The sequence below is a fragment of the Bacteroides sp. OM05-12 genome (genome assembly GCF_003438995.1).
In the GTDB taxonomy this organism is placed as follows: Bacteria; Bacteroidota; Bacteroidia; order Bacteroidales; family Bacteroidaceae; genus Bacteroides.
In genome coordinates this window covers 1-57671 of sequence record NZ_QSUN01000008.1, presented here as the reverse complement: position 1 = coordinate 57671, position 57671 = coordinate 1, and the positions used below count along the sequence as shown (strand labels likewise).

Sequence of the window (57671 nt, the reverse complement as noted above, 5' to 3'; positions counted from 1 at the left end):
TAAAGGGATTATTGAGAAATACCGTAAAACAAATGACATTTTCCATGTATGTACTTTCAACATTGAGAGTACGCCGGGTAAGGGGAGCCGCTTCTTTTTCCGTTTACCGAAAGGAATACGTAAAGTATTCATCCTATTATTGCTGTTTTCTATCGGTTTAGCTTCATGTAATAATGTGGAAAATCGGAAAATGCAGTTATTCTCTGAAGGAAAAGACTCTGTAACGCTGGCTTCGGAAGAAGAATATGAACGCTTGTTGAATGATGCTGCGTATTATGCCGATATGGCTTATGGTTGCAATGTGGACGGGTATTATAGTCAGGCTATTACTTACATTGATTCGTCGATGATGTGTCTTAACGCACATTATCAGGAATATGCTTCGTCTCCTCAAAAATATATGTCTTTATATGGTATGGGAACGGCTGCGGAAATAGTTTGGTGGAAACAGATGTTTGATTCCGATTACCATGTTGTTCTGGATATTCGTAATGAGGCGGCTGTTGCATTCCTTGCTTTAAAGGATTGGGAAGCATACAATTATAATAATGAGGCTTATACTGCATTATATAAGTTAGTGGGGGAAGATACTTCATTGGCTGAATTTTGTCAACGCTTGCAACATTCCACTAATAATAAAGTGGTAGGCATCATTCTTTGTATTTTGCTTTTATTGGTTATTCTGGTCGGTTATTATATCTTCTATATTCGTCGGCGTTTTACCAATCGTCGGAATTTAGAGCAAGTACTTGAAATTAATCGTCAGGTTTTTGCAGCTTCTTTAATACGGATGCAGGAACAGGATAATATGATGTGGATTCCCGAACGGATTGTAACCGAATGTTTTGATACGGTCAATGAACTTCTGGTAGTGGATGCTATAGGGATAGCTGTTTATAATATTGATACACATAAATTAGGCTTTGCTTTCAGCCAGCACCGTTCAGAGGAAAAAGATGGGGCGGTTTATCTAATGCGCCGATGTTTTGAAAAACAGGAATATGCTTCTTCCGAGGATGGTTTATGTATATGTATTCCCTTATTGGCAGACGTAGGGGGCACTCATCAGTGTGTAGGAGTGCTTTCTTTGATGCGTCAAGTGGGAGTGGCAAAAGAAAGCGACCGATTGTTGGCAGAGCTTGTAGCCCGTTATCTCGCCATTGTCATATTCAATGTTGTGGTAAAGCCTGCTTCAAAATATCAGGATATTGAACTGGCACAGGATGAAACTCGCAGGGCTTCCTTTGAGGATGGTCTGCTACATGTACAAAATATGGTGCTTGATAATTGCCTTTCAACGATAAAGCATGAGACGATTTATTACCCGAACCGAATAAAGCAGATTATAGATCGTCTGAACTCCGGTGTACTTTCCGAAGATACGGAGAAAGAGAATATCGAGGCTATCGAGGAACTCATATCTTATTATAAAGATATATATACGATACTTAGCTCATGCGCTTCACGGCAATTGGAGGAAGTTACTTTCCGTCGTGGGGTAATTGATCTAGAAGGGTTATTGGCACATGCGCAACGTTATTTAAAGAAAGTGATGAAACGTTCTTCCTGTCAGTTGGCATTGGAAATAGAGGATACAGATTTGAAAGTTATAGGCGATGTTGTGCAGTTGAAGTTCTTATTGGAGTGTCTGATTGATGAGGCGGTTTCATTCCCTGCTGACGGAGTGTTGAGGTTGGAAGTAAGGCAGGATGACGGTTTTGTTCGTTTCCTTTTTACAGATACCCGCAGGGAGAAAACAGTAGACGAACTGAATCAATTGTTTTATCCTAACTTGCTGCGTATGGAGAAGGGAGGCGACGGAGGTTTGGTTGGAACTGAATATTTGGTTTGTAAGCAAATAATCAGGGAGCATGATGAATATGGCGGTAGGCGCGGTTGTCGTATTAATGCGGAGCCTTCTTCTGAGGGCGGATTTACAGTGTATTTTACAATTCCTATGAGATAAAAAATAGAAGGTCAGATATGGAAAATAAACAATTTAAAGTAATTATAGTAGAAGATGTAAAGCTGGAGTTGAAAGGGACGGAAGAAATTTTTCGTCATGAGATACCGGAAGCGGAGGTGATAGGTACGGCTATGACCGAGAAAGAGTTTTGGGCGTTGATGGAGGTGCAGGTTCCCGATTTGGTCTTGCTTGATTTGGGCTTGGGAGGCTCTACGACGATAGGGGTAGAGATTTGCCGTAATGTTCGTTCAAAATATAAGGACTTGCGTGTACTTATATTTACGGGCGAGGTACTCAATGAGAAGTTGTGGGTAGACGTGTTGGATGCAGGAGCAGACGGCATCATCCTGAAAACGGGCGAATTGCTGACTAAAACCGACGTGCAGGCGGTTATGGACGGAAAGAAGCTGGTATTCAATTATCCTATTCTTGAAAAGATCGTGGAGCGTTTCAAGCGTTCCGTACAGAATGATGCCAAGCGTCAAGAGGCGGTTGTGAACTATGATATTGACGAGTATGACGAAAGGTTTTTGCGCCACTTGGCGTTGGGGTACACAAAGGAAATGATTACTAACTTGAAAGGAATGCCGTTTGGGGTGAAGTCTTTGGAGAAACGTCAGGCGGATTTGATAAACCGTTTGTTCGTTTCGGGAGAACGGGTGGGAGTGAATGCTACCCGCCTGGCTGTGCGTGCTTTGGAACTTCGTATCATTGATTTGGATAATCTGGAACCGGATGAGGAATAAGCTGAGGATGCCGCATCCCGCTACGATGTTTATGCTTCTTACGGTAGCGGTGATTTTCCTTTCTTGGATATTCGATATCTACGGGCTGAGTGTGGTGAATCCTGCTGATGGTGCGGAAATCCGAGTGCAGAGCCTGTTAAGTCCTGAAGGTATCCGATGGTTGCTGCGCCATGTAGTAACCAATTTTACAGGGTTTGCCCCTTTGGGCATGGTTATGGTAACTTTGTTCGGGGTGGGGGTAGCGGAGCACTCCGGCTTTATCAACGCTTGCATCCGGCTGGGCTTGCGTGACAGGATGAATCGCCGTTTTGTAATGCTGTCGGTCATTCTGCTGGGCATTATCTCCAACGTGGTGGGCGATGCGGGATATATTATGCTGATTCCGATAGCTGCCATGCTCTTTCAGTCGGTAGGGATGCATCCCATTGCGGGGATTGTGACTGCCTATGTATCTGTGGCATGCGGCTTTAGTGCTAATCTGTTTTTGAGTACGCTCGATCCTATATTGGCGCGCTATACGCAAGAGGCTTCTGCAATAACCGGACTCAATCCGGGAAATACGGGGGCTTTGTCTAATTTCTATTTTATGTTTGTCTCCACTTTCCTTATTACTTTCATTATTTATAAATTGAGTGTCCGCTTAGTGGCGAACCTTGGTGAGTATGACGAACATGGACATCCGGTTGCAGGTTATAAGCAACTCTCCAGAAAAGAACGCCGTGCCTTGTGGGTTGCTCTTTTTGCCGGACTTTGTTATACTTTGGTGATTATTTTGGCTACCTTTTCGCCTTGGGGCATTCTTCGCGGAGTGACGGGCGGCATGACTCGTTCTCCGTTTATTGCGGGGGCATTATTTTTGCTTTCATTCGGATTCGGACTGATGGGGATGATTTACGGTTTCGTCTCCGGTCGCTATCGTTCGGATGGCGATGTTATTAAAGGGCTTTCCCAGCCGATGTCTTTACTTTCGGTTTATTTTGTGATAGCTTTCTTTGCTGCGCAAATGTTTGCTTGTTTTGAATATTCGCACTTGGATAAATGTTTGGCGATTTTCGGAGCAAATATGCTCACATCCGTAAGTGCGGGAAGTTTCGTAACCTTATTGCTTTTCATCATTTTCAGTGCGTTGATTAATTTGATTATGGTATCTTCTACGGCTAAGTGGTCGTTTATGGCTTTCATCTTCATACCGATGTTTGCCTCGATGGGTATCGAAGCGGACTGGACGCAGTGCGCTTACCGCATTGGCGACAGTGTGACGAATGCCATCACTCCGTTTCTTTTTTATATGCCGCTGGTTCTTGCCTATATGCAGCAATATGACAAGCAGAGCAACTATGGTTCGCTGCTGCGCTACACGTGGCGTTACTCTTTCTTTATTTTTATCGGTTGGACGTTGCTTTTCATCATCTGGTATCTGTTGAAGCTCCCTTTGGGAATATAGAACTTTTTTTCGGGGCGAGTGAACAATCTGGCTTTCTTATCTGTTATCTATGCATAAATGTGTTTTTCATAGTAATAGATTTAAGATTAATAGTTAGTATTCGCTTGTGAAAGTAAGTGCTTAATCGGCGGAAGCGTCTGCCGCAACGAGAAATAGGCCTTGTGGATTTACCACAGGGCTTTTTCTTTTGTGGATATCTACTCGTTTTTATCTGTTCCGGCACTCTCGGAAATTATTTTTTCGATTTCTCCGAACCTTTTTATTGTCTCGCTGTTTAGTATATGTGTTTTTCATCATAGATATTAAATTATGACTATTTTTGATGACACCCGCTTGTGAAAGTAAGTGTTTTCGTTGTTTTGCATTTATGCCGGGCAGAAGCGTCTGCCCACATGAAAAAGACTGAACCTGACATACGATCAGCCCTTGTAATCTTGAGAAAGTTACAGGGGCTTTATTTTAAAATTTAAACAGATAAAATGAAACGGAATGAAAGAGACTGATAAATTTGCGGCTACTTTGCTTCATTGGATAAAGGATATTTTGAATACGTTCGGGATGTCCAAGGAGATGACGAACAAGCTGGATGAGATGATTTACCTGATATTGATTCTTATCATTGCTTTTGTTATCGGTAAACTGGTGCACTTGATTGCGGTGACGTTTACCCGGAAAATACTGAAATTCCGCAATGTGAAGATACTTTCTTCGCTGATAGAGTACAATGCTTTGCGGAAGTTGTCATGGATTGTGCCTCCGCTGATTGTGATTGCATTGTTGCCTTTCGCTTTTGTGGGCAAGCCGGATGTGCTGAACATTGCCGAGAAGATTGCTTGGATTTATTTTGTTGTTGTACTGATTCTCTCGGTCAATGTGGTGCTCAGTTCCGTTGGGAAGGTGATTCTGAACAAAGGGGAGCTGCATGACCGTCCGATGAAGGGGTTTATCCAGATTCTGCAAGTGTTGTTCTCGTTCATCGGGATAATTGTCATTATATCGATTCTGATTGATAAGTCGCCGTTCAACTTGATTACCGGACTGGGCGCATTTGCCGCTGTGCTGATGTTGATTTTCAAGGATTCTATTCTGGGATTTGTGGCGGGTGTGTTGCTCTCGCAGAACGATATGATACACATCGGTGACTGGATCGAGATGGATTCGGCGGGGGTAAACGGGGTGGTGATGGATATTTCGCTGAATATTGTCAAGGTACAGAATTTTGATAATACGATTGTGACGATTCCGCCTTACTCGCTGGTTTCCAGTTCGTTTATCAACTGGCGGGGGATGACGGAGTCCGGCGGGCGGAGGATTATGCGCGCTTATACCATCGCTACGGACAATATCGAGCAGTGCACGCCGGAGTATCTGGAAAGTATGAAGCAGATTGACTTGCTGAAGGATTATATTACGCAAAAGCAACAGGAGGCGGCCGACGGCAAGGTGGAGAATACGGCAAACAGTCACGGACTGGTGAACGGGACGATCGAAACCAATCTCGGCTTGTTTCGTGCTTACATGACGATGTACCTGCTGAAGCATCCTTGGGTAAATAAGGAGCTGACGTTGATGGTGCGCACGCTGGAACCGACCCCCAACGGGCTTCCCTTGCAGATTTACTGTTTCTCGGCAAACAAGGATTGGGTGAGCTATGAATCTATTCAGGCGGAGATTATGGAACATTTTGCTTCGATGTTGCCCAAATTCGGCTTGTATGCGTTTCAGAATGCTTCGGCAAGGGATTATATCAATAGCGGAATCCTTGAATCGGGCGTTCCGCCGGAAGATTTGTACGGATTGCCGTGGCATATCAAAAAGAAAGACTCCGTTAAAAGTGCGGATAAATAACAGATTATGAGCGGAAATGATTATCTTTAGGTGTTTTAAAATACGGGGAAAACTATGATAATGACTTGGGACTTTATTTTACGTTTGTTTGTTGCCGGGATGTTGGGTGCAGTCGTCGGGTTGGACAGGGAGTACCGGGCAAAGGAAGCGGGCTACCGCACGCACTTTTTGGTGGCACTGGGTAGCGCGTTGATTATGATTGTTTCACAATATGGTTTTCAGGATATAATACAGGAGGACGGCGTTTCGCTCGACCCCAGCCGTGTTGCGGCGCAGGTGGTGAGCGGCATCGGATTTATCGGTGCGGGAACGATTATTTTTCAGAAACAAATGGTGCGCGGACTGACTACGGCTGCCGGGCTGTGGGCTACGGCGGGCATCGGTCTTGCCGTGGGAGCGGGCTTGTTTTGGCTTGGGATTGCTGCGACGGCATTGACATTAGTGGGCTTGGAGGTGCTAAATTTCTTTTTCAAGAGCATCGGGCTGCGCAGTGTTTCCGCCAATTTTTCCGTCCGCGACAAAGAGATGGTGAAAACCGTTATAGAACGGCTGAACGCGGAAGGCTACCGCTTGGTGAACTACGAATTATCAGCGGACGCGCATTCGGATAATACGACGTATGATGTCTCCATCACAGTGAAAGCGCCGCATAAGAGGGATGAATCAAGCTTATTGCTTTTCTTGGAAGAATTTCAGGAGATTACTATCACGAAGGTGGAGTAGGGGAAACAGAATTTTGCATCCTCTGTGGTCTTATTTAAAATAAAGTGGAAAAGCGCCTCGAAAGCAACTTCTCCACTTCGGTCAGATTCAACAATCGACATCGTCTGTCGTCAATTTTTTCAAAAACAGGGGAGAAGCGCCCCGAAAGCAATCTCCTCCACTGCCATCCAAACAAGATTTTTTTTATATTCTTATTCCTCGTTGGCAAACATCGGGTCCCATGCCGGCAAGCGGATAGGCTTTTGTTTCAAGATGTTCAGTACATTTCCGGGTACGTATTTCTTTTCTACGACAAGGCGGAACATATATTCGTTGAACCACTCGTCGGTCATAATCAAGTGTCCCTGATAACCCGCTGTGGCTCCCCAACTGTTTTCCACCATCCATTTTTTAGGCTTGCCGCTTTCATCCAAGTCTACCGCCATCAGCGTCATGGCATGTGACGAACCGCTGTCGAAAGTCTGTATACGCTGTTTCTTGTCCATCTTGAAATCAGTGCCCATCAGGGATGCGTAGTCGTAGTTGTTCACATCGAGCACGCCGCGTTGCGAGTCGAGGAATTTGCCTACATCGCAGGAAAAGTACATCATTGTACTGTCTTTGATGGACTTGATGGCCATTTCTTTGATGTCTTCGATAGGAAGGTTGACGTACGTCCAGTTTTTTCCGTCATAGCGGTGACGGTCGTAGTCGATTTCGTAACATTTGTAGAATTCCCGGTTAGGATCGTTCATCAACATTACGTAATTGCCCGTGAGGTCGTCGTCCACGTATTCCTTAAAGAACGTCAGCGGGGTATACTCCTTCGTATTTACCGGCTTGCCCTGCGCATCTTTGCGTGTCCACGTAAATTTTGCGGGCGGCTCGCCAAGATTCAGTACGAGCATACGATAGATGGTGCCCAGCATTTCCGTTTTGCTTTTCTCTACAGCCGCAGGTTTGGCTCCTTTGGCGATTTGTTCGCGCAGGTCCAGACCGAATTCTCTCAGTTTCCGGGTAATCAGTCCGGCCATTCGGGAAGTATTGTTACTGCTGAACGTTTCCGGCATCACCTCCTGAGGCACTACGCCGTATTTGCCGATAATGTCCGAGATTCCGGTAAATTGTCCGCCGTCGCTCAACGGATTTTTGAAAAGCCACTCCACCATGCGGTCATCCATCGGCTTTGTGCCCGTGTCGATGACGCCTTGCAGGAACAAGTTGGCTTTTTCCAACTGGTCGTAGAAAAAGCAGTAGTTGGGAGAGAAACGGAATTCGCCCAGCTTGAAACGGGCTATCATTTTGGCGCGCATCACGTTGAGCCCTGTAAAAAGCCAGCATCTGCCGGAGGACTGTTGGTCTGTAATGCCTTTAGATTCTACTTTGTCGGAGAAATAAGTGTCGAATGCCGGCAGGTTTTCCTGATTGACGGCGAGTTTTCTCGCGTCCGTGCCCGCCAATGCGTTTCTGATGGCTTTATTCTGCGGAGTGTCTTGGTAGGTTTGTTTGATTTGTTGCATCATTTCCGGAGAAATGCCGCCGTTTTGTTGCGCCTGTATAGTAGAGAATGCTGCGGCAAGCAACAAAAACGAAATTGTTTGTCTTTTCATCATAGTTCGGGTTTTAAAATGGTTTTTCCAGGTCTTAATTGTTTTATTTTTTATTTTAAATGTTTTATCAGAGGACAAATATAATCTTTTCGTTTGGATAATTAAATTATATGTGATTATATTTTTTTTCGATTGAAATAGAAGTATCTTTGTGACGGTAAGTTAATCGTTTGACGTATGTTGACTATTCGTTCGACGTACGTTTAACTTTTGTCGGACATACGTTTAGTTTTCGTTTGACGTACGTCAAACGATTAATTAATCATAAGAAAAAAGAATTGCCTGGCAGTATTAAAAAATAAGATTGCAAGGAAAAATTAATAATTAACCGGATTAAAAAACAGGATCGAATGGATGCATTTTATGAATTATATTCCAATCCATCTGAAAATCAGAAAGAAGAGGGGCTCATGCATGCCCGTCTTGTTCCTCACGGAACGATAGATATGGATAAGCTGAGCGCAGATGTTGCTCGTAGCACGGCATATTCCAAAGGCGTAGTGGGCGGTGTCATCTGCGATCTTATGGGGCAGATAGAGGAGTACCTTAAAGCCGGATACCACGTGGAACTGGGAGATTTGGGCTACCTCAGCGTGTCACTGAAAAGCCGTCCGGTGCACGAGGGCGAAAAACTTCGCGCCGGCTCCGTACATTTTAAAGACATCAACCTGCGCATTACGAAAGATGCACGCCGGAGGATGCAGGATATGTCGTTTGTGCACTGCCCGAAGGAGTGGAGCAGACGCCCTGAGAAACAGGACTACGACCCGAAAAGGCTGGATGAGTATCTGGAGAAATATGCCTGCATCAGTCGTTCGGAATATATGAAACTTACCGGAATGTCTTCTTATAAGGCGGTAAAAGATTTGAACCGCCTCACGGAAGAAGGGCGTCTAAGACGCTACGGCAGAGGACGCAACGTGATTTATTTACCCATAAACGCTAACGGAGAAGTATGAAGACATTTTTACAGATAGTGGCGGAGGACGTGTTCGGACGGTATGGCGCCGACCTGTCTCGCGTGGCAGTCGTATTCCCGAACAAACGCGCCGGATTGTTCTTTAATGAAGCGTTGGCGGAGCTGTCGGAGTGTCCCGTGTGGTCGCCTGCTTATTTAAGCATCAGCGATTTATTTCGCAGTCTATCCCGTCTCAAATCAGGAGACCCCGTCAAGCTGGTTTGCGAACTCTACCGCGTTTTCCGGCAAGAGACAAGCAGTTCGGAGACACTGGACGACTTCTATTATTGGGGCGAACTGCTGATCAGCGATTTCGATGACGTGGATAAAAATCTCGTGGATGCCGGACGCCTTTTCGCCAATCTGAAAGATCTCAAGGAAATCATGAACGATTATGACTTCTTGGATGAAGAGCAGGAGCAGGCGATACAACAGTTCTTCCGGAATTTTTCCATAGAACGGCGCACAGAGCTGAAGGAACGCTTCATCTCCCTGTGGAATGTACTTGGGAATATCTATCACCGCTACCGGCAAACGCTGGAAGAGCAGGGCATAGCCTATGAAGGTATGCTCTACCGGGAAGCCATCGAGCGGCTGGATGCGGACAGTCTTCCGTATGACCGATACGTCTTTGTCGGTTTCAATGTATTAAATAAGGTGGAGACAAGACTCTTTGAGGCTCTTCGTGATGCCGGGAAAGCAGATTTTTACTGGGATTACGATCAGTTTTATCTTCATGCGGGAAACCGGATCAAGGGGAATAGTGCGGAAGGTAGCGAGGATGGTCTTCCCGATACCGAGCAAACAGATAGGTATGCTGTTGATTGTTCCTCTTCTAAAGAGGGGGATAATCATGAAGCGGGAGAGTTTATTCGTCATGATGAAGAAGCCAATCGTGAAGTAGGGGAATTAATTCGTCGTCGTGCAGGAACTAATCATGAAGCGGGAGAATTTATTCGTCGTAACTTGGAGAAATTTCCGTCTCCACTGCCCGAAAATCTTTTCGCCTCTTTCTCCCGTCCGAAAAACGTGCGCTTCATTGCCGCCCCAACGGAAAATGCGCAGGCACGCTACTTGCCCCGTTGGATAGAGACTACCTTGAGCGAGCGCGAACAGGAATCGGCTGTCGTCCTTTGTAACGAATCGCTTCTGCAGCCTGTGCTTCACAGCATCTCGCCCGAAGTGCGTAACATCAACATCACAATGGGTTTCCCATTGGCGCAGACGCCCGTGTACAGCTTCCTCTGCGCGCTCCTCGAATTACAGGCAAGCTACCATGCGGAGACGGGACGTTTCATCTACGCGGCAGTTACCTCTGCGCTGAAACACCCTTACACCCGGCAGTTGTCCGGCATTGCCGAAACATTGGAAAAAGAGCTGACGGCAACCAACCGTTTTTATCCCTTGCCCTCCGAATTGAAGAAAGACGAGTTATTGAAGGAGCTATTCGCAACCACCACGGGCAACCTTTCGCTATGCGATTACCTGATGAATATGCTCGAAGCAGTGGCGGGGTTATATCGCGATGCGCCTGCAGGCGAGGACAATCTGGAACAACTATATCGTGAGTCACTTTTCAAGGCGCATACCACCGTCACCCGTTTTCGCACGCTGGTAGAGGAAGGCGGGCTCACCGTGAGCACCGATACTTTCCGGCGACTGTTAAATAAGGTATTGGCGGGTACGTCCATTCCTTTCCATGGCGAGCCGGCTATCGGAATGCAGATAATGGGCGTGCTCGAAACCCGAAATTTGGATTTCCGCAACGTCATCCTGCTCTCCCTCAACGAAGGCCAGCTGCCCAAGTCGGGCGGCGACAGCTCTTTTATCCCCTACAATCTTCGCAAGGCGTTCGGGATGACCACCGTGGAGCACCGGAATGCCGTCTATGCCTACTACTTTTACCGCTTGATGCAGCGTGCCGAGAACATTACGCTGATGTACAACACCTCATCGGACGGTCTTAACCGTGGCGAGCAATCCCGTTTCATGCTTCAGTTCCTGTTGGAGTCGCCCCATGAAATAATTCAGGAGTACTTGGAAGCCGGGCAGTCGCCCCGTACCGTTCAGCCCGTCACCGTGCCGAAAACGCCGGAGATTATGCGCCGCCTGCAAGAAACGTTCGACCGCCGCGTCAATGCGAAAGCCATATTTACCCCTTCCGCCCTGAATACTTATTTGGATTGCCGGCTGAAGTTCTATTATTACTACGTAGCGGCCCTGCGTGCACCCAGAGAGGTCAGTACCGAGATAGATTCCGCTACCTTCGGAAGTATTTTCCATCGGGCGGCACAATTAGCGTATATCGACCTGACGGCAAACGGCAAGTTCATCCGTAAGGAAGACATCGAAAAGCTGTTGCACAATGAAGTGAAGTTGCAGGATTATATGGATAAGGCGTTTAAAGAACTCTTTTTTAAAGTGCCCGAAGACGAGCGGCCGGAATACAACGGCGTGCAGTTGATAAATTCTGCCGTAATCGTTTCCTATCTGAAACAACTCTTCCGCAACGATCTCCAGTACGCGCCATTCTCCATGGAAGCGATGGAAAAAGGAGTGGCGGAAGACATTGACATCGCTACCCCCAAAGGCGTGATAAAATCGAGGATAGGGGGGATCATCGACCGCATAGACAGCAAGGAAGGCACGCTCCGTATTGTGGACTACAAGACAGGTGGCAGTCCCAAGACTCCGACAGATGTGGCATCGCTCTTCATCCCGTCCGAAGCTCGTCCGAACTATATCTTCCAAACATTCCTTTACGCCGCCATTATGCAGCGGAAGCAACCTTTGAAAGTGGCTCCTGCCTTGCTGTATATCCATCGTGCCGCTTCCGAAGATTATTCGCCTGTTATTGAGATGGGAGAAGCGAGAAAAGAGAAGATTCCGGTAGATGACTTTTCCGTTTTTGAAGAAGAGTTCAGGGAATCATTAGACAGCCTGCTCAGTGAAATATTTAATCCGGAGGAATCTTTTACTCAAACAGAAGTGGCAAGAAACTGTGAGTATTGTGATTTCAAGGCATTGTGCAAAAAATAGAAAGAAGAATTTATGGATTTAATTGACTATTAGTTTTATCATGAAGGTATATCGGATATTGGAGTTTCTTCATTCTCTCCTTTATTCGATTACCTCTTATGATGAAACGATAGCTGATTGTTTTTTTGCCTGCATCGTATGCCCGATGGCTTATTTCTTCTTATTTTTCTTCTTTAAACGTGTGACGGAGTCTAGATAGACTTTCAGGCTCCTTTCTTTGGATATTCCTAATTTAGTGCGTATACGGCATCTGTTTGAAGTAATGGTTGAGACTCCCACGCCCATTAATTGGCTGATTTCCTCACTGGATTTTCCTTCAATAATATAACAGCATATTTGCAATTCGGTAGCTGTTATTGTAGGATGAAGTTTCCTGATATCTTCTGCATACTCACGGCTATCTTCCATCTCTTTCTTTATTTGTTGGATAACGGATGCTCCTTCTTTTCCGCTCATTGCTATGATGATTTCCTCTATTTGTGTTTCCGTAATCCTATTACTTCCTATGAAGTCAATAAACTTTTGCCATTGTTTCTCGGATGGTATGAATTTATCTTCATTATTTATGGTAATCTCGGCTTCTTTTGAGTCCTTTCTTAAACTGATGAGTTCTTTTAGCAGGTTTTTTATCATATGATTTTCTTTTCTCTTTTGAGTATCAGATTACATTGGATGCAAATATAATAAAATCTGTAAGTTACGTCAATTTATTATTCTTAAATTAGAATAGAGTGATAAATTTATAAGAAAAAAGAGCCTGAAAAGTTTTGAGATTTCATAAAAAAATGTACCTTTGCACCGCATTTAAGGATGGTTCCGTAGCTCAGCTGGATAGAGCAACGCCCTTCTAAGGCGTGGGTCAAGCGTTCGAATCGCTTCGGAATCACAATTAAAAACCGCAAATAACTAATAATTAGGTATTTGCGGTTTACTATTATAGGACAGTTGCATAAATTTTATATAATTCCTACCTCACCTCTTCTAAACCATTCTCAAATACATACCATAGATATCCGGTAATATTCTTATATCCCATTTCTGCAAGAAGATTCATATAGCCTTGTACTTGGTCATTGTATTCCGGTTTCCTTTTTCCGAATTTAAAGTCGACGACAATTACTTCGTCATCTTTCATCATGACACGGTCTGGGCGACGTGTTTGTACTATACCGTTTTCTTTGTAGACAATCTCGCATTCATTGAAGAGACGATATTTGCCGGAATACCATTCGGATACTTTGGGGTGGGAGAGTGCGTGATAAACTAGTTTCTTTAGCTGTTCTACTTGCTTTTGAGAACTGATGATTCCTTCGGATATCAATTCGGAGAACGCATGGTCTATATCTTTATCCGTTGCAATGGCAGAAAAGATGACGTGGAGCAATTGCCCTTGACTGATATACTTCTCTGTTTTGTCTTCTTCTCCTTCACCACGAATAAAACGGGTCGAACGGTTGGACTGTTTAAATTCTATCTTATGCTTATAAGATTCCATTTTTACGGCACATTTATTCGGTAGTACAGTCAATTTGTTTGTGCTTTTTTTCTCTTTCTTAGTTTCAGAAGAACATAATGTTCCGAATTCGTAAGGTATTTCACCATCCCATTCTTCATTATTCTTTTGCACAATCATTGCAAGCGAATGGAAAAGTAGTTCGGATACTGTACCTTTTTGTTTCGCTTTGCCGAATACAATCAGATTCTTTTCGGCACGAGTGAAGGCAACATAGAGTAAATTCAGATTATCTACCCACAGTTGAAGTCGTTCATGCCGGTAATCGTCTTGATAAATGGATTGCGACATTGTTGTGGAATAGTTGATGGGCACAATATCCAATTCATTGAACGGAGCTTCTTTAGGTTCGCACCATACTAATTGATTGTTTGTTTCGTTTTCTAATTTCCAGTCGCAGAAGGGTATCAGTACAGTGTGAAACTCCAATCCTTTTGACTTGTGTATAGACATGATACGTATGCCTTCTATCTCTCCCGATGGAATGGTCTTGCCGCATAACGTCTCTTCCCAAAAAGTAATGAAACTATCGATATCCGATGAATTTGTTTGCAGATAGTCCAATACAGCATCAAAGAAAGCAAACAGGTAGGCATCCTGATTGGCTATCAACTGCATTTCAAATACCTCAAATAGTTTTTCAATCAGTTCATATAGAGGCATTAAACGCAGTGTCTTTATATTATTAATAAAACTTTCCGGTAGATAATTCTCTACTTCGTTTATTAATATTGTATTTAAATCTACCTGATTATGGTGCACTTCATTCTGATAGGAGACGGCAAGTTGGGCACGTGCTATCTTGTTTTCGGGATTGGACAGATAACGCAGACCATCCAGAATCATACAGAGCGCAAGTGACGCATCCAAACGGAAAGCCTCATCGGATACGATTTTATAAGGCAGATTCTTGTCGAAGTAATCTGCTATCCGAGGTATACTTTTGTTTTTACGTACAAGAATGGTAATGTCAGACTGGCGGATACCGCTATGGATCAGTTGTTCGGTTTCTGTTGCCAGAGCTTCCAATGTTTGTTCGGTATAAGAGCTTTCTTGTTCGTTGTTGAGAAATGATATTTTGATGTAACCTTTTTCTTCTTTCTTAGGGGAATCTTGCTTAACGTCGTTATATGCTTTTTGCAATTCCTCGCATTCTTCACCTTGTTCTTCGGTATATATGTTGTTAAGCCAGTTGCGGGCTTCCGTAAAGATTTGGTTATTGAAATGGATTATATTGCTTTCACTACGTCGATTGGTTGTTAACGTTTCCACCCGGATAGGGAATGCTTCGATTTTTCCTTGTAATCCGTTTAATATTCCCCAATCACCGTTTCGCCAACGGTAAATGGATTGTTTCACGTCACCTACAATCAGACTGTTTGCTCCTTGTGACAGCCCTTCCAGCAATAATAATTTGAAATTATCCCATTGCATTCGTGATGTGTCTTGAAACTCGTCTATCATGACGTTGCGGATACTTGTACCTATTTTTTCAAAGACAAATGAGGAGTCTCCGTCTTTTACCAGATTATGGAGCAGGGCATTTGTGTCCGATAAGAGGAAACGGTTGTTCTCACGATTTTGTTCGCGCACTTCTTCGTCGATATTGGCCAACAGACGTAAGTTATTGATATGGCGCAAAGACAATTCGCAGGAGTTGACGATACTGTTATTTTTAGAACGAAAATTTTCGCACGTCTGTAATAACGGAATAAGTTCTGATTCGGCAATGGCTAAGATTTCTGCTCTGTTCGGCGATGTTTTTGTACTCCATTCCTCAGCACTGTTCAGGCTTTTCTCTACAGTGGTATTTCTTACTTCATTTCCCAAAATGCCGGATTCTATCTTTTTAAAGTAACTGCTGATACCTCTTGCTCCGTTTTTCAAATCCAGAGGAGATAGCCCGGCTGTTTCCAATACACCGTTAAACTGATCGGAGAAACCTTTCATCTGTTCCAAGGCTTCTTCCCGTATTGCTTTTAATGTTTTACGGTAATTGCGGATACAATCTTTATCTTTTAATTTATTTCGTAATCCGGCTCCCTTTTCAATATATCCCTCATCGAAAATATTACGTCCGAAGCTTTTTATTTCATCTGAAACGTTCCATCGACGGTCGCTTTGAATTCGTTCTTCGATATACTCCAGTAACCAAGTAAGCACGGGAGAGTTGCGGTCTAGTTTTTCGATCATTGCATCCACCGCATCGCTTAATACTTCCGAGTTATTGAGTTCTATATTCAGATTCGCATTCAATTCCAATTCCCTCGCCAGGTTACGTATGACCGATTGAAAGAAAGAGTCGATTGTTTCCACACGAAAGTGACTGTAATCATGGATGATATAATTCAATGCTTTACCGGCTGCTGCCCGGACTTCATCTTCGGGCAAATTCACTCCTTTACATACATTTTCCAGATAAGGGGCAGATTCTTTGTCACCTATATATATACCGTATAGCTGTTCCAGAATTCTCTTTTTCATTTCGGTAGTAGCTTTATTGGTAAAAGTCACTGCGAGAATGTTTCTGTAAGCACGTGGGTTTTGAATAAGCAGTTTTATGTATTCCACGGCAAGTGTAAATGTTTTGCCGGAACCCGCAGATGCTTTATAAACAACTAATTCGGATGAGGTTTTCATTTTATGTTATCCTTTCATTTCTTGATAAAGGAAGCGTTTTATACTTTTCTTGGCCGTTTTTTCAAATTCTTCCGGATAAATCTTCACTTTGGCTATTTGTGAGTAAGCAGGCAATACGGCATTGAGGTTGTTGCGGTTGATATCCATTGCTTTCTCGATGTCCGCATTGGTAAGCCCATGTGCAAAAGCATCATCAAAATCAGGATATATCAATGCAACCAATTTATCGCGCTGCAATACAATCAGTGATTCGGAAACATATGGCATATTATTCAGTCTGCTTTCTATCTCCTCCGGATAGATATTTTGTCCTGACGAGTTAAGCAACAAGTTCTTGCTTCGTCCTTTTATGAATACATTTCCTTCTTTGTCCATGACTGCAAGATCTCCGGTGTGCAACCATCCGTTGCTGTCGACAACTTGGGCGGTTATTTCATCATTCTTGTAATATCCCAGCATTAGATTCTCTCCTTTGCAAAGGATTTCTCCGGCGATGTTTTCAGGATCGGGAGAATCAATGCGGACTTCCATCCGTGAGGCTGCTCTTCCGCATGAAGCCAACTTTAAGTCTTTCCAATAACTGGAGCAGATAATAGGACCGCACTCCGTCATACCATATACAATAGTATAAGGGAATTCAATCTTTTTCAGAAAGGCTTCCACTTCGGCATTGAAAGGTGCGCCTCCAATAATAATTTCAATAAAATTGCTTCCGAATACTTTCATCGCCTCATGTTTTGCTGCTGCCTTTATTTTATCATTGATGATAGGTACGTGCAGCAATAATTTTCCGATGCGATTATCTACTCTCGGAAGTATATTCTTCTTGATGATTTTTTCGACAATAAGCGGCACGCATGCGATAACCTTCGGCTGTATTTCAGAGAATGATTGCGCAATAATCTTGGGTGACGGCATTCGCGTCAGGAACCAGATATGTGCTCCGGCGCATAAGCCATAAAGAAAATCGTAGGTCATTCCGAATACATGTCCCATCGGTAGCATAGAGACAATACGGTCTCCCGGTTGTATCTTCACCTCTTCCCGGCAATATTCCACATTGGATAAGATACTGCGATAGGGGAGCATAACCCCTTTGGAGTATCCGGTTGTACCCGAAGTATAGTTAATGATAACAAGTTCTTCCGGTTTATCCTGATGATAAGATATGTGTTCGGGGCGGAAATTACATGGAAATCTATGTCCGTATATCTCGTTTAAATGCTCGCGTGCATAGCTCAGCTTCTCGGAACGGGAGATAAAGACAGAGAAGTCTTGTAATCCTATGATACCTTCAAGATGCATCATTGCTTCTTCATTCAGGTTCTCCCAAATCTGGTCGCCTACAAATAGTAATCGTGCTTCGGAATGGTTCACGATATTGTGTATATTGTCTGCTTTAAATTCATGAAGAATTGGAACAATCACAGCTCCGTAAGTAATCGTTGCAAGAAAAGCGACCGCCCAATGAGCACTGTTTCTACCACAAACTGCTATCTTATCTCCTTGTTGTATACCTGCATTTTCTAATAAAATGTGTATTTTCTCTATTTTACGGGCTACATCCTTATATTGTAAGGTAATTCCTTTATAGTCAGTCAAGGCATTGGAGTCCCAATTCTTTATGATACTTTGCTCAATAAGAGCAATAAAACTCTTTTCGTTAACCATCTTTTTGCACATTTATGTGACGAATGTGCGCAAAAGTAAACATCTCTCCTTTGGGGTAAAACAAATTATGAATACATTTACATTATTTTAACGTGAGGGTATCAATTAGTCTTTACAATCATTTTTCCCGTGTTTTTGCCTTCAAAAAGGGCAATAAATGCTTCTGGAAGATGCTTAAAGCCATCAATGACAGTCTCTGTGTACTTTAACCGACCTTCTCTTATCCATTTGCTTAATTGCATCAATCCTTCGGGAAAGCGTTGGTTATAATTATTAACCATAAAACCTTGAACCGTAGCACTTTTCGTTAATATCTGGGGCAGTATACGTATGCCCGTACTCAGGTTAATTTCATTGTAAAGTGCTATTTGTCCGCAGATGGCGATACGTGCATCGAAATTAATATGCTTAATTACCGTATCGGATACATCTCCTCCTACATTGTCGAAATAACAGTCGATGCCATTCGGACAGACTTTGGATATGGCTTCATCAAGATTAGAAACATTCTTGTAGTTAATGGCTTCATCGTAGCCGAAACGATGGGTGATTAAATCGGCCTTCTCGTCAGAACCGGTGATGCCGATTACTCTTGCACCCATGATTCTTGCAATCTGTCCGGCCACTATTCCTACTGCTCCGGATATTACTACCGTTTCTTTCGGTTTAGGTCGGCATATATCCGTCATTCCGAAATAGGCTGTTAATCCCGGCATACCGAGTACTCCCAGATAATAACTGACGGGAACATCGGTCGTTTCTATTTTACGTAGTTTATCTTCTTCTTTAACGGCATGAGTAGCCCAGGGAAGCATACCTATAACGGTATCTCCTTTTTTAAATTTATTGGCATCATGACTCTCTTCTACCATTGCTATAGCGATACTTGTCATAGGGATTCCAGTTTTATCCATCGTATGACGGAGATAAGGATCTACGGAGAAATAAAGAGGTTTTAAAAGCACTTCTCCTTTCTGAATAGGTGGCAGTGTCACTTCTTCAAAACGGAAATTATTTATGGTCGGCATACCCGTAGGTTTCGACGCTAATATTATTTGATTCGTTTTCATATACATATCATTTTTATTATTAATATGTATATTAAACGTCAAAATGTCATATTAGTTTGCTTTGTAGCTTAAGAATTAAGTGTCTTTAAGCTCTTTTGGTATACTTCTAGATTTTCTTCCGAGAAGCAGCAGACGATAATTTTTTCCAAATCCGGGTACTTTCGGATGGCTTCTTTTATCTCTTTCAAAGCGATGGGAGCGGCTAATTCTATCGGATAACCATAGACTCCTGTGCTGATAGATGGGAAGGCTATCGTATGGATAGCGTTGCGGGATGCTACTTCGAAACAGCGTTTGTAACAACCGGCTAATAATTCGGGTTCTTGTTTTGTTCCGCCACGCCAAATAGGACCGACTGTATGAATAACATGGCGTGCAGGCAGATTGTATCCTTTGGTTATTTTAGCGTCGCCGGTATTACAGCCGTGCAGCAGATGGCATTCACGTACCAAATCGGGACCGGCAGCACGGTGTATGGCTCCGTCTACGTCTCCTCCACCTAATAAGGATGAGTTGGCAGCATTGACGATTGCATCTGTTGCCAATAGGGTTATATCCCCTAAGATTATTTCGAGCTTTTCCATTTTTTACAATTTTATTATAGGTACAAAATAAGTTGATTGGGAACAAAAAAACGAATATTCGGTCATATTTATTTGTTTTGCCGGAGAATTTAAAAAGAAAAGGACGATGATGGGTGAATATAAGGTACTGCTGATTCGAACATCAGGTCTTTCGAATCGTTTGCCCAAGGGAAACCTATCGTTTCACCCGGGCTGAACGACAGGCTTCCCTTGGGCAAACGATAGGCTTCGCCGGGTGAAACGATTCAATGATAAGGGCGAACATAAAAGTGCCTCCTTATCTTTGTTTTTATTCTTTCTTATTTTCGGAAATGAGTAACAGCTTGTCTCCCACGTGAAGCTGAACTGTTCCGTTGGGTATGATAAATTCTTCCCCGCGTTTCACCAGCATGACCAGTGTTCCTTTAGGAATATTCATATCTTTGAGACTGTTGCCATTTGAAAGCATCTCTTCCGTCAGAACCATATCGTGCAGACTGCTATCTATTTCTTCCGGCAGTTCCACACCGAATACATTTCCGGTTTTCTCCAATGGAGTATCTAAATGGAGTAGTTTGGCAAACCAGGAAATGGTGCTTCCCTGAATAACGAGTGAGAGGATAGTGATGAAGAATACGATATTGAATATCTGATTGGAGCCCTCCACGCCTGCAACTACCGGATACGTGGCGAATATAATAGGAACCGCCCCGCGCAATCCTACCCATGATACGAATGTTTTGGAACTGATTGACATCTTTCTAAATGGGAGCAAACATAGAAGGACACTTAGCGGACGGGCTACAAGAATCATGAATATACCGATAAGTGCTGCTACAACAGCTATTCCAAGCATTTCATGCGGGTTGACCAGCAATCCGAGAGTAAGGAACATGATAATTTGGAACAGCCATGTCATACCATCCATAAAGGTAGCTATCTCTTTTCTGTTGGTTATCTTTGTATTTCCTACCATCATACCGGCAATGTACACAGCCAGATAACCGTTTCCTTTTACCAAATCGGTTGCGGTGAAGATAAAAAAGACGAAGCTGAGTAATAGGATAGGGTAAAGGGATTGATTGGGTAGATTTATTTTATTGATAATCAGAATAGCGAGCTTTCCTAATAAATATCCGGCTCCGGCACCTACGGCAAATTGTATGGCAAAAGAGGTTAAGATTTCTCCGATACCCATTCCTCCGGCTTGTATGAATTGTATCAGTACAATGGTGAGCATAAATGCCATAGGGTCGTTACTACCACTTTCCAATTCAAGCATCGGACGCAGATTGTGCTTTAGATTCATCTTTTGCGAACGGAGGATATTGAATACCGAAGCAGAGTCGGTAGATGACATCGTGGCGGCTAGGAGCAACGAAGTGGTTAAGGACATAGTAATGCTGGAATGGGAGAAACTTGCAATCCAATAAATAAAAAATCCTGTGAAGAAAGTCGTCAATAATACTCCAAAGGTTGAAAGCAGTATACCTTGTGCCAGTACAGGCTTTATTTCTTTGAATTTTGTGTCCATGCCTCCGGAGAATAATATGATACTTAGTGCGAGCATCCCGATGAATTGTGCTCCGTCGGCATTATGGAATTGTATTCCCAGCCCGTCACTGCCGAAAAACATTCCGACAAAGAGGAATAATAAGAGAGTTGGAATACCAAACCGATAACCGGTTTTACTAACAGCGATGCTAACGAAAAGTAATATAGAACAGATTAGTAATGCATTTTCAGCAGTAAATAACATAGGCATATCATTTAAACGTGACAAATTTTCTTCAAATATAAACAATTTTGGTGATATTTTGGTTTTGAATAAAGGCTTTTTTATCTTTGTGGGGAAACTACTAAAAGCTTTTATTATGAAAAAACCTACTTATCTTTCATTACTGGCAATAATGCTATGGAGTAGCTTATTGTCTTGTTCACAACACTTTATTACGGATTCAAAAGAACGGGAGATTGTTAATCATGATTTTGCGGCTCGCAAGGAAGTACTGACGGAAGGGAATCTGTTTGACATCTTTAACCGACAATTATCCCAGAAAGAATCCGAAGCCTTAACCTTTCTATATGCATATATGCCATTGTCGGATTTAGCGGATTATCCGGGTGATTTTCATTTGATGAATGTGCAATATGCTTTTAAAGCACGCGAGGAGATGCCTTGGGGGAAAATAATCCCAGAACGAGAATTTCGTCACTTTGTGTTGCCCTATCGGGTGAATAATGAGAATCTGGATGAAGCGCGCCAAGTATTTTACGAAGAGTTGAAAGACCGGGTTAAGAATCTTTCTTTGCAGGATGCCGTGTTGGAAGTCAATCATTGGTGTCATGAAAAGGTGGTTTATAAACCGTCTGATGCCCGCACAAGTTCTCCATTGGCTTCTGTGAAGACCGCATACGGTCGTTGTGGTGAAGAATCGACCTTCTTAGTTGCCGCTTTGCGTTCGGTCGGTATTCCGGCAAGGCAAGTCTACACACCCAGATGGGCGCATACGGACGATAATCATGCTTGGGTGGAAGCGTGGGTAGACGGGAAATGGCATTTCTTAGGTGCTTGTGAACCGGAACCGGTATTGGATTTAGGCTGGTTTAATGCTCCGGCTGCCCGTGGTATGTTGATGCACACTAAGGTCTTTGGACATTATGACGGTCCGGAAGAAGTGATAAAAGTAACTCCGAATTATACAGAGATAAATGTGATAGATAATTATGCTTCCACATCGAAAGCAGAGATTAATGTAGTAGATAGGAATGATCAACCCATTGAAGGTGCAAAGGTAGAATTTAAGATATATAACTATGCAGAGTTCTATACGGCAGTATCTAAAATGACGGATAAAGACGGGAAAACATCTCTGACTGCCGGTAAAGGAGATATGTTGGTTTGGGCTTCGAAAGACGGGAAGTTCGGCTATGGAAAATTATCTTTCGGTAAGACAGACATTTTAAAAATAGTATTGGATAAGACCGAGGGTGAGGCCTATTCTTTGCCTTTGGAAGTTATTCCACCTGTAGAGAAGGTCATTAATGTTCCGGTTTCCGAAGAGCAGAGAGCCGAAAATACAATTCGTATGGAACAGGAAGACTCTATCCGTAATGCTTATGTCTCAACTTTCTTGAATGAGGAACGTATAAAGGAATTTGCGAAAGAAACAGGAACAGATGTAAATGAATTACTCCCGCTGCTATCAGCCACGAGAGGCAATTATCAGGAGATAATGTCGTTCTTGAGCAGTACAACATCGGAACAACGACCGCTGGCTATACGTTTGCTGAAGGTTATTTCGGAAAAGGATTTGCGTGATACGCCCGCTTTGGTGCTGACAGACCATTTGTTGAATACACCGGAAGTAGTTTCTCCACTTTTCGACCAATATGTGCTTAATCCGAGAATAACTTATGAAATGCTTACTCCTTATAAGTTGTTCTTTAAGCAGAATATCGACAAAGAGTTGGCGGAAGGATTCGTAAAAGAGCCGAGAACATTAATAGATTGGTGCAATAAGAATATTATTCTTCGTAATGATATGAATACTACCCGAATATTAATGTCGCCGGAAGGAGTGTGGAATGTCCGTGTCACGGATGAGGAATCGAGAGATAATTTCTTTGTGGCCGTGTTGCGCAGTTTGGGTGTACCCGCACGGGTGGATGAAGTTACCGAAAAGGTACAGTATGCCGATGGGGCAAACCAATGGGTAGACGTTACTTTTACGGAAGAGTTGCAGCAAAATAATCCGAAAGGGATGTTGGTTGCAGATTATAAGGCGGTGAAAGCTTTGGATAATCCGCTTTATTATTCTCACTATACTTTATCACGGTTTGAAGACGGGACATTCCGGCTGATGAACTTCCCGGAAGATGAAAGCAGTAGTTGGGCACAACTTTTGAAACAACCTTTAGAAATAGATACCGGTTATTATATGCTGACTACCGGTACTCGTTTGGCCAGCGGAAGTGTGCTTGCGAATGTTTCTTTCTTTAATGTGGAGCCGGGTAAGACTACTCACATTGATCTCGTTATGCAGGATAATCCGGACGAAGTAAAGATTATAGGTAATCTGAATGCAGAAGCAATGTTTTTACCGGTAGGGAAAGAAGAACCTCAAAGTTTGCTCAATACGACCGGGCGTGGGTATTACATCATTGCAATATTGGGCGTGGGACAGGAACCGACAAACCATGCTTTACGTGATATTGCCGCTTTAAAATCAGATTTCGAGCAGTGGGGCAGAGGAATGGTACTTTTGTTTCCGAATCGGAATATGCAAAGTAAATTCCATGCGGATGATTTTCCCGGGCTTCCTTCTACGATTACATGGGGAATAGATAGTAACGGCGAAATTCAGAAAATGATTGTTGACGGAATGAAACTGGTTGGAGGAAACCAGCTTCCGATATTTGTAATAGCCGATACATTCAATCGTGTAGTATTCGTATCTCAAGGCTATACGATTGGTTTAGGAGAACAGTTGATGAAAGTAATTCATAAACTTTAGGTTATACTGAAATAAGAGAGAGGCTGCACTTCAAAATAAACGAAATGCAGCCTCTCTTCTTTATAATAATCTTTATAGAAGTTTACCGATGGCTTTTTCTACTTTAGTATGGTCTGTTATTTCCCTGCTGTACTCTTCTATTTTTACGGTACCTCCCATTGAAACGGCAGGATTCCGGTAGTTCATTTTACTCTCGATGGATGAACGTCCGGAGAAATGGAACTCGGAAGCTCCGGTCTCTTCTGCTATTTTACGGATATTATCACTGTTCACTCCGCATCCCGGCATTATGATGATTCTTCCGTCAGCCTGTACATTCAACTCTTTGAGAAGAGAAATTCCTTTTTCTGCGGTGGCTTGTTGTCCGGAAGTTAATATTCTGTCGCAACCTAAGGCAATAATTTTTTCCAGCGCTTTTCGTGGATTACGACACATATCAAAAGCACGATGAAAAGTAACCGACATTCCTTCTGATGCTTTCATTAGTCTTTCCATTAATGGCAGGTCAATATCACCATCGGGAGTCAGGCATCCGAATACGACTCCGTCCGCACCTAGTTGACGTGCCATATCGATGTCATGCAGCATGATGCTTTGTTCTAATGGAGTATATAGGAAATCGCCTCCACGAGGACGGATAATCACGTGTAGCCGGATACTTAACAGTTCCCGTGCCATTTTAATTTCACCGTAAGAAGGTGTCGTTCCTCCTTCCGGTATGCCGGCACATAGTTCTACTCTGTAAGCGCCTCCCCGTTGTGCTTCAATCGCGCTTTCTACGGAATTGGCACATATTTCTATTTTATATTTCCGGTTCATAAGATAAGTTAGTCAGCTAATGTCAGCTCTATCACATAATCTATATCTGTTGGAGCTTCTTTAAATTTAAGTACTACACCTTGTTTATCTTGCATATATTTTATCGGAGTCTTATCTTTGAATACGACTGCTTTCTTTACTTTTTCGGTCATAGGAAGATATAAACCATTATCCGGTAAATCAAGAATATGCACAAACATACGGTTTTCTTTTCGGGTAGTTACTCCCCAATCATGCGGGGCTACGCTTCCACTACGTGTTCCGTAGATGGTTTCTCCGTATATTTTCATCCATTCACCGATTTCTTTTAAGCGTGATATTGCTATTTCCGGCAATTCTCCGTTGGGTTGCGGACCGATATTCATCAACAGGTTCGCATTCTTCCCTGCAGCTTTTACCAAATAGTGGATAAGTGTTTTTGGCGATTTGTATTCCTGATCGGTGATTTTATATCCCCACATACCATTCATTGTTTCACAGGTTTCCAACGGTAGTGCACTGATGTCCTGACCGGATAGTCCGGAACTGTTTTCTCCCGGCAGGTCACGCTCGAATATTTGTATATCTTCTCCTGCAAAAGGTATTTGATGATGATTGTTACCAATCAGGCAGGATGGTTGCAGACGATGAATCATTGCATATTGTTCGGGCAGTTGCCAATCGAAATCAGGGTCTTGATCGTGATCCCACCAACCGTCAAACCAAATGGTACGTATCGGGCCATAGTTCGTTAATAGTTCCGTCAATTGGTTATTCATAAATTGGTAATAGGTTTTCCATTCTCCGTGTTTGGTCCGTCCTGTTCCTCTTCCGGTTCTGCCGAGGGGATAATAATCCTCACGGTACCAGTCTAAATGAGAGTAATAAAGATGAAGAGCGATTCCCTGTTTATGACATTCATCTGCCAATTCCTTCAACACATCCCTCTTAAAAGGGGTTGCGTCTACGATATTATAATCCGACCATTGTGTGTGAAACATGGAGAAACCTTCATGGTGACGGGTAGTAAAACAAATATATTTGGCTCCGGATGCTTTAATGGCTGATACCCATTCGTGAGCATCGAATTTGGAAGGATAGAATCCGGAAGCAAGCTTTGCATATTCGTCCCGGTTCAGATTTTGGTTGGTCATAGTCCATTCACCGCGTGCCAGCATACTGTATAATCCCCAATGCAAGAAGATTCCAAACTTATCGTCCCTGAACGCTTCACGTGAATTCATGTTTTCTTCTGTCGGAATGTACTTTTTTTCTTTCGTGTCCGCATTACAAAAATGGGTAGTTGTTAAGCATAATACTGCGAAAACAAGTAGACTTTTAAAGAGTGTGTTTTTTGTCATATGTTGTAATTGTTAAGATTCGCATCAAAGATAGGAAATAAAACTGAAATACAATACAATGGTTTGTAGCTCGAATTTATATAAAAGGTAAGAGATTTTATAATAAATGTTTCTTTTTATACTGGAAATATGTATTTTTGCACAATTAATATATGAAATGACATTGAAATCTAATAATTAAAAACGAATAAAGGATAATTATGCTACGTAAAATCAGAATAGCTTTTGCTATTTTTTTCTTTGTCCTAATTACACTTCTGTTCCTTGATTTTACAGGAACATTGCATGCATGGTTTGGGTGGATGGCTAAAGTACAGTTCTTGCCGGCATTGCTGGCATTGAACGTAGGAGTGGTAGTTTTTCTTATAGCTCTGACTTTGATATTCGGACGTATATACTGTTCGGTTATATGTCCGCTTGGTGTATTCCAAGATGTAGTATCGTGGATGGCCGGAAAAAGAAAAAAGAATCGGTTTCGTTACTCCCCGACATTGGTCTGGTTACGATATGGAGTGCTGGCAGTATTTGTTATTGCACTTGTTGCAAGAATCGGCTCGTTTGTAGCATTACTGGCACCTTATAGTTCATACGGACGGATTGCCTCAAACTTATTTGCTCCTATCTATCAATGGGGAAACAATTTCTTTGCTTATATAGCCGAACGGATGGACAGTTATGCATTTTATACCGTAGATATATGGATGAAGAGCTTATCTACCTTTGTTATTGCTGCTGTCACATTTGTTGTCCTCATAGTTTTGGCTTGGCGTAACGGGCGTACTTACTGTAATACGATTTGTCCGGTAGGTACGATATTGGGTTTCCTTGCCAGATATTCTTTCTTAAAACCGGTTATTGATACGGAAAAATGCAATGGTTGCGGATTATGTGCCCGTAATTGTAAGGCTTCTTGCATAAATTCAAAAGAACATAAGATAGATTACAGTCGTTGTGTCGCTTGTATGGATTGCATGGACAAGTGTCGTCAGAATGCGATAACGTATGAACATAAATCATTGGCAAAGGAGAAACTCGCAGGTAATAATACGGTAGAAAATTCCGGCTCATCCAAACAAGTGAGCAATGCACGTAGAGATTTTCTTTCTGTGACCGCTTTATTTGCTGCGACTTCTGTCATTAAAGCACAGGAGAAGAAAGTGGATGGTGGTTTAGCTGCGATTGAAGATAAGAAAATTCCTAATCGTAGCACGCCTATAACCCCTGCCGGTTCGCTAAGTATCGGTCATTTGGCGCAGCACTGCACGGGCTGTCAACTTTGTGTTTCAGCGTGTCCGAATCAAGTGTTACGTCCATCCGGTGACCTGATGAAATTAATGCAACCTGAGATGTCTTATGAACGGGGATATTGTCGTCCGGAATGTACAAAGTGTTCGGAGGTTTGTCCTGCCGGAGCGATACGTCCGGTTACTGCTGCGGATAAATCTGCTATTCAGATTGGGCATGCGGTGTGGATAAAAGAAAATTGTGTAGTATTAACGGATGGCGTAGACTGCGGAAATTGCTTCCGTCATTGTCCGACGGGAGCAATACAGATGGTACCTGTTGATGCCGATGATATGGATTCTCCGAAAATTCCTGTAGTTAATACAGAACGTTGCATTGGTTGTGGAGCTTGTGAGAATCTTTGTCCTGCCCGCCCGTTCAGTGCTATTTATGTAGAAGGGCATGAAAGACACCGTATTATCTAAAACAAAGGAGTTGGTTATGAAAAAAGAAAATAGAAATAATATAAATCGCCGGAGCTTTTTGAAAGTTCTCGGTAGTGGAGTTTTTGTATCGACAGCTGTTTTTTATGGGTGTAAGCCGGAGCGTAAGTCGGCAGATCATTATAATATAGGAGAGGTTCCACTCGACAAAATGACTTATCGTACTAATCCCTCTACGGGAGACAAAGTTTCTTTGCTGGGATACGGCTGTATGCGTTGGCCGCTCATGCCGGCACCGGATGGGAATGGAGAAATAATCGATCAGGAAGCGGTTAATACATTGGTGGATTATGCCATTGAGCATGGCGTTAATTATTTTGATACTGCACCCGTCTATTGTCAGGGAATGTCGGAGAAGGCTACGGGTATTGCTTTGAAGAGGCATCCGAGAGAGAAATTCTTTTTGGCTACAAAGTTGTCTAACTTTTCTAACTATACACGGGAGAATTCTCTTGCCATGTATTACCAGTCGTTCAAGGAGTTGCAAGTGGATTATCTTGATTATTACCTGCTGCATTCCGTAGGCGGAGGCTCCGGTATACAGTTGGTGAATGACCGTTATATAGATAACGGAATGCTGGATTTCTTGGTTAAGGAACGAGAGGCGGGACGTATTCGTAATCTCGGATGGTCGTTTCACGGAGATGTGGATGTGTTTGATTACATGTTATCCTTGGATGTGAAATGGGACTTCGTACAAATACAGATGAACTATGCTGACTGGAGACATGCGCAGGGGCGGAATGTCAATGCGGAATATCTTTATAAGGAACTGGAGAAGCGTAATATCTCTGTCGTTATTATGGAGCCGCTTTTAGGAGGACGGTTGTCACGACTGAACGACCATTTGGTAGCCTTGCTTAAACAACGTCGTCCAGACAAGAGTGTGGCATCATGGGCGTTCCGCTTTGCCGGTTCGTTTCCGTTGGTGCTGACTGCTTTAAGCGGAATGACTTATATGGAGCATTTGCAGGACAACATAATTACTTATTCTCCGCTTGAACCATGTAGTGAAGAGGAATTTGAATTGCTGGAAGAAACTGCACAGATGATGTTGAAGTACCCTACCATTCCGTGTAATGACTGCAAGTATTGTATGCCTTGTCCGTATGGTTTGGATATTCCGGCTATCCTGCTGCATTATAATCGATGTGTCAATGAAGGTAATATTCCCAAAAGCAGTCAGGATGAGAATTATAGACAAGCGCGCAGGGCATTTCTGATCGGTTATGACCGCAGTGTACCTAAATTGCGTCAGGCCAGTCATTGTGTGGGTTGTGATCAATGCACAAGCCATTGTCCGCAAAGCATTCAGATAGCGAAAGAAATGGCGCGTATCGATAAATTCGTTGAGGATTTAAAGCAAGGGCGGGAGTTCTAAAGAACTGCCGCAGCGTATTTCTTTTTCATCTTTTTCAGATGGTAAAGAAGCATAAGAACTGCTGTGACGAATGCCAGGAAATCGGATACAGGCATACTGCTCCATACGCCCTTTACACCCCAGACGGATGAAAAGAATAACAGGAACGGCAACAGATAAAGCAATTGGCGGGATAGAGACAGGAAAATCGATATCTTCGCCATACCGATTGATTGAAAGAAGTTGGTGATTACAATCTGACAACCTACGAGTGGAAACAGCATAACGGTGATTCGTAAACCTGTATAAGCGATCTCCGTCAGTTCCGCATTGTCAGTAAACATGGCTACGATAACATGTGGAAAGAGTTCGCAGGCGATAAAACCGACACTTGTAATGACAATCCCCGTTATGATGCCGTATTTTAAAGTCTTACGCACACGCTCAAATACTTTTGCCCCGAAGTTATAACCGATAATGGGTTGCATTCCCATGGTTAGTCCCAATACGATCATAACAAACAGCGTCAGTACCCGGTTGATGATACCGTAGGCACCGATGGCAAGGTCACCTCCGTTGGTTTGCAAACTGTTATTAATAATGATAACTACTGCGGATGCACATACGTTCATCAGAAAAGGAGACATCCCGATGCCGAAAATACTCATGACAATGCGTCGTTTAAGACGGTAAAGCCCTTTCTCAAAATGGATGTAGCTTTCTTTATTCATGAAGTGGTAAAGTATCCAGACCATACCGACGAATTGAGAAATGACCGTTGCCGTGCCTGCTCCGCGCATACCCCATTGGAAATGAAAGATAAAGATAGGAGCCAGTACAATGTTGCATCCTACTGTCACCATAGAGGTAAGCATTGCTTTTTTCGGATAACCTGTAGCCCGCATCACATTGTTCAGTCCTATCATGGTGTAAGATATAGGTGTACCAAGCAATATTATCTGCATGAAATCCCGTGCATAGGGCAATGTGCCTTCGCTTGCTCCGAAGAAACGGAGTATATCGTCCAGAAAATAAAGTGACACAGAGCCGAAAAGTACTGCATTTATAATACAAAGCATCAATACATTTCCCAATACTTCCGAAGCCCCGTGCTTATCTTTCTGCCCGAGCCGGATGGATGAAATGGTTGCTCCGCCTACACCGACCAATGTGCAGAAAGCCATGATGAGATTCATCAACGGGAAAGAGATAGCTAATCCGGATATTGCCAGCGGACCTACACCGTGACCGATAAATACGCTGTCTATTATATTGTATAAGGAAGTCAGCGTCATTCCGATGATAGCAGGAATGGAATATTGGAGCAAGAGCTTTCCGATGCGTTCCGTTCCTAATATATGCGGATTGTTATCTGTGTTGGGCATATTGGCTTTATATTTTTTTAAATGGAGCAAAGGTAAGAAATATTTGCCGTATTCAGGTAGAATGATGAACTTTGCCGCGTTAAATCAAATTAAAGAAATTATATGGCAGATACAACTAAACCGATAGCCGCACTTTTTGATTTCGATGGGGTAGTGGTGGATACAGAATCACAATACACGATTTTTTGGGGTGAACAGGGACGTAAATATCATCCGGAGATTAATGATTTTTCTGCTTTGATAAAGGGAAGTACCTTAATGCAGATTTTCGATAAACATTTTGTCGGGATGGAAGATGTACAACAGCAGATACGCGAAGAACTGACGGAGTTTGAAGCGAACATGACGTATGATTATATTCCGGGAATCCTTGATTTCCTGACAGATTTACGTAAACACGATGTTCGTTTGGCAGTAGTGACGAGCAGTGACCGTATCAAGATGGAAAAAGTTTACCGTGCCCGTCCGGAACTGAAAGGTTATTTTGACCGTATCCTTATTGCAGAAGATTTTGCTCGCTCCAAACCTTTTCCGGATTGCTACCTGCTTGGTGCAGAGATCTTTGGTACGACTCCCGACCGCAGCTTTGTTTTCGAAGATTCATTCAATGGTTTAAAGTCAGGAAATGCTGCGAATATGACCGTCATAGGGCTTGCCACCACTAATTCCCGTGAAGCCATTCAAGATATGTGCGCACTGGTTATCGATGATTTCCGTAACTTTACGTATGATGATATGATTCATTCAATCGTTTAAGCAAGGAATGCCATTCGTTTGACCATGCTTGAACGACAGGCTTGCTTTGCCTGAACGAGAGGATGAGCAAGGTGAAACGTATTTTCCACCCGTATGTATTTATATAAATATATATATATGTATGGGTAAATCTATATGGAAGTGGTTGTGTCAAAACTATCTCAATTCCCCCGCTTGAGCGGGGGTAGGGTGTGTGTGATTTTTCTAACAGTTTAATAATCAAAGAAAGATCACACACCCCTTAATCCCCGCTCAAGCGGGGAAACTTGGATGCTTTGACTTTTGACACATTCCGTTCTTGCCTTTCGGATGTAATATCAACATTCGAAATATTCTTTTTTCGTTCTTTTCTTGTATGGGTTAAGATTTAAAGATAACTTTGCGCCCAATTTTAATACAACTAATAAAAACGAAAAATTATGGCAGGTTATATTTCAGACGATACCAGAAAAGTTACTACCCACCGTTTGTTTGAAATGAAGCAGCGCGGAGAGAAAATATCAATGCTTACTTCTTATGATTATACTACAGCCCAGATTGTAGACGGTGCAGGTATAGACGTGGTTCTTGTAGGTGACTCCGCATCCAATGTCATGGCAGGTAATGTTACCACTTTGCCAATGACACTCGACCAGATGATTTATCATGGTAAATCCGTGGTTCGCGGTGTGAAGCGTGCATTGGTTATTGTAGATATGCCTTTCGGCTCTTATCAGGGAAATCCGTTGGAAGGTGTGGCTTCTGCCATTCGTATTATGAAAGAATCTCACGCCGATGCGTTGAAGTTGGAAGGCGGAGAAGAAATTATTGATACGGTAAAGCGTATTATCTCTGCCGGTATTCCTATTATGGGACATTTGGGATTGATGCCTCAGTCTATTAATAAATACGGAACATACACCGTACGTGCAAAAGAAGATGCCGAAGCCGAAAAGTTGGTTCGTGACGCGCATCTTTTGGAAGAAGCCGGTTGTTTCGGTTTGGTGTTGGAAAAGATTCCGGCATCCCTTGCGGCACGTGTGGCAAAAGAATTGACTATTCCTGTTATCGGTATCGGTGCGGGAGGCTATGTAGACGGACAAGTATTGGTGGTATCCGATATGTTGGGAATGTCTCAAGGATTCAGTCCTCGTTTCCTCCGTCGTTATGCTGATTTGCATAGTGTGATGACAAACGCCATCAGTCAGTATGTTGCCGACGTAAAAAGTAGCGATTTCCCGAACGAACAGGAACAATATTAGTCATTAATACCGAATGTATGAAGCTATGGACACATGATTTTATAAGGATATATTTGAGTAATTTATTGCTCTTTGCCTCCTTATATATGCTTTTGCCCGTGTTACCAATGTATTTGGTGGAGCGTTTCGATACGTCTCTTTCTATTGCAGGGGGGATACTCGCTTTGTTTGCGTTATCGCAGTTCCTGCTCGGACCTTTTTATAGCTATTTTATCGACACTTTCAGACGAAAGAATGTCTGTATGCTTTCTTTTCTGGCGGTAATAGCCATTGTGGGAGGATATTCTATGGTCGGTACTTTGTTGTGGGTTGCAGTACTCCGCATCATACAGGGAGCATTGTTTGGTGTGGCGACTACCATGGGAAGCACTTTGGCAATCGATATAACCAATACCTCCAGACGCAGTGAGGCAAACACTTGTTTTGGGTGGGCTGCACGTTTGGGAATGGTATTCGGAGCGATGATCGGTTTGCTGCTTTACAAGTATGAAGGTTTGCAACAGGTGCTCTACGCGTCTATTATATTAGGAGGAATAGGCTTAATATTCGTATCCCTCATTCATGTCCCTTTCCGCGCTCCGATAGGAGCTCCGGTATGTTCTTTGGATCGTTTCCTGCTGCTTAGAGGATGGCTGCCTGCCATTAACCTCATCTTGGTCTCATTTGTATTCGGGATGTTGCTTACCACGATTAATATGTATACCGAATCCGTACAGATGCAGGAAATGACGCTCCATTTCTTTATATTACTTGCCGGAGGATTTGTGTTGGCTATGATAGCCAATAAGCATGTTTTCGAGAATGCGGATATACGCGCCCGGGTGGTAAGCGGGCTTTTGTTGATGGGTGCATCGCTTTTGCTGATTATAACCCATGTCGATTCGCTTGCTTTAATGACTGCCGCCGTAATGATGGGATTGGGCTTAGGCCTTGTCTCTTCGGATTTCTTGCTTATTTTAGTCAAACTCTCCGAGCATTGCCAGCGTGGTACGGCCAACACTACTTACCTGTTGGCATGGGAACTCGGTGTTGCTTTAGGAGTAGCTGTGGGATGCTATCTGATTGATATTTCATCTTATATTTCCGTATTCCAAGTAGGGATAGTGGCTGTAATATTGGCATTAGGATTCTATTTAGGATTAACTAACCCTTATTTTAAAAAGCATAAACTACGATAGCTTATGGCAAGTAGGATAAAGGAACTGGATTATTTGAAGTGTATATTTATCGTATTGATGATCATTTTTCATTTGGTATACATTGCTGATAAGTATCCCTATGCAAAAAATGTGGTATATACCTTTCACATGTCTGCTTTCCTTATTCTTTCCGGCTATCTGGCTAATATTGACAAACCGTTAAAGTCTTTTTTAAAGGGGATGCTATGGATCTTCATTCCGTATGCCATAATGGAGACGGGATATACCGTCATGTCTGCTGTTGTACCTACAAGAAATCCTATTGATGAAGTCACGTTGCAGCTTTTGCTGAACAAAGCTTTTATAGCACCTATGGGACCATATTGGTATCTGCATACGTTAGTGGTGTGCAGTATAGTCTATTATTTCGTCTATAATTATATCCGTATGGATAGTTTTTCCCGTTTTATTCTATTAAGTATTTGTTTCTATTTATTGTCTTCCGTTTGTGGACTGATGTCGTTCTCGAATGCAATCTATTTTCTGATAGGTGTAGCCGTCAGTAGAAGTAGACAGGGTTTTCTTACTGTATTTCGTTCCTCCGTTTTGGCAATAATACCTTTGGTTTTCTTTTGTTGTTTTCCGGAAAATCTGCATAGAGAAACATTAGCCGGGGTAACAATAACCTATTTGGTTATCAGCTTTCTGTTATTTATTTATCATTATCTGCCGAACAGAATAAAACAATACAGTTATTTTATAGGACGCAACACATTAGTTATTCTTTTGTTTTCTCCTATATTTACTATTCTTTCCAAGTTCTTCGTACCTGTATTCGCTTTTGATTCTTCCGGAATGTGCTTTATGTGTGTGGCTGTGACATTTGTTCTTGCCGGGTGCTTCGGTATTACATGGCTGATGGATAAACTACATTTCTCTACTTATTTCTTTGGGAGGAAACAGATGTTAGTTTACAAATAAACATTTTGTGATTAAGTTCGTTAAAAACAAATAAGGCAGACCCTTATCGCCTGCCTTAATCTTTTTACGGTTATAAACCTTTTTGGAAACATGCACCCTTTTATAGCAAATCGGGTGTCCGTGAGCTTGAATTTCTTCTTCACGACTTGCTTTACGGTTGGCTTTGATGTAGTCATCCCGCGTAATTTGTTTTTTCATATACATTGTTTGTTTAGACTGTGCAAAGATATAATAAATAATTTTATTTGCCTGTATTCATTATTGCTATGTCCCGATAAATGCGTTATTAGACGTTTTTAGTAATATAATAGACGATATTATACATGAAGTAACTCCGTCCTGCGGTAACTTTGTTGCCATAGGATTTTGGAGAAAAACATATAAATCATTAAAACATGATGGGGTATTCAATGCGTTTGTTCAGGCTTTTAAGCTTTCTTTTCTGTCAAAGTGTAGTATTGAGCGGTTTTGCAAAGGGGGAATTGGAGTTATGGTATACTCTTCCGGCCCTTACATGGGAAGAATCTCTTCCGTTGGGTAACGGTCGTTTAGGGGCGATGCCGGATGGAGGCTTGTTCCATGAAAAAGTGATTTTGAATGATATAACACTTTGGTCGGGCAGTCGGGAAGATGCTGTAAATCCGGAAACAATACGGTATTTACCGCAAATAAGGGAATTACTTCTTGAAGGAAAAAATAAGGAGGCGCAGGATTTGGCGTATACCCATTTCAAGTGTAAAGGAGCAGGTACAAACTTTGCCAAGGGAAAGGATGCTCCTTATGGTTGTTTTGAGACATTGGGAACGCTGAATATTACTTACCATTATAATGATTCTGTTTATTCGGATTATCGCAGAGGGTTGGATTTAAACAATGCGGAAGCCTATACCCATTTCCGGATGAAAGGTGTGGAATATTCTCGTGAATATTTTGTATCTCATGCACAGGATGTGATTGTGATTCGTCTGACTTCAAATAAAGCAAAGAAATTAGCTTTCGACTTGTCATTAAGCCGTCCCGAACGTTTTGAAACTTATACGGAAGGGAATGTCTTATGCATGAAAGGGGAATTGAACGATGGATACAACGGACCGGGTATGCAGTACCTGACGAAGGTTCGGGTGGTAACCGATGGAGAAATAAATTCTAAAAATAAAGTATTGAGTATCGATAAAGCGAAAGAGGCTTATGTTATTATTTCATCAGGTACGGATTATACTTCTAAAGATTTCCGTCGAACTGTAGATTCTTTATTGACGGATGCCTGTACTATTAAATATGACAAATTACGTGATGCTCACCGCAAGGCCTATCAAGAGAAATTTGATAGAGTAGACCTTCAGTTAGGCGGTTCGCAACCGGATAAACCTACTGACAAACGGTTGATTGAAAATCAAGAGATTGAAGATCCGGCTCTTTATGCTCTGTATTTTCACTATGGACGCTATTTAATGATTAGCGGTACTCGTGAAAACGGATTGCCGCTTAACCTGCAAGGCTTATGGGCAAATACTGTTCAAACGCCGTGGAATGGAGATTATCACCTGAATATAAATTTGCAGATGTGTTATTGGCCGGCAGAAGTTATCAACTTACCCGAATTGCATCGTACATTAATTGACTATACACAACAATTAGTTCCTTCCGGTGAGATTACTGCTAAAGGTTTTTACGGTGCTAAAGGATGGGTGGCCCATGTGGTCAGCAATCCATGGAACTTTACGGCACCGGGAGAACATGCTTCATGGGGAGCAACCAATACGGGTGGGGCATGGTTGTGCGAGCATCTTTGGCAACATCATTTGTTTAATCCCGGTGATAAATCCTATATAAGTCAAATTTATCCGACGTTGAAAAGCGCGAGTGAATTTTTCCTGTCTACAATGATTAAAGAACCGAAGCATGGTTGGCTAGTAACAGCGCCTTCTTCTTCACCGGAGAATGGTTTTCTGCTGAATGGAGAGAAAATATGCGTGTGTATGGGGCCTACTATGGATACGCAGATTATCAGGGAACTGTTTGAAAACACATTAGCGGCATCTGAAATCTTGGCTATTGATTCTGCTTTCCGTACTGAAATAACATCGGCTATCCGGCAACTTCCTCCTATGCAAGTAAGCAAAAAAGGCGGCTATTTGCAAGAATGGTTGGAAGATTACCCTGAAGCGGAGATAACGCACCGTCATGTTTCTCATCTTTACGGCTTATATCCTGCCAATCAAATTACACCTATTAAGACACCGGAGCTGATAAATGCTTGCCGCACTACGCTTGACAGGCGGGGAGATGGTGGTACCGGATGGTCACGAGCTTGGAAGATTAATTTCTGGGCGCGTCTGAAAGATGGAGAAAGAGCACATAAATTATTAAAAGGGCTACTGTATCCGGTGAATATTTCGAAAGAATATCGGGGAGGAGGTACTTATCCGAATCTTTTCTGTGCGCATCCGCCTTTTCAGATTGACGGAAACTTCGGAGGTACTGCCGGTATTGCAGAAATGCTCCTTCAAAGTCATGACGGTTACATTGAAATTCTTCCTGCTTATTACTGGAAGAAAGGTTCGTTTCGAGGGTTGAAGGCAAGGGGAGGAATGGTTGTAAATGCTTCATGGGATGAGGCTGCCACTGAAAAGATGAAAGTGGAATTATATGCGGAATGTTCCGGTACTTATCAGATAAAACTACCGGTTTTGGGAACAGCAAATCCGGAGATAAAGCTGGTAAAAGGTAAAACAAAAAGCCTTGTTAAATCGAATGAATTGCTTTCTATTACGATGGAGAAAGGAGAGAAAGTGAATTTATATATCTATTAATACTTTAAACTATAAATGAAAACACATTATTTGAAATTATGGATTTTTATTGTCGGGTTAGTGATTGTTCTGAATCTCAATGCTCAGGAAGAGTATACATATCGTGTTCCTGATGTTCAATGGGAAAATTCGTTTGGAAACCATAGGGCGGTGCTTAGAATAGACCAAACCTCGCCTGTTGTCAGCTTGGATTTTCATTGGAGACGTCATGACCGTGAAGTGGAGAAACATGCCTTCCTGATTGTCAATGCGCAAACCGGAGATACGGTTCGCAATGTTCAACGTTTGCAGGTGGATAATGAAAATTGCAAATTGCTTTTCGGACCTGTAGAACAAGGTACTTATTATTTCTATTATTTGTCCTATGAGCCTTATAAAGGTCAGGGAGGATTTCATGGACATTATTATCCAGTAGAAGCATCTCTTGCACAAAATTGGCTCCGAGAGTTGGACGGAATAAAAACGGAGATTCCGGCTGCTGTTGTAGAAGCGGTGGAATCAAGAACACAGTTTGATCGTTTCTATCCGATGGAGGTGATTGCAACTAAATCGGAAGAATCGGCTTATCAACAGACTCATCCTGCTTTATGTTGGATATTTCCGGAAGACCGTTCCTGTCCGGTTCGTATGTTTGACCATATTCCGAATAAATGGCTCAAAGTAGTACCCGGAACTACTTTTTCAGGAACAGCTCAACGCAATGAATATTATGCTTTTCAGTTGGCTCTTTGGAATGGAAATCAACCTTTGCCTGAAATTACCTATCAAACTGATGGCTTGAATAATGGTGACTGCCATATTCCGTCACAAGCTATTACTTGTTTTAATACAGAAGGAACGAATCCTTACGGCAGTCCGTTTAAAATAAACTTGCAAATATCTTCCCATGCTGTTCAACCGCTTTGGTTTGGCGTGGATATAAAAGAAGATCAACCGGCAGGGATTTATACGGGAGACATAAAGATCTATTCCAAAGATAAGTTGCTTTTCACCGTTCCTGTTTCAATAATTGTGGATGAAGCTGTTTTGGCAGATCGTGGCGACAGTGAAATCTGGCGTCATTCCCGTCTTCGTTGGTTGAACTCGACTAGGGGGATAAATCATGATGTGGTGAAACCCTATATCCCTGTCGGCATGAAAAAGAATGCACTTTCATGTTTGGGAAGAAATATTCTGATTGGTAAAGATACTCCATTACCGCTTCAAGTAAAAGCATGGAATAATGAAATCTTATCATCTTCCATTAAGTTGATTGTGGAGACAAACGAAGGAATCAAATGCTTAAAAGCCAAACCTGTATTCGATAATGGAACAGGTGATGCAATCAGTTGGCAATGGCGCGCTTCTGATAACGATTTGAAAATAGATTGCAAAGCTACGTTGGAGTTCGACGGATGGATGAATTATATCTATACAGTTACCCCCACACAAGCAATCAATGTGAAAGATATCCGTATGGAAATACCGATGAAAGAGAAAGTTGCCAAGTATGTGGTAGGTATGGGATTGCATGGTCAGGAGATACCTCAATCATATCATGGTACATGGGATGCCCCTATTGAAAACAGGCTTTGGCCTTTTGACAGTTTTTGGATAGGTTCGGCTCATGCCGGACTACATTGTGAGCTGCGAGGCAGTGCTTATACCGGTCCTTTATTGAATCTTTATCACCCGGCATATCCTGATAGTTGGTACAACGAAGGTAAAGGAGGTTTCACAATTGAAAAACAGAAACATCAAGTCGTGGCTACCATATATAGCGGCGAAAGACAGTTGAAACAGGATGAACCCATTATTTTTGATTTTGCGCTGCTTGTTACTCCGGTGAAGGAAATTGATTATAAAAGCCAGTTTACCGATCGTTATTATCATAGTTTAGGCAGACCGGAAGTGACTGATGCAGATGTGGAGGATGGAGTAAAGATAATTAATATTCACCATGCAAACGAATATAATCCTTTTATTAATTATCCTTTTCTGAGTGTGGATAAGTTGAAGGATTTCACTCGGAAATGGCATAAAAAAGGATGCAAAGTGAAAATATACTATACGATTCGTGAGTTAACGAGTGCTGCTACCGAAATATGGGCATTACGGAGTTTGGGCAATGAGATATTCGATACGGGAAAGGGTGGTGGTTATCCGTGGTTAAGAGAACATCTTGTAGATGGTTATCGTCCTCAATGGTATCATCCTTTGGATAAAGAAGTGAATGGAATTGTTGCCGATGCTGCTATCCAATCCTCTCCTGATATGAATTCCCGTTGGTATAATTATTATATAGAAGGACTTGCATGGATCATAGAGAATGCGGATATTGACGGCCTTTATCTGGATGATGTGGCTTACGATCGGAGAATTTTGAAACGTATGCGCCGTGTGATGGATGAAGTAAAACCCGGTTGCATCATTGATTTACATTCTAACACCGGCTTTTCAAAAGGACCGGTCAATCAATATGCGGAATTCTTTCCTTATATTAATAAGGTATGGTTTGGAGAGTCATTTGTTTACAACAAGATGAAACCGGTAAATTGGTTGGTGGAAAGTTCGGGGATTCCTTTCGGATTGATGGGCGATATGCTTCATGCCGGAGGAAATCAGTGGCTGGGCATGCAATACGGCATGACTTCCAGATATGCGTGGTTTACGGAAGGAATCAAATGTGATCCTCGTCCCGTATGGAAAGTATGGGATGATTTTGGTATCCGGGATGCATATATGGTTGGATTTTGGGAAGACAATCCGATTGTTACTTCTACAGATACCGAGGTGAAGGTTACATCTTATGTGAAAGATGATAGAGTACTGTTGTCTATTGGTAATTATGGAAACGAGTTAAAAGAAATTCGATTGAACATTGATTGGAAAAGACTGAAGATCTCTCCAAAGAATGCTCGTATCAAAGCTCCGTATATAAAAGGTTTCCAAGATGCCGGAGAATATTCTCTTTCGGAAATACTCTCCGTCCCGGCTAAAAAAGGATTGATTCTTTATTTGGAATAAAATTATCAGTTGATTCTCTCTTCCCATACTAATGCCGCTGCACCATAGATAGCGGCATTTTTATCTAATTGGGAAGGGAGTAATTTTACTTTGCTCTTAAATAATTTCATCATATTCTTTTCCATGGTTTCCCTTGTAGGCTTAAATAGTAAATCGCCGGCCTTGGCAAGTCCTCCCATCAGAAAGATGGCTTCCGGACTGGTGATGGCTACTACATTTGCCAAAGCTTTACCTAGCATTTCTCCCGTATATGTAAAAGTGGCGCGAGCCAGTTCATCTCCGGCAAGGGCTGCTTCGCTGATTATCTTTGCATCCATCTCATTGAAAGGTATGTCTCTCAACGGACTAGGCGAAGTGTATTTTGCCATCATTTTATAAGCGCTTCGTTTTACACCTGTGGCGGATACGTATGTTTCGAGGCAACCTTTGCGTCCGCAACTGCATTGTCTTCCGTCTGGCGATACAATGACATGGCCTAACTCTCCGGCAAAACCGTCATGACCATAAATCAGTTTACCATGAGCGACGAATCCGCTACCTAAGCCTGTACCCAATGTTACTACGAGAAAATCTTTCATCCCTTTTGCTCCTCCGTATATCATTTCACCAATGGCGGCAGCATTGGCGTCATTGGTCAGATAGATAGGAAGATCCGGGTAATACTCTTCCATCATATCGGTAAAAGGAATAATGCCATGCCAAGGCAGGTTGGGAGCATACTCGATAGTACCTTTATAGAAATTCCCATCCGGTGCTCCGATACCGATACCTACCAGCTTTACAGAATCTTCTATGGTGGCAAGAACCTCATGGGTGGTTTTACAAAGTTCCCGTAGATAGCTATGTATATCTTCATGTTTGGCAGTTTCTATAAAACCTTCTGCCAGATAATTGGCGTTTCTGTCCACAAAACCGAATTTAGTGAATGTTCCGCCAACATCTATGCCTAGTGCAACTTCTGTTTTCATATTGTTCTTTTGTTTAGTAGAACAATTAAAACAGCTGTTTTTCTTTCATGCACTTGATTTTTATTTTAGAAGTAATCAGGTAGCAGCCGGTTACTTGAAAAAATAGTTTAGCAAGTAGGTTGCCTGTGCTTTTTTGTCTTTCCCATCACCTTGTCGATAATCAATGCGATAGCTCCGTCTCCCGTCACATTACAAGCCGTACCGAAACTATCCATGGCGATGTAGAGTGCAATCATTAAAGCCTGAGCCGATTCGTCAAAGCCAAGCATCGAGCTTAATATACCGAGAGAGGCCATAATAGCTCCACCCGGTACTCCCGGAGCAGCTACCATTGTGATGCCGAGCATAAAGATGAATCCGGCGAATAAAGGAAAATCATAAGGGATGCCTTGCATCATCATCAAAGCAAGCGCACAGGCTACGATTTTCAGTGTACTTCCCGAAAGATGGATGGTAGCACACAAGGGGACAACGAATCCTGCAATATCATCAGACACCCCGTTGCGTTTACTCTGTTCCAATGTTACGGGGATGGTGGCTGCCGAAGATTGTGTACCCAATGCCGTGAAGTACGCCGGAAGCATTCTCCATAATAGTCTGAACGGATTCTTCCGTACGAATAATGCCGCTATGCAATATTGGAATACCAATAGGAAAATATGCATCAGGAAGATGACACCGATAATCTTAATAAATACCATCAGGATACTATACACCTGTCCGGAGTGTGTCATATTGAGGAATATACCGAATATGTAGATAGGCAACAACGGCAGGATTACCGCGCTGATCGTTTTGACGATGATTTCTTTAAAATCGTTGGCTACATCTTTCAGTGTGTGGGTATTCAAGTTTGCCAGTCCCAATCCGAGTGTGAAGGCGAGGATAAGTGCTGTCATTACATTCATTAACGGAGGTATGGAAACCGAAAAATAGGGTAGGATACCATGTGCTTCGCTCACTTCTTCCAATGGAACTCCCGCCGTGATAAGATGCGGAAATACCGTGACTCCCGTGAAATATGAAAGAAAACCGGAAAAAAGAGTTGCTCCGTAAGCTATCAAAGCAGTGGCTACAAGCATCTTGCCGGCTCCCTTTCCTATATCTGCGATGGCAGGCGTCACCAATCCCACGATGATTAGCGGAATGATAAAATTGAGGAATTCGCTGAATATACCGTTGAAAGTAACAAAGATGCGTACAGCCCACGCGGGAAGAACATTTCCAAATAAGATGCCGAGTGCGATGGCAATAATGATTCTAGGCAACAATCCGATATGAATTTTTTTCATGGCAAAGGTTTTATATGAATAATGCAAATGTATATAAATTAATTAAATTCATCTCGATGTTTTTTAAAAACGTCTAGATGTTTTCTGAAAATCATCAGGGTGTTTTTGAAAATCACCTTGATGTTTTTTATAGTTTATCTATCAGCCGATAAATATAACCGATGGTAGAATTCATTAAATCGAACAAATATTCCTCTATCTTTGTTTCAAGATAAAATAAAACGCATTATGAATAAGAAATCGAATATAGGTCTGATAGGACTTGCAGTGATGGGCGAGAACCTTGCCTTGAATATGGAACGTAACGGATGGCAGGTATCTGTATGGAATCGTACGGTTCTCGGAGTAGAAGAAGGCGTGGTGGATCGCTTTGTAGAGGGTCGTGCCAAAGGTAAAAATATTATAGGTTGCGAAACATTGGAGGATTTTGTGGATACGCTTGAGACACCGCGTGTGGTGATGATGATGGTACGTGCCGGAAGTGCGGTGGATGAACTGATAGAGAAAGTCGTTCCTTATCTTTCACCGGGTGACATCTTGATAGATGGTGGTAACTCCAACTTTGAAGATACTGCTCGCAGGGTGAAGAATATGTACGAACGTGGATTCTATTTTGTCGGGGCAGGAGTTTCCGGTGGTGAGGAAGGTGCACTCAACGGAGCGTCTATCATGCCGGGCGGCGCAGTAGAAGCATGGCCTACGGTGAAACCTATCCTGCAAAGCATTGCTGCAAAAGCAGACGATGGTACTCCTTGTTGCGACTGGGTAGGTCCCGGTGGTTCAGGTCATTTTGTGAAGATGATACACAATGGGATAGAGTATGGTGATATGCAGCTTATATCCGAAGCTTATTTCTTACTGAAACGTTTACAGGGAATAGGAAACGAAGAAATGGGCGATCTTTTTGCTCGTTGGAATGAAGGCAACCTGAAAAGTTATTTGGTGGAGATCACCGGACATATTCTGAAACATAAGGATGTAACGGGAGAATATCTGCTTGACCGTATTCTGGATGTGGCAGGACAGAAAGGTACGGGTAAATGGTCGGTCATTAATGCTTTGGAACTGGCTATGCCTTTGGAACTTATCGCCACAGCCGTATTCGAACGTAACTTATCCGGAGAAAAAGAACTTCGTGAGCAGGCTGCAAGAGCTTATCCAAAAAGAAATTCAGAGAGCGTTTATGATAAAGAGGAATTGGTGGAAGAGATTCGTCAAACGCTTTATGCATCCAAGTTGGTCTCTTATGCACAAGGATTCGGTGTGATGAAAAAAGCCTCCGAAGTATATGACTGGAATTTGAATCTCGCTACTATTGCTCGTTTGTGGCGCGCGGGATGTATTATTCGCTCGGCATTCCTCGATGATATAGCGAAAGCATTCGAACAAGACGCAAATTTATCGCATTTGCTTTTGGCTCCTCATTTTGAAGATGAAATGAAAGAAGCTTTACCTTATTGGAAAAAACTGGTGGCTATTGCTGCTAAAGAGGAAATAGCATCACCTGCTTTTGCTTCTGCTTTGAACTATTTCTATTCGCTGACTACCGACCGTCTGCCGGCCAATCTTATTCAGGCACAACGGGATTACTTCGGTGCGCACACCTTTGAACGGGTAGACGAGGAGAGGGGCAAGTTCTTCCATGAGAATTGGACAGGACATGGAGGTAATACGAAATCAGGAACTTATAACGCATAAAGGGAGAGAGAGAATATGAATAAACCAAAATCATTGGTAATGGTGATATTCGGTGCATCGGGAGATCTTACGAAGAGAAAACTGATGCCTGCACTATATATATTATATAAGAATCATCGTACCCCGGAACGTTTCTCGGTTCTTGGCATAGGACGAACGAAGTATGATGACGATACTTTTCGTACTTTTATGCACGAACAGCTTCTACATTTTATTAAACCGGAAGAAGTGGACGAGAAGGTTTTGGACGATTTTATCAAGTTACTTCATTATCAGTCGATGGATCCTTCCAAACAGGAAGATTATAAGTTGCTTGAACCACGTCTGCATAAGCTGGATGCGGAAATAAAGAATCCGGGTAATTATCTTTATTATTTGGCTACACCTCCTTCATTATATGGGGTTATACCTCAACATCTGAAAAAAGTGGGATTGAACAAGAGCGGAGAGAAAGAAGGATTCAAACGTATCATTGTAGAGAAACCTTTCGGATATGATTTGGAGTCGGCGCGTGAGCTTACTAGAATCTATCGTACTGCTTTTGAAGAAGACCAGATATTCCGTATAGACCATTTCCTTGGTAAGGAGACGGTACAAAACATATTGGCGTTGCGTTTTGCTAATAGTATTTTCGAACCTATTTGGAATCGTAATTACATAGATTATGTAGAGATTACAGCGGTGGAGAATTTAGGAATTGAAGAACGTGGCGGCTTCTTTGACGGGACAGGTACATTGCGTGATATGGTGCAGAACCATCTTATCCAGCTACTTGCCGTTACAGCTATGGAACCGCCTACTGAATTTAATGCGGATAGCTTCCGAAATGAGGTATTGAAAGTATATCAGGCACTTGTCCCTCTGAATGAGGTGGATATGAAAGAACACATTGTTCGTGGACAGTACACCGAATCCGAAGGGAGAAAAGCTTACCGAGAAGAAGATAATGTGAATCCGGAGTCTCGTACGGAGACGTATGTGGCGATGAAGTTGGGTGTGGGTAATTGGCGTTGGAGTGACGTTCCGTTCTATATTCGCACCGGTAAGCAGATGCCTACGAAAGTAACTGAAATAGTCATTCACTTCAAGCAAGCACCTTATCATATGTTTAAATGTGCTGGAGGTAATTGTCCGGTAAGTGATCGATTGGTTATCCGAATCCAGCCCAATGAAGGTATAGCTTTGCGTTTTGCGATGAAAGTACCCGGCTCGGGTTTTGAAGTTAAACAGGTAGATATGGATTTCAGCTACAGCAGTCTCGGTGAACTTCCTACGGAAGATGCTTATGCTCGTCTGATAGAAGATTGTATGCTGGGTGATCCTACTTTGTTTACACGAAGTGATGCGGTAGAAGCCAGTTGGAAATTCTTCGATCCTGTATTGAAATACTGGAAAGAGAATCCTCATGCACCGCTTTACGGTTATCCGGCCGGAACATGGGGACCTCAGGAGTCTGATGCCATGATGGAAGAACATGGTGCTCAATGGACAAATCCTTGTAAGAACTTAACTAAAACAGATTTATATTGCGAATTATGATAACCGAATATTATTCTCAAGCGTCGGAAGCCGCTCGTGCCTTGATAGGAGCTTTGCTTAAAGAGATGCGGCAAGAACCGGATAAAATATTCCGGATAGCCCTATCCGGAGGTTCTACTCCGGCATTATTATTTGATATTTGGGCAAATGAGTTTACAGACCTCACTCCATGGGAACGTTTGCATTTCTATTGGGTGGACGAACGTTGTGTATCGCCTGAAAGTCCGGATAGTAATTATGGTATGGCGAAACATTTACTTTTTAGTCGTGTTCCGGTAAACTCCACTCAAATTCATCGTATCATTGGAGAAAACGAGCCGCACGAAGAAGCAATGCAATATTCTGCATTGATAAAATCATCCTTGCGTTTGAATGAGGGTATTCCGGAATTTGATATTATCTTTTTGGGTATCGGATCGGATGGTCATACCTCCTCTATCTTTCCTGGCCAAAAGAGTTTGTTGTTTTGTTCCGAACCCTATTCTGTCAGTGTGAATCCCTATAACGGGCAACACCGTATCGCTTTGACAGGTCAGCCATTGATAAAAGCATTGCATACATGGTTCTTTGTCACCGGACAAGATAAAGCTGATATTATCCGTAAAGTATTGGAAGAAGGAACTGCAGAGCTTTATCCGGCGGGGTATGTGTTGGAGAATGCCCGTGATGCTCGTTTGTATACGGATATTGTGTTGAAATAGAGATTGATAGGCATAAAATAGATAAGTTGTTTCAAGATAGTTTTCTGCTATTTTGGAACAACTTATTATTTTTATGGATATTAAGTTTTTTTTACAAGTAAAAATTTCCTGTCTATTCTTAAAACTTTTTAATTTAAATGATTGATAAATTGATTTACTTTCTGTGTAATAAATTATTAATAATATAAATAGAGATGTATTCCATATTTTACGTTTAATCAGATCTCTATTTTTATGCAATAATAGAAATTTATTTGTAATTAATGAATCCTTTTTTTATATCTAAATGCTTAATTATCTATGTTTTGTGAAAAAATGATATAACTATATGCTTACTATGTAATATAAAACTTTAATTTTCAAGAATATTTCCTTAAAATTAAAATCTTTTACCTGTTATAGTTACATTTGTTGAAGAAATAAAAGAATATCAAGATGAAAAAAGGTACATTAATTATAATGGCATTGTTATTTATGCCATTATTATCTCACGGACAAAATTCCCAAGAAGAAAAAGTTGATAACTCTATAGAAAATGATAAGTATAGAGTTATTACAAATAAATTTTGGGATAATTGGTTCATAACTGCCGGTGCTGGGGCACAGGTCATGTTTGGAGATGATGATGAAAAAGGCAAATTCGGAAAACGTATTTCCCCGGCAATAAATGTTGGTGTAGGTAAATGGTTTACACCCGGATTAGGATTAAGATTACAGTATAACGGATTGAATGCTAAAGGATTCAGTTATGGGAATGGTGGTTATATAAAGGGAACGCCGGATTCAAAAGGTTTGTATAAAGAAAAGATCAATTATATGAATCTGCACGGTGATATTATGTTCAATTTAACGAATATGTTCTGTGGTTATAAAGAAGATCGTGTTTATAATGCTATTCCATATTTAGGCTTTGGTTTAGTGCATCGTTATAATGAAGACGTTTACGGTTTTAAAAAGTTGTTTTTCGGTTTGAATTTAGGATATATAAATAAATTCCGTTTGTCAAAAGCATGGGATTTTAATTTGGAAGCCAGTGCATTAATGATGCGTGATGATTTTGACAGTAAGACTGAAGGCAAGAAAATGGATGCTGTTATTAGTGTAACGGCAGGATTTACTTATAGATTTAAACAAAGAGGATTTAAGAAAGCTATCGTAAAAACGACAGGTCTTTCTTCTGAAGAAATGGATGCTATTCGTAATAAATTGAATGAACAGATAGCTAGGAATAAAGAGCTAGAAGCGGAACTGGCAAAAGAAAAAAATAAGAAGCCGGAAATAGTGAAAGAAGAAGTAATAAAGCCGGTACAAGTAGCTTCTTCATCTCCTAGAGCTATATTCTTTACTATTAATGAGTATAGTATTTCTCCGAGAGAAAAAGTAAACATTGAATATATTGCCGAACAAATTAAATCAAATCCGGATAAACAATTTACGATTACCGGTTATGCTGATAATTCAACAGGTTCTGCAAGTTTTAATCAGGAGCTGACACAGAAGCGTGCAGAAAGTGTATATAATATGTTAGTAAATGACTATGGAGTAGATGCAAAACAATTGAAGATAGAGGCTAAAGGTGGCGTATCCAGTATGTTTGAGCCGTCTTCTTTGAATCGTGTTGTAATTGTTGAGTAAAATATCATTTTTGTAAATTGAAAGGAGGCTGTTTGTTAACGGTCTCTTTTTGTATGTCAGATACAATAAAAATAGGGAGCTACTGCTCTCTTGCAGGCTCCCTATTCAACACAAAAACTAAACTAGACTTAACTAAACTATTCTATATTGAGTTTCACAACTCCAAACTAAAACCAGTTCTTTTGAACTATGTGGCAAAGATAAATTAAATGTTTTAATTATGCAAGCGTTTATCGACGAATATATTTAATTTATCGGCGAATAGACTTTTTCTTGTTTATTATAAATGTTTTTCTATAATTTATATCCCTATTTTATGCAATTCTTCTGTTGTGATAGAGATATTTTCTCCTTCTCTCAGTTTTCTTAAAACAAGTTGACCTACCGACAGGGCTGCTTTTTCACTCGAAAAAGTCTTTTTCTCATTGATAGCAGGAATATAGGGCTGGTAGATAATGACTTTATTCTTATGTAAAATCCTATACCCATATCCGTTTTCCTCTGTTTTTATAATTTCAAGGTGATACATGGGAGTAGAAATATCCACTATATATCCTATAAGTATAATAGACAGAATAAACAAGGTACTTATCTGCAAAATCTCTTTTTTAATCCTCTTCAATCTCATAAGGCAATAACTCCCAATTATCGTCAAAATAATAAGAACTACTACGTCCGGTTACAATAAAACCACGTTTACCGTTGGAGAAACCTATGGCTGCTGTCCGTGCCGAACCTTCAAAGAGTGTGAAATCATCATTATTCCATAAATCCGTTTCAGGATCATATACCCAGTAAGTAGAAAGTAATGAACCGGATTCTCCTGTTGCAAGATACATCTTCCCGTCTATGACCATACATACGGCACCTGAACGGGTAATACTTGTATAATCATCATCGTAATCGTCATCACTGCTATCCGAGATGTCACGTTTTTTGGTCCACGTATCGGTCGACGGATCATAACAGTACAAATCATCAGGATAGCTTCCGTTATTGATTCCACAGAAGATATAGGCTTTTTCGTCGATAACAGATGCAGAACCCGACATTCGTTTTTGTCCTCCATATCCGTTCATAATACTCCATTGACTGCCGGATGGAGCAGAAGGGTCAAAGCGATAGAAATCCTTCTGATAATTTCCATCGTATCCGGTTCCTACATATCCATAATTCCCAATAGCAAAAGCCAACGCTTTGTAACGGGCTTTTGGGAAATCATCTTTTGACTTCCATTCATTAATAGTCGGGTCATATTCCCATGTAGCAGCAAGATAGTTACTGCCGTCATATCCGGTGGTTATGTATCCTTTTCCGTTTATTGAGAACCCTACTCCGGAATTACACTTGGCAGATTCCGGCAGACTGGCACGTTGTGTCCAGTAGTCTCCATCTATATTATATTCCCATAAATCGTTCAAACGGTATTTACCGTCATAGCCACAGCATACATATCCGTTGCCATCTATCATAAAACCGGCGGCATCACTTCTCGCTACACCGTCAAAGTCCGACCGACGTTCCCATACACCATATGTATAATCATCGTCTTCGGTACATGATGTCACATACAATGATGCTGTAAATAAGGTAATTGCCAATAATTTTCTATTCATAATTTAAGTCATATTGATTTATTATGAAGCAAAAGTAGATGTATGCTTCTTGCATAGCAATTGTTATCGACGGATAGCTTTGTTTTATCTGCAAAAGATTATTCAGCGTGTAAAAGTCTGTCCGATAGACTTTATCGTCAAATATGTCCGTATTATCTATATTAGTTGGCATTCATTCCTATGAGTCCTTTCTTTGTGCCATATTTATTATTTTATAATCTTTATGAATCGATACATTTGTTCATTGTTTTTCTTGGTTCTCTTTATCTCATTGGTGGCATGTAGGGATGAATCTTCTGATTTGGGAGGAAAATGGCTGGAAAGTAAATTCCGGAATGTCGTGATTGATACATGTACCGTTCGCATGAGTACATTGTTGATGGATTCGGTCAATACTTCATCGGAAGGAGTTGCTTTTGTAGGAAAGTATTCGGACGATAACTGGGGGCAGCTGTCTGCTGCTTCATATATTGAGTATAATTATCAGACTTTTGCTCCGGATGAGAACATTATTTATCGGTTTGATTCTGTCACATTGAGGGTACTTCCCATCGGAGAATATTTAGGAGATACATTACAACTTTGCCGTTTCCGGCTCCATCGGCTTAAAGAAACAATAGAATTGAATAATGGATATTTGTATAATACTTCATCATTATTATATGACGAATCACCTTTCTCTACGGTGGCAATGCGCATACATCCTAAAGAAGGCTATGCAGTTGAAGCCCGTTTGCCGGATGACTTCGGACTTGAATGGTTTAATGCAATATTAGAAAAGAATACGGTTCTGGATTCCCAGGATAATTTCCGTAACTCTTTTCCCGGAATAGTTTTTACGAGTGGTGAAGATTACAATTCAAATCTGATGGGATTTTCTGTATCCGATTCATCTTTTTGCATTAAAATCTATTATCATCAGGTTGCGGAGACTTCGGTAGAGAAAGTTTTGTCGTTCACACCAAGCAGTACAAAGCATTTTGTGCAGACTAAATGTGATCGTAGCGGTACATTATTAAATCAGGTAGTAGGAAATAAGGTTGAAACTCTCTCTTCGGAAACAGGAAACAAAGTTTATCTTCAAGGTATGACCGGGTTATACACAAAAATCGAATTTCCTTACCTCAATAATTTGCAGGAAGAAGGAGAACTTGTCACAATAGAATCGGCCCGGCTTTATCTTTATCCGGTAAAAGGTACGTATGGTGGTATGGTATCTTTGCCGGATTCCCTTTCTCTATATACATCGGATGAGAATAATATGAATATAGAAGAAGTGACGGATGTTTTAGGAACATCCATCCAACATGGTAATCTGGTAGTAGATGAATTGTTACATCAAAACACCTATTATAGCTTTGACATTACCTCTTTTATGCAATCTAATCTCGGTGCCATAGGTATCAATAGAAAGAATTTGCAACTTGTGATACCGGAGAGTAAAATCAATACCTCATTTCAGAGTGTACTTTTGGGAGATATGGAACATCCGGAAAGTCCCGTAAAACTATCTCTCCTTATTAAAATATACAATAAATAATTATCTGATGAATCATAAGCAACTTATTCTTTTCTTATTTCTTGGAGGTGTTTGTAGCATTTCAGCTCAGAACACGACTAATTCTCCCGTCTCTATGTTTGGTATAGGAGATATAACGACAGGTGAATCCGGTAAATATGCAGGTATGGGAGGTGTAAGCATCGCCATGCGTTCGGGTAATTATCTGAATATGATTAACCCGGCAGGCCTTACAGGGGTAGATTCATGTCGTTTGGTGTATGAGGTAGGAGGGATGGCTGCAGTGAAAAGCTATATACAGTCAGGAGCGAAGAATACTTCCGTAGTAGGAAATGTTACCAATTTGGCATTGGGTTGCCGTGTATTGCCGTATTGGTACATGGCTTTGGGAGTTACTCCTGTGAGCAGTGTGGGGTATGCCGTTACGATGGAACAAAATGTCGAAGGTACGGACGGCAGTAGTCTTTCATCTTATTTTGAAGGAACTGGAGGACTTTATCGAGTTAATTTAGGTCAGGCAATAAAGTTGGGCAGGTTTTCATTGGGAGCCAATCTCTCTGCGATTTTGGGAGATATAACCTATAGTGAAACGCAGAGCGGAGCAAGCATAACGGAAGAAAGTAGTATGCGGGCGTTTTATGCGGATTTTGGAATGCAATATACAATACCTATACGTAAGTATACAAATCTATACTTCGGACTGGTGTATGGTTATCATCAGAAGCTATATCAGGATAATGAAATGACAGTGAGTAATACCTCCAGTAGTAGTGAAATAGTAGAGGATGTTAGATTCGGAAAGAAGTATTTACCGCAATATATAGGCTTTGGTACAACGTTAGGTAGTAGGAGATGGACGGTTTCTGCCGAGTATAAATATTTGCAATGGGACAAAATGGAAAGTGATTATTCAACCATCAGTTATCGTAACCAACATCGTGCCTCGATCGGATTGGAATGGTTGACAGGAGATATCTGGCGTAATCCCTGGCATTGGATGATAGGGGCAAATGTAGGTAACTCATACGTTGTAATCAAGCATCACAATACAATCAACTACTCTGTGACTGCAGGATTCGGAGTACCCGTCATGCAGGGAAGCACTTTCTCCGCAGGATTACGATATGATGGACAAAAGGCACATTCTAGTCTGCAACGGGAAAGTAGCTTCTCGTTTTATATTAATCTTTCTTTTTCAGAAATAACCAATCGTAGTAAAATCAGATAATAATTCAAAAGCAGGTCATTATATCTTTTCGGATACTTTCATTTCTTTATAAAAAAATACTCAAAATTTCGCTTATTCAAAAAAAGGTTTGTACATTTGTCACAACTCTTTTTCTTCATTATTTTAATAGATTGATTATTCTTTAATGGAAAGAATATAGCGGCGGCTATTTTAAATAGAAGTTTATTAAAATAGGTGATGAAATAATTGTGATACAATAATTGTATTTGCTTAAAAAATAAATATTATCATAATAAAATGACCTTAAAACAGCATATCGCTCAATCAGATGGTGTTCTGAATAGAATTCCTAATGGGATTATAATTATTGATTTGGCAGATAGAATCATGTTTATTAATCAACGAGTTAGGGGTGAGTTGAACATTATCGGCTCATTGAGTGAGAATGATATTTTAGCTTTAAATTTTACTGAATTACTTCTTTTGAAAGAGGAAGATAAGGATATTTTTAAACAGCTGAAAGAGGAAGTGCTAAAAACCGGTAAAGATGTGATGTTACCGAAAGGGGCGTTTATATTGAATAAGATTACAAATAATATTTTCCCGATATCAGGTTGTTTATCCCCTTTATTTTATGATGATAATTTAGAAGGATATATCTTTTATTTCCGTAATATCACAAATGAATTAACTCGGGAGTATATCTTGAATACCGCTCTTGTGCGTACAAAAATTTATACTTGGTTTCTTGATATAGAGAATGGTGTATTTGTGCTTGACCCGCGTTATTTTGATTATTTAGGTATACCTAAAGGACCGGGTAATACATTAACGATGGAGCAGTACACTAATCTTGTTCATCCGGATGACAGACAAAAGCTGGCGGATGCATTTGAAATCCAATTCAGTGGTGAGGATATCTATGAAGATCCCGTTCCTTTCCAGATACTTCGTGGTGACGGAAGATGGGAATGGTTTGAGGGTCAATCTACTTATATCGGCAAGTTATCCGGACTTCCTTATCGGTTGGTGGGAATATGTACAAGTATACAAGCACATAAAGATACGGAGGCTATTCTTATCAACGCCCGTAAAAAAGCAGAGGAAAGTGATAAATTGAAAAGTGCATTTATTGCTAACATGAGTCATGAAATACGCACTCCGCTTAATGCCATTGTGGGCTTTTCCAATGTGCTGAGCAGTGCTTATGAGGAACTATCGCAAGAGGAACGTGATGAATTTATCCGATTGATAAATAGTAATAATGAACATCTTTTGGTCTTAATCAACGATATTCTTGATCTCTCCAGAATCGAATCCGGAGCTATGCAATACACTTTCTCCAAAGAATCTATAAACGGTTTGATGGCGGATATTTTTCAATGTCAAAGTTTGAATTTCTCTTCTGATATCGATTTAAAGCTGGAATTACCTTCTGAAGAAGTATCGATTATCACCGATGCCATGCGTTTCAAACAAGTGATAAACAATCTCATAAACAATGCAAGGAAATTCACGACCAAAGGATATGTAAAATTCGGAATAAAATCGCATGATACTGATTCTGTTGTGATATTTGTTCAAGATACCGGAGAAGGTATGAAGCGCGAGGATGTGGAACATATTTTTGAACGTTTCTATAAAGTGGATAGTTTTAAGCCGGGAACAGGATTAGGGCTTCCTATTTGTGAAACCATTATTAATAGGTTTATGGGGCATATAGATGTAATATCGGAAGTAGGGAAAGGTTCTTGTTTTGAAATAACATTGCCTCTAAATGCTTGTAAAATATTAGATTAACTTATGAATAGGATATAAATTCGGGAAGCCATTCGATAGGATTTATACTTGTAACAAAAAAATAAGGAAAAATATTTGTTTTTTTATTGCGCAATTAGACTTATATGCCTACTTTTGCAGCGTTAAATCTCTTTCTTCTGGGATAGTTGACCGGGATTTGACAGGAAAGTTTATAATAGTTGTTTGAAATTATATACTTTTATTAATCAGGGATTTACAATTTCTGGTGTCCCCCGAAAATGACCTTTTTAGAAATAAAATCAATTATAAAGTCGAATAAATGAGATGGTAAAGCGTACTGACGTCGTTTGGTATGCCATGCGCATTACCTATAGCCGTGAACTGGCTTTGAAAGAATATTTGGACTCCATTTCCGTAGAATGTTATGTTCCGATGCATTATGAAAAGATTACCTACCAGGGCAAAGAACGTCGTAAATTAGTCCCGGTAGTCCATAATCTGATCTTTGTTCACACCTCCCGTATCCGGTTAGATGAGATAAAGCAGCAGATGGAATATAAGTTCCCCATGCGCTATATCATGGATAGGGAAACACAAAGCCCTATTATTGTTCCCGATAGTCAAATGGCAGACTTCATAGCAGTAACAGCTACTATGGACGAACAACTTGTTTTTCTGGATCCTGTGGAAGTTCAACTGAAGAAAGGCGATCGTGTACGCATTACCGGTGGAATACTCAAAGGGGTAGAAGGTAATCTGATCCGTATCAAAGGCGACCGCCGTGTTGTTGTCTCCATTCAAGGAATCATGGCTGTAGGCTCTGCTTTTATTCATCCGTCTTTGATTGAGAAGATTGGGTAATGTATAAATAAAATAAAAGCTTTATAGTCAATGAACATCTAAATGATATTTTCATTTATATACATAATGAGTCTTAATTTTGTCTTTAGTAAGATTTAATTAATCAATTATAATTATTAGTTCATAATTAAAAGAATTGTGATGAATCTATTAAGCAAGAAAAAGAGGGAATTGATTTATGCGATATTTTCTTCAATATATTTCAATTTTCATTATTTGCCTTTTAGACAGGCAATTTTACTTCCAATACTTTTATATAAGCCATGTTACCTAAGACTAAAAGGAAGAGTTATTATTAACGCAGATAATATATCATTTGGAATGATACGTTTAGGATTTAATATGGTGTCTTTATATCCTAGTACTGGCATTGTATGGGAGAATCATGGAGGTAATTGTATATTTTATGGACATTGTTATATTGGAAATGCATCTGCTATATCAATAGGAAAAACAGGGATAGTATCTTTTGGTAAAGATTTCACAGCTACTGCAGCTTTTAAATTGGCTTCTTATTATAATATTGAATTTAAAGATAATGTACTAGTCGGATGGGAAAATACTTTTATTGATACTGATTTTCATCAACTTAAATCTATTGTGGGAGAAAATTTAAAATCTTATGCTAGCATAAGAATCGGTTGTAACAATTGGTTTGCGTTTAAAAGTATTATATTAAAAGGTACAGAGACTCCAGATCATTGTATTGTAGGGGCAAATTCTCTTTTGAACAAAAAGTATGAAATACCTAAATATTCATTATTAGGAGGAAATCCTGCAAAATTATTAAAAACGGGAATAATTAGAAAACAGGGAGATGATATTATTAAATATTCTATAATTAGGTAATGTCAATAAAAAAAGTTAGCGTCCAAAAATGACGTCTTTAAAATTTAAAAACAAATGCTGATCTTCGTTGCTGTAATTAAAAAAGTAATACGATGTATAGCAGCAATGATTTCGAACGGCTCTTTATCCGCTATAAGGCGGAAGCGCTACCCAGTGGTGAATCCATTTTATCTTTCTGTAATAGAAATAAAGTTCCGTATAACCTGTTTGAAAAATGGTACAAGGATACTCGTCACAGATTAGTACCTGTCCAAGTGGACGGTCGTCCTTCTGCGGAGCAGTCTGTTATGGAGGAAGCTCCTCCGGAGCAAAAAGTGATGGCGGATTCTGTCCGCATCATGGTGGATATCCGCATGAGCAACGGGATACATATTCAGCAAGGCAATTTAGACTTCGAGGGCTTGAAGCGCCTGGTAGGGAATTTGGAGGTTTTATGCTGAGTATAAACGGTCTGAACAGATTCTATTATTTGCGTGATTTTCATGATATGCGTTGCAAGTATGAGCGTGTATTGTCCATCATCCATCAGCAACTCAATCAGGAGCCTGAAGATGGTGATGTGTTCATTGTCATGTCAAAGGATTTTCGGAAAATACGCCTGTTCAGTTATGACCGGCGGTCTTACAGCTTGTATGAAAAGAAATTCACATCGAATTATCGGTTCATGAAAGTCGTTTATGAAGGTGACCGGACGTTCTATTCCATAAGTTGGAAAGATGTAGTCTTGTTACTTGAAAGCCCTATTGTTAAAGAGTTAAATGTCAGATAAATAAGTTCGTTTTATGTTGGTTTGTATATCTATTTTTCGTACATTTATAGAGTATAAAAAAGGGATATGGATCAACAGGAAAGAGATAAAATATTAACCGCTTCGCGCAACCTTGAGCTTCGGGAAATCACTCCGGAGCCTTGGTTTGATCCCTATTCGGATATGACAACAGAAGAAAAGTCCAAACTGATAATAGAGTTAATGAGTTCCCAAAAATCCGATCGGGAACGCATTGATTCTTTGATGGATAAATTGGACAGGATGACAGAGAGCCAACTTGCCGCCAATGAAGCGTCCACGCTTCTGCGCGGGCAGTTATCGGAATTGATGAATCTTTTGAAAGACAAGGAAGATGCTTATTGCCTCCTGCAAAGTGAAAAAGAGGCTTTGGCCGAGCAATTGAAAGTCAACCGAAAGACG

42 protein-coding genes, 1 tRNA gene and 1 pseudogene (1 of these 44 running past the window's edge) are annotated in these 57671 nt (G+C 41.2%); 29 read left to right on the top strand and 15 right to left on the bottom strand.

All coding sequences use genetic code 11. The annotated features are described in order from the left end of the window. The 5 genes from DXB63_RS08845 to DXB63_RS08825 all read left to right on the top strand — a co-directional run. Positions 1-1966, top strand: partial view of a DUF5113 domain-containing protein gene (locus DXB63_RS08845; protein ID WP_122126046.1) — the end only. It extends 2423 nt beyond the left edge of the window; only the last 1966 of its 4389 coding nucleotides appear in the window; its start codon lies beyond the left edge, outside the window; its stop codon occupies positions 1964-1966. A 17-nt stretch (positions 1967-1983) separates the two neighbouring features. Then, a complete protein-coding gene (locus tag DXB63_RS08840) occupies positions 1984-2712 on the top strand; it encodes a DUF5932 domain-containing protein (RefSeq protein WP_122126045.1) in 729 nt (242 codons plus the stop codon). Continuing rightward, on the top strand, positions 2702-4156 hold the full coding sequence (locus DXB63_RS08835; RefSeq protein ID WP_122126044.1) for an AbgT family transporter: 1455 nt from the start codon (positions 2702-2704) through the stop codon (positions 4154-4156). Before DXB63_RS08840 ends, DXB63_RS08835 begins: the two co-directional genes overlap by 11 nt. A 489-nt stretch (positions 4157-4645) precedes the next feature. Then, a complete protein-coding gene (locus DXB63_RS08830; RefSeq protein ID WP_122126043.1) occupies positions 4646-6004 on the top strand; it encodes a mechanosensitive ion channel family protein in 1359 nt (452 codons plus the stop codon). 54 nt (positions 6005-6058) lie between these two features. Further along, positions 6059-6727, top strand: a complete 669-nt coding sequence (locus DXB63_RS08825; protein ID WP_122126042.1) for an MgtC/SapB family protein — start codon at positions 6059-6061, stop codon at positions 6725-6727. Between the two features lie 191 nt (positions 6728-6918). Here DXB63_RS08825 and DXB63_RS08820 read toward each other — a convergent pair whose 3' ends face one another. Further along, a complete protein-coding gene (locus DXB63_RS08820; protein WP_122126121.1) occupies positions 6919-8316 on the bottom strand; it encodes a C1 family peptidase in 1398 nt (465 codons plus the stop codon). Positions 8317-8666: 350 nt separating this feature from the next. Between DXB63_RS08820 and DXB63_RS08815 the strand changes: the two genes are divergently transcribed. After that, the gene (locus tag DXB63_RS08815; protein ID WP_122126041.1) at positions 8667-9275 is read left to right on the top strand and encodes a DsbA family protein; all 609 of its coding nucleotides are present in this window, start codon (positions 8667-8669) and stop codon (positions 9273-9275) included. Beyond that, positions 9272-12313 carry a PD-(D/E)XK nuclease family protein gene (locus DXB63_RS08810; RefSeq protein ID WP_233522831.1) on the top strand — a complete coding sequence of 1014 codons (3042 nt, stop codon included), beginning with the start codon at positions 9272-9274 and terminating at the stop codon, positions 12311-12313. Before DXB63_RS08815 ends, DXB63_RS08810 begins: the two co-directional genes overlap by 4 nt. Before the next feature lie 150 nt (positions 12314-12463). Here DXB63_RS08810 and DXB63_RS08805 read toward each other — a convergent pair whose 3' ends face one another. Then, positions 12464-12946 carry a LuxR C-terminal-related transcriptional regulator gene (locus DXB63_RS08805; RefSeq protein WP_122126040.1) on the bottom strand — a complete coding sequence of 161 codons (483 nt, stop codon included), beginning with the start codon at positions 12944-12946 and terminating at the stop codon, positions 12464-12466. 179 nt (positions 12947-13125) lie between these two features. Between DXB63_RS08805 and DXB63_RS08800 the strand changes: the two genes are divergently transcribed. Further along, positions 13126-13199: transfer RNA gene (locus DXB63_RS08800), tRNA-Arg, on the top strand. Positions 13200-13280: 81 nt separating this feature from the next. Here the strand turns inward: DXB63_RS08800 and DXB63_RS08795 are convergent. The 5 genes from DXB63_RS08795 to DXB63_RS08775 all read right to left on the bottom strand — a co-directional run bounded on the left by DXB63_RS08795 (position 13281) and on the right by DXB63_RS08775 (position 21529). After that, the gene (locus tag DXB63_RS08795) at positions 13281-16466 is read right to left on the bottom strand and encodes a UvrD-helicase domain-containing protein (RefSeq protein ID WP_122126039.1); all 3186 of its coding nucleotides are present in this window, start codon (positions 16464-16466) and stop codon (positions 13281-13283) included. 6 nt (positions 16467-16472) lie between these two features. Then, positions 16473-18137, bottom strand: coding sequence for a long-chain fatty acid--CoA ligase (locus tag DXB63_RS08790; RefSeq protein WP_122126119.1), 1665 nt, complete (start codon positions 18135-18137; stop codon positions 16473-16475). 101 nt (positions 18138-18238) lie between these two features. Then, the gene (locus DXB63_RS08785; RefSeq protein ID WP_122126118.1) at positions 18239-19207 is read right to left on the bottom strand and encodes an NADP-dependent oxidoreductase; all 969 of its coding nucleotides are present in this window, start codon (positions 19205-19207) and stop codon (positions 18239-18241) included. Positions 19208-19275: 68 nt separating this feature from the next. Continuing rightward, complete coding sequence (locus DXB63_RS08780) at positions 19276-19791, bottom strand: O-acetyl-ADP-ribose deacetylase (RefSeq protein WP_122126038.1); 516 nt, start codon at positions 19789-19791, stop codon at positions 19276-19278. Positions 19792-20080: 289 nt separating this feature from the next. Further along, positions 20081-21529, bottom strand: a complete 1449-nt coding sequence (locus DXB63_RS08775; protein ID WP_122126037.1) for a potassium/proton antiporter — start codon at positions 21527-21529, stop codon at positions 20081-20083. A gap of 115 nt (positions 21530-21644) precedes the next feature. Between DXB63_RS08775 and DXB63_RS08770 the strand changes: the two genes are divergently transcribed. Further along, entirely contained in the window at positions 21645-24287 is a 2643-nt protein-coding gene (locus DXB63_RS08770) for a transglutaminase domain-containing protein (protein WP_122126117.1), read from the top strand. Positions 24288-24359: 72 nt separating this feature from the next. Here the strand turns inward: DXB63_RS08770 and DXB63_RS08765 are convergent, their stop codons facing one another. Then, positions 24360-25106: a copper homeostasis protein CutC gene (locus DXB63_RS08765; protein WP_122126036.1), complete on the bottom strand. Its 747-nt coding sequence runs from the start codon at positions 25104-25106 to the stop codon at positions 24360-24362. A gap of 8 nt (positions 25107-25114) precedes the next feature. Next, positions 25115-26446, bottom strand: a complete 1332-nt coding sequence (locus DXB63_RS08760; RefSeq protein ID WP_122126035.1) for an alpha-L-fucosidase — start codon at positions 26444-26446, stop codon at positions 25115-25117. Positions 26447-26646: 200 nt separating this feature from the next. Between DXB63_RS08760 and DXB63_RS08755 the strand changes: the two genes are divergently transcribed. Further along, positions 26647-28155, top strand: coding sequence for a 4Fe-4S binding protein (locus DXB63_RS08755; protein ID WP_122126034.1), 1509 nt, complete (start codon positions 26647-26649; stop codon positions 28153-28155). A gap of 16 nt (positions 28156-28171) precedes the next feature. After that, positions 28172-29554, top strand: a complete 1383-nt coding sequence (locus DXB63_RS08750) for an aldo/keto reductase (protein WP_122126116.1) — start codon at positions 28172-28174, stop codon at positions 29552-29554. On the opposite strand, the gene DXB63_RS08745 is transcribed toward DXB63_RS08750, so the two are convergent. After that, a complete protein-coding gene (locus DXB63_RS08745) occupies positions 29551-30918 on the bottom strand; it encodes an MATE family efflux transporter (protein ID WP_122126033.1) in 1368 nt (455 codons plus the stop codon). The two genes, DXB63_RS08750 and DXB63_RS08745, sit on opposite strands and share 4 nt — an antisense overlap. 102 nt (positions 30919-31020) lie before the next feature. On the opposite strand from DXB63_RS08745, the gene DXB63_RS08740 reads away from it, so the two are divergent. The 4 genes from DXB63_RS08740 (at position 31021) to DXB63_RS08725 (ending at position 35035) form a co-directional block, all read left to right on the top strand. Continuing rightward, positions 31021-31674 carry an HAD family phosphatase gene (locus DXB63_RS08740; protein WP_122126032.1) on the top strand — a complete coding sequence of 218 codons (654 nt, stop codon included), beginning with the start codon at positions 31021-31023 and terminating at the stop codon, positions 31672-31674. A 419-nt stretch (positions 31675-32093) separates the two neighbouring features. After that, complete coding sequence (panB, locus tag DXB63_RS08735; RefSeq protein ID WP_122126031.1) at positions 32094-32915, top strand: 3-methyl-2-oxobutanoate hydroxymethyltransferase; 822 nt, start codon at positions 32094-32096, stop codon at positions 32913-32915. 17 nt (positions 32916-32932) lie between these two features. Next, positions 32933-34093: an MFS transporter gene (locus tag DXB63_RS08730; protein ID WP_122126030.1), complete on the top strand. Its 1161-nt coding sequence runs from the start codon at positions 32933-32935 to the stop codon at positions 34091-34093. A 3-nt stretch (positions 34094-34096) separates the two neighbouring features. Continuing rightward, positions 34097-35035: an acyltransferase gene (locus DXB63_RS08725; protein WP_122126029.1), complete on the top strand. Its 939-nt coding sequence runs from the start codon at positions 34097-34099 to the stop codon at positions 35033-35035. Here DXB63_RS08725 and DXB63_RS08720 read toward each other — a convergent pair. Continuing rightward, positions 35021-35233 (bottom strand): hypothetical protein, encoded by a 213-nt coding sequence (locus tag DXB63_RS08720; protein ID WP_122126115.1) that lies wholly within the window; start codon positions 35231-35233, stop codon positions 35021-35023. The genes DXB63_RS08725 and DXB63_RS08720 overlap by 15 nt on opposite strands. 197 nt (positions 35234-35430) lie before the next feature. On the opposite strand from DXB63_RS08720, the gene DXB63_RS08715 reads away from it, so the two are divergent. Further along, on the top strand, positions 35431-37848 hold the full coding sequence (locus DXB63_RS08715; RefSeq protein WP_233522830.1) for a glycoside hydrolase N-terminal domain-containing protein: 2418 nt from the start codon (positions 35431-35433) through the stop codon (positions 37846-37848). A gap of 15 nt (positions 37849-37863) precedes the next feature. Beyond that, positions 37864-40854, top strand: coding sequence for a glycoside hydrolase domain-containing protein (locus DXB63_RS08710; protein WP_122126028.1), 2991 nt, complete (start codon positions 37864-37866; stop codon positions 40852-40854). Between the two features lie 5 nt (positions 40855-40859). Here DXB63_RS08710 and DXB63_RS08705 read toward each other — a convergent pair whose 3' ends face one another. Continuing rightward, complete coding sequence (locus DXB63_RS08705) at positions 40860-41822, bottom strand: ROK family protein (RefSeq protein WP_122126027.1); 963 nt, start codon at positions 41820-41822, stop codon at positions 40860-40862. Between the two features lie 107 nt (positions 41823-41929). Next, a complete protein-coding gene (locus DXB63_RS08700) occupies positions 41930-43114 on the bottom strand; it encodes a dicarboxylate/amino acid:cation symporter (RefSeq protein ID WP_122126026.1) in 1185 nt (394 codons plus the stop codon). A gap of 228 nt (positions 43115-43342) precedes the next feature. Here DXB63_RS08700 and gnd point away from each other — a divergent pair, with 228 nt between their 5' ends. The 4 genes from gnd to DXB63_RS08680 all read left to right on the top strand — a co-directional run bounded on the left by gnd (position 43343) and on the right by DXB63_RS08680 (position 48687). Further along, a complete protein-coding gene (gene gnd / locus DXB63_RS08695; protein WP_122126025.1) occupies positions 43343-44812 on the top strand; it encodes a decarboxylating NADP(+)-dependent phosphogluconate dehydrogenase in 1470 nt (489 codons plus the stop codon). Between the two features lie 15 nt (positions 44813-44827). After that, a complete protein-coding gene (zwf, locus tag DXB63_RS08690) occupies positions 44828-46351 on the top strand; it encodes a glucose-6-phosphate dehydrogenase (RefSeq protein WP_122126024.1) in 1524 nt (507 codons plus the stop codon). Then, positions 46348-47052 (top strand): 6-phosphogluconolactonase, encoded by a 705-nt coding sequence (pgl, locus tag DXB63_RS08685; RefSeq protein ID WP_122126023.1) that lies wholly within the window; start codon positions 46348-46350, stop codon positions 47050-47052. The genes zwf and pgl overlap by 4 nt, the downstream gene beginning before the upstream one ends. A gap of 435 nt (positions 47053-47487) precedes the next feature. After that, positions 47488-48687 (top strand): OmpA family protein, encoded by a 1200-nt coding sequence (locus tag DXB63_RS08680; RefSeq protein ID WP_122126022.1) that lies wholly within the window; start codon positions 47488-47490, stop codon positions 48685-48687. 301 nt (positions 48688-48988) lie between these two features. Here DXB63_RS08680 and DXB63_RS08675 read toward each other — a convergent pair whose 3' ends face one another. Further along, positions 48989-49315: a DUF4907 domain-containing protein gene (locus DXB63_RS08675; protein WP_122126021.1), complete on the bottom strand. Its 327-nt coding sequence runs from the start codon at positions 49313-49315 to the stop codon at positions 48989-48991. After that, positions 49296-50303, bottom strand: coding sequence for a kelch-like protein (locus DXB63_RS08670; RefSeq protein ID WP_122126020.1), 1008 nt, complete (start codon positions 50301-50303; stop codon positions 49296-49298). Before DXB63_RS08670 ends, DXB63_RS08675 begins: the two co-directional genes overlap by 20 nt. Before the next feature lie 223 nt (positions 50304-50526). On the opposite strand from DXB63_RS08670, the gene DXB63_RS08665 reads away from it, so the two are divergent. The 8 genes and pseudogenes from DXB63_RS08665 to DXB63_RS08630 all read left to right on the top strand — a co-directional run. Then, on the top strand, positions 50527-51843 hold the full coding sequence (locus DXB63_RS08665) for a DUF4270 family protein (RefSeq protein ID WP_122126019.1): 1317 nt from the start codon (positions 50527-50529) through the stop codon (positions 51841-51843). Positions 51844-51850: 7 nt separating this feature from the next. Continuing rightward, entirely contained in the window at positions 51851-53050 is a 1200-nt protein-coding gene (locus DXB63_RS08660; protein WP_147332280.1) for a hypothetical protein, read from the top strand. Positions 53051-53308: 258 nt separating this feature from the next. Then, positions 53309-54811 (top strand): ATP-binding protein, encoded by a 1503-nt coding sequence (locus tag DXB63_RS08655; RefSeq protein ID WP_122126017.1) that lies wholly within the window; start codon positions 53309-53311, stop codon positions 54809-54811. Between the two features lie 285 nt (positions 54812-55096). After that, on the top strand, positions 55097-55633 hold the full coding sequence (locus DXB63_RS08650; RefSeq protein ID WP_122126016.1) for a UpxY family transcription antiterminator: 537 nt from the start codon (positions 55097-55099) through the stop codon (positions 55631-55633). 141 nt (positions 55634-55774) lie between these two features. Then, positions 55775-56482: a hypothetical protein gene (locus DXB63_RS08645; RefSeq protein ID WP_147332279.1), complete on the top strand. Its 708-nt coding sequence runs from the start codon at positions 55775-55777 to the stop codon at positions 56480-56482. Positions 56483-56574: 92 nt separating this feature from the next. Further along, positions 56575-56922, top strand: coding sequence for a hypothetical protein (locus DXB63_RS17935; RefSeq protein ID WP_122126014.1), 348 nt, complete (start codon positions 56575-56577; stop codon positions 56920-56922). Then, complete coding sequence (tnpB, locus tag DXB63_RS17930) at positions 56916-57251, top strand: IS66 family insertion sequence element accessory protein TnpB (protein WP_122126013.1); 336 nt, start codon at positions 56916-56918, stop codon at positions 57249-57251. Before DXB63_RS17935 ends, tnpB begins: the two co-directional genes overlap by 7 nt. A gap of 66 nt (positions 57252-57317) precedes the next feature. Then, positions 57318-57671 (top strand): annotated as a pseudogene (locus tag DXB63_RS08630) (hypothetical protein); the annotation flags it as partial.

Excerpts from the sequence above, each read along its gene's own strand:
- DXB63_RS08840 (WP_122126045.1), top strand. The coding sequence starts at position 1,984 with ATGGAAAATAAACAATTTAAAGTAATTATAGTAGAAGATGTAAAGCTG.
- DXB63_RS08835 (WP_122126044.1), top strand. The coding sequence starts at position 2,702 with ATGAGGAATAAGCTGAGGATGCCGCATCCCGCTACGATGTTTATGCTT.
- DXB63_RS08830 (WP_122126043.1), top strand. The coding sequence starts at position 4,646 with ATGAAAGAGACTGATAAATTTGCGGCTACTTTGCTTCATTGGATAAAG.
- DXB63_RS08825 (WP_122126042.1), top strand. The coding sequence starts at position 6,059 with ATGATAATGACTTGGGACTTTATTTTACGTTTGTTTGTTGCCGGGATG.
- DXB63_RS08820 (WP_122126121.1), bottom strand. The coding sequence starts at position 8,316 with ATGAAAAGACAAACAATTTCGTTTTTGTTGCTTGCCGCAGCATTCTCT.
- DXB63_RS08815 (WP_122126041.1), top strand. The coding sequence starts at position 8,667 with ATGGATGCATTTTATGAATTATATTCCAATCCATCTGAAAATCAGAAA.
- DXB63_RS08810 (WP_233522831.1), top strand. The coding sequence starts at position 9,272 with ATGAAGACATTTTTACAGATAGTGGCGGAGGACGTGTTCGGACGGTAT.
- DXB63_RS08805 (WP_122126040.1), bottom strand. The coding sequence starts at position 12,946 with ATGATAAAAAACCTGCTAAAAGAACTCATCAGTTTAAGAAAGGACTCA.
- DXB63_RS08795 (WP_122126039.1), bottom strand. The coding sequence starts at position 16,466 with ATGAAAACCTCATCCGAATTAGTTGTTTATAAAGCATCTGCGGGTTCC.
- DXB63_RS08790 (WP_122126119.1), bottom strand. The coding sequence starts at position 18,137 with ATGGTTAACGAAAAGAGTTTTATTGCTCTTATTGAGCAAAGTATCATA.
- DXB63_RS08785 (WP_122126118.1), bottom strand. The coding sequence starts at position 19,207 with ATGAAAACGAATCAAATAATATTAGCGTCGAAACCTACGGGTATGCCG.
- DXB63_RS08780 (WP_122126038.1), bottom strand. The coding sequence starts at position 19,791 with ATGGAAAAGCTCGAAATAATCTTAGGGGATATAACCCTATTGGCAACA.
- DXB63_RS08775 (WP_122126037.1), bottom strand. The coding sequence starts at position 21,529 with ATGTTATTTACTGCTGAAAATGCATTACTAATCTGTTCTATATTACTT.
- DXB63_RS08770 (WP_122126117.1), top strand. The coding sequence starts at position 21,645 with ATGAAAAAACCTACTTATCTTTCATTACTGGCAATAATGCTATGGAGT.
- DXB63_RS08765 (WP_122126036.1), bottom strand. The coding sequence starts at position 25,106 with ATGAACCGGAAATATAAAATAGAAATATGTGCCAATTCCGTAGAAAGC.
- DXB63_RS08760 (WP_122126035.1), bottom strand. The coding sequence starts at position 26,446 with ATGACAAAAAACACACTCTTTAAAAGTCTACTTGTTTTCGCAGTATTA.
- DXB63_RS08755 (WP_122126034.1), top strand. The coding sequence starts at position 26,647 with ATGCTACGTAAAATCAGAATAGCTTTTGCTATTTTTTTCTTTGTCCTA.
- DXB63_RS08750 (WP_122126116.1), top strand. The coding sequence starts at position 28,172 with ATGAAAAAAGAAAATAGAAATAATATAAATCGCCGGAGCTTTTTGAAA.
- DXB63_RS08745 (WP_122126033.1), bottom strand. The coding sequence starts at position 30,918 with ATGCCCAACACAGATAACAATCCGCATATATTAGGAACGGAACGCATC.
- DXB63_RS08740 (WP_122126032.1), top strand. The coding sequence starts at position 31,021 with ATGGCAGATACAACTAAACCGATAGCCGCACTTTTTGATTTCGATGGG.
- panB (WP_122126031.1), top strand. The coding sequence starts at position 32,094 with ATGGCAGGTTATATTTCAGACGATACCAGAAAAGTTACTACCCACCGT.
- DXB63_RS08730 (WP_122126030.1), top strand. The coding sequence starts at position 32,933 with ATGAAGCTATGGACACATGATTTTATAAGGATATATTTGAGTAATTTA.
- DXB63_RS08725 (WP_122126029.1), top strand. The coding sequence starts at position 34,097 with ATGGCAAGTAGGATAAAGGAACTGGATTATTTGAAGTGTATATTTATC.
- DXB63_RS08720 (WP_122126115.1), bottom strand. The coding sequence starts at position 35,233 with ATGAAAAAACAAATTACGCGGGATGACTACATCAAAGCCAACCGTAAA.
- DXB63_RS08715 (WP_233522830.1), top strand. The coding sequence starts at position 35,431 with ATGATGGGGTATTCAATGCGTTTGTTCAGGCTTTTAAGCTTTCTTTTC.
- DXB63_RS08710 (WP_122126028.1), top strand. The coding sequence starts at position 37,864 with ATGAAAACACATTATTTGAAATTATGGATTTTTATTGTCGGGTTAGTG.
- DXB63_RS08705 (WP_122126027.1), bottom strand. The coding sequence starts at position 41,822 with ATGAAAACAGAAGTTGCACTAGGCATAGATGTTGGCGGAACATTCACT.
- DXB63_RS08700 (WP_122126026.1), bottom strand. The coding sequence starts at position 43,114 with ATGAAAAAAATTCATATCGGATTGTTGCCTAGAATCATTATTGCCATC.
- gnd (WP_122126025.1), top strand. The coding sequence starts at position 43,343 with ATGAATAAGAAATCGAATATAGGTCTGATAGGACTTGCAGTGATGGGC.
- zwf (WP_122126024.1), top strand. The coding sequence starts at position 44,828 with ATGAATAAACCAAAATCATTGGTAATGGTGATATTCGGTGCATCGGGA.
- pgl (WP_122126023.1), top strand. The coding sequence starts at position 46,348 with ATGATAACCGAATATTATTCTCAAGCGTCGGAAGCCGCTCGTGCCTTG.
- DXB63_RS08680 (WP_122126022.1), top strand. The coding sequence starts at position 47,488 with ATGAAAAAAGGTACATTAATTATAATGGCATTGTTATTTATGCCATTA.
- DXB63_RS08675 (WP_122126021.1), bottom strand. The coding sequence starts at position 49,315 with ATGAGATTGAAGAGGATTAAAAAAGAGATTTTGCAGATAAGTACCTTG.
- DXB63_RS08670 (WP_122126020.1), bottom strand. The coding sequence starts at position 50,303 with ATGAATAGAAAATTATTGGCAATTACCTTATTTACAGCATCATTGTAT.
- DXB63_RS08665 (WP_122126019.1), top strand. The coding sequence starts at position 50,527 with ATGAATCGATACATTTGTTCATTGTTTTTCTTGGTTCTCTTTATCTCA.
- DXB63_RS08660 (WP_147332280.1), top strand. The coding sequence starts at position 51,851 with ATGAATCATAAGCAACTTATTCTTTTCTTATTTCTTGGAGGTGTTTGT.
- DXB63_RS08655 (WP_122126017.1), top strand. The coding sequence starts at position 53,309 with ATGACCTTAAAACAGCATATCGCTCAATCAGATGGTGTTCTGAATAGA.
- DXB63_RS08650 (WP_122126016.1), top strand. The coding sequence starts at position 55,097 with ATGGTAAAGCGTACTGACGTCGTTTGGTATGCCATGCGCATTACCTAT.
- DXB63_RS08645 (WP_147332279.1), top strand. The coding sequence starts at position 55,775 with ATGAATCTATTAAGCAAGAAAAAGAGGGAATTGATTTATGCGATATTT.
- DXB63_RS17935 (WP_122126014.1), top strand. The coding sequence starts at position 56,575 with ATGTATAGCAGCAATGATTTCGAACGGCTCTTTATCCGCTATAAGGCG.
- tnpB (WP_122126013.1), top strand. The coding sequence starts at position 56,916 with ATGCTGAGTATAAACGGTCTGAACAGATTCTATTATTTGCGTGATTTT.